This window comes from Arthrobacter alkaliphilus (genome assembly GCF_021483235.1).
Taxonomy (GTDB): Bacteria; Actinomycetota; Actinomycetes; order Actinomycetales; family Micrococcaceae; genus Arthrobacter; species Arthrobacter alkaliphilus.
The window spans coordinates 63,326-118,740 of sequence record NZ_JAKEEC010000003.1; the positions used below are offsets into that span (position 1 = coordinate 63,326).

Annotated in this window: 58 protein-coding genes (1 of these 58 cut by a window edge); 23 read left to right on the plus strand and 35 right to left on the minus strand. The window is 63.4% G+C overall.

Annotated features, from left to right (window positions below; all coding sequences use genetic code 11):
* Window positions 1-76 precede the first annotated feature (76 nt).
* Complete coding sequence (gene dapE / locus L0B83_RS03705) at window positions 77-1,201, minus strand: succinyl-diaminopimelate desuccinylase (RefSeq protein WP_234757065.1); 1,125 nt, start codon at window positions 1,199-1,201, stop codon at window positions 77-79.
* Between the two features lie 85 nt (window positions 1,202-1,286).
* On the opposite strand from dapE, the gene dapD reads away from it, so the two are divergent.
* Window positions 1,287-2,312 (plus strand): 2,3,4,5-tetrahydropyridine-2,6-dicarboxylate N-succinyltransferase, encoded by a 1,026-nt coding sequence (gene dapD / locus L0B83_RS03710; RefSeq protein WP_234757066.1) that lies wholly within the window; start codon window positions 1,287-1,289, stop codon window positions 2,310-2,312.
* 11 nt (window positions 2,313-2,323) lie between these two features.
* The gene (locus L0B83_RS03715) at window positions 2,324-3,166 is read left to right on the plus strand and encodes a hypothetical protein (RefSeq protein ID WP_234757067.1); all 843 of its coding nucleotides are present in this window, start codon (window positions 2,324-2,326) and stop codon (window positions 3,164-3,166) included.
* A 32-nt stretch (window positions 3,167-3,198) separates the two neighbouring features.
* Here L0B83_RS03715 and L0B83_RS03720 read toward each other — a convergent pair whose 3' ends face one another.
* Window positions 3,199-3,810 carry a hypothetical protein gene (locus L0B83_RS03720; RefSeq protein ID WP_234757068.1) on the minus strand — a complete coding sequence of 204 codons (612 nt, stop codon included), beginning with the start codon at window positions 3,808-3,810 and terminating at the stop codon, window positions 3,199-3,201.
* Between the two features lie 62 nt (window positions 3,811-3,872).
* Window positions 3,873-4,499, minus strand: a complete 627-nt coding sequence (locus L0B83_RS03725; RefSeq protein WP_234757069.1) for a TetR/AcrR family transcriptional regulator — start codon at window positions 4,497-4,499, stop codon at window positions 3,873-3,875.
* A gap of 130 nt (window positions 4,500-4,629) precedes the next feature.
* Between L0B83_RS03725 and galE the strand changes: the two genes are divergently transcribed.
* Window positions 4,630-5,643 carry a UDP-glucose 4-epimerase GalE gene (gene galE / locus L0B83_RS03730; RefSeq protein WP_234757070.1) on the plus strand — a complete coding sequence of 338 codons (1,014 nt, stop codon included), beginning with the start codon at window positions 4,630-4,632 and terminating at the stop codon, window positions 5,641-5,643.
* A 73-nt stretch (window positions 5,644-5,716) separates the two neighbouring features.
* Here the strand turns inward: galE and L0B83_RS03735 are convergent, their stop codons facing one another.
* From L0B83_RS03735 to fdxA, 3 genes are all read right to left on the minus strand, one after another.
* Window positions 5,717-7,000 carry a citrate synthase gene (locus L0B83_RS03735; protein WP_234757071.1) on the minus strand — a complete coding sequence of 428 codons (1,284 nt, stop codon included), beginning with the start codon at window positions 6,998-7,000 and terminating at the stop codon, window positions 5,717-5,719.
* Window positions 7,001-7,244: 244 nt separating this feature from the next.
* A complete protein-coding gene (gene dapC, locus L0B83_RS03740) occupies window positions 7,245-8,393 on the minus strand; it encodes a succinyldiaminopimelate transaminase (protein ID WP_268820591.1) in 1,149 nt (382 codons plus the stop codon).
* A gap of 15 nt (window positions 8,394-8,408) precedes the next feature.
* Window positions 8,409-8,735, minus strand: a complete 327-nt coding sequence (gene fdxA / locus L0B83_RS03745; protein ID WP_018776555.1) for a ferredoxin — start codon at window positions 8,733-8,735, stop codon at window positions 8,409-8,411.
* A 136-nt stretch (window positions 8,736-8,871) separates the two neighbouring features.
* Here fdxA and L0B83_RS03750 point away from each other — a divergent pair, with 136 nt between their 5' ends.
* On the plus strand, window positions 8,872-9,114 hold the full coding sequence (locus L0B83_RS03750) for a putative acetyltransferase (RefSeq protein WP_234757072.1): 243 nt from the start codon (window positions 8,872-8,874) through the stop codon (window positions 9,112-9,114).
* A gap of 264 nt (window positions 9,115-9,378) precedes the next feature.
* Here the strand turns inward: L0B83_RS03750 and L0B83_RS03755 are convergent, their stop codons facing one another.
* Together L0B83_RS03755 and L0B83_RS03760 are read right to left on the minus strand one after the other, a co-directional pair.
* Window positions 9,379-10,188: a type IV toxin-antitoxin system AbiEi family antitoxin domain-containing protein gene (locus L0B83_RS03755; RefSeq protein ID WP_234757074.1), complete on the minus strand. Its 810-nt coding sequence runs from the start codon at window positions 10,186-10,188 to the stop codon at window positions 9,379-9,381.
* A gap of 202 nt (window positions 10,189-10,390) precedes the next feature.
* Window positions 10,391-11,689, minus strand: a complete 1,299-nt coding sequence (locus tag L0B83_RS03760) for an MFS transporter (RefSeq protein ID WP_234757076.1) — start codon at window positions 11,687-11,689, stop codon at window positions 10,391-10,393.
* A 63-nt stretch (window positions 11,690-11,752) separates the two neighbouring features.
* Here L0B83_RS03760 and L0B83_RS03765 point away from each other — a divergent pair, with 63 nt between their 5' ends.
* A complete protein-coding gene (locus tag L0B83_RS03765) occupies window positions 11,753-12,259 on the plus strand; it encodes a helix-turn-helix domain-containing protein (RefSeq protein WP_234757077.1) in 507 nt (168 codons plus the stop codon).
* On the opposite strand, the gene L0B83_RS03770 is transcribed toward L0B83_RS03765, so the two are convergent.
* The 7 genes from L0B83_RS03770 to L0B83_RS03800 all read right to left on the minus strand — a co-directional run bounded on the left by L0B83_RS03770 (window position 12,260) and on the right by L0B83_RS03800 (window position 22,592).
* Window positions 12,260-12,640, minus strand: a complete 381-nt coding sequence (locus L0B83_RS03770; protein WP_234757078.1) for a hypothetical protein — start codon at window positions 12,638-12,640, stop codon at window positions 12,260-12,262.
* A gap of 43 nt (window positions 12,641-12,683) precedes the next feature.
* A complete protein-coding gene (gene typA, locus L0B83_RS03775) occupies window positions 12,684-14,612 on the minus strand; it encodes a translational GTPase TypA (protein ID WP_234757079.1) in 1,929 nt (642 codons plus the stop codon).
* 293 nt (window positions 14,613-14,905) lie between these two features.
* A complete protein-coding gene (locus L0B83_RS03780) occupies window positions 14,906-16,618 on the minus strand; it encodes a dipeptide ABC transporter ATP-binding protein (RefSeq protein WP_234757080.1) in 1,713 nt (570 codons plus the stop codon).
* Window positions 16,619-16,629: 11 nt separating this feature from the next.
* Window positions 16,630-17,580, minus strand: coding sequence for an ABC transporter permease (locus L0B83_RS03785; RefSeq protein WP_234757081.1), 951 nt, complete (start codon window positions 17,578-17,580; stop codon window positions 16,630-16,632).
* Complete coding sequence (locus L0B83_RS03790; RefSeq protein WP_234757082.1) at window positions 17,570-18,499, minus strand: ABC transporter permease; 930 nt, start codon at window positions 18,497-18,499, stop codon at window positions 17,570-17,572. Before L0B83_RS03790 ends, L0B83_RS03785 begins: the two co-directional genes overlap by 11 nt.
* 137 nt (window positions 18,500-18,636) lie before the next feature.
* Window positions 18,637-20,319 carry a peptide ABC transporter substrate-binding protein gene (locus L0B83_RS03795; RefSeq protein ID WP_234757083.1) on the minus strand — a complete coding sequence of 561 codons (1,683 nt, stop codon included), beginning with the start codon at window positions 20,317-20,319 and terminating at the stop codon, window positions 18,637-18,639.
* Between the two features lie 425 nt (window positions 20,320-20,744).
* Window positions 20,745-22,592, minus strand: a complete 1,848-nt coding sequence (locus L0B83_RS03800; RefSeq protein ID WP_234757084.1) for an ABC transporter ATP-binding protein — start codon at window positions 22,590-22,592, stop codon at window positions 20,745-20,747.
* Between the two features lie 79 nt (window positions 22,593-22,671).
* Between L0B83_RS03800 and L0B83_RS03805 the strand changes: the two genes are divergently transcribed.
* On the plus strand, window positions 22,672-23,298 hold the full coding sequence (locus tag L0B83_RS03805; protein ID WP_234757085.1) for a PH domain-containing protein: 627 nt from the start codon (window positions 22,672-22,674) through the stop codon (window positions 23,296-23,298).
* A gap of 24 nt (window positions 23,299-23,322) precedes the next feature.
* Here L0B83_RS03805 and L0B83_RS03810 read toward each other — a convergent pair whose 3' ends face one another.
* The 3 genes from L0B83_RS03810 to L0B83_RS03820 form a co-directional block, all read right to left on the minus strand.
* Complete coding sequence (locus L0B83_RS03810) at window positions 23,323-24,414, minus strand: ABC transporter permease (protein WP_234757086.1); 1,092 nt, start codon at window positions 24,412-24,414, stop codon at window positions 23,323-23,325.
* A complete protein-coding gene (locus L0B83_RS03815; protein WP_234757087.1) occupies window positions 24,411-25,952 on the minus strand; it encodes an ABC transporter permease in 1,542 nt (513 codons plus the stop codon). Before L0B83_RS03815 ends, L0B83_RS03810 begins: the two co-directional genes overlap by 4 nt.
* A 181-nt stretch (window positions 25,953-26,133) precedes the next feature.
* Window positions 26,134-27,909, minus strand: a complete 1,776-nt coding sequence (locus L0B83_RS03820; RefSeq protein WP_234757088.1) for an ABC transporter family substrate-binding protein — start codon at window positions 27,907-27,909, stop codon at window positions 26,134-26,136.
* Between the two features lie 369 nt (window positions 27,910-28,278).
* Here L0B83_RS03820 and L0B83_RS03825 point away from each other — a divergent pair, with 369 nt between their 5' ends.
* The 6 genes from L0B83_RS03825 to L0B83_RS03850 all read left to right on the plus strand — a co-directional run bounded on the left by L0B83_RS03825 (window position 28,279) and on the right by L0B83_RS03850 (window position 32,199).
* A complete protein-coding gene (locus L0B83_RS03825) occupies window positions 28,279-28,482 on the plus strand; it encodes a hypothetical protein (RefSeq protein WP_234757089.1) in 204 nt (67 codons plus the stop codon).
* 383 nt (window positions 28,483-28,865) lie between these two features.
* Window positions 28,866-29,258, plus strand: coding sequence for a DUF7793 family protein (locus L0B83_RS03830; RefSeq protein WP_234757090.1), 393 nt, complete (start codon window positions 28,866-28,868; stop codon window positions 29,256-29,258).
* A 152-nt stretch (window positions 29,259-29,410) separates the two neighbouring features.
* Window positions 29,411-30,151 (plus strand): hypothetical protein, encoded by a 741-nt coding sequence (locus L0B83_RS03835; RefSeq protein ID WP_234757091.1) that lies wholly within the window; start codon window positions 29,411-29,413, stop codon window positions 30,149-30,151.
* 9 nt (window positions 30,152-30,160) lie between these two features.
* Window positions 30,161-30,853 carry an MSMEG_4193 family putative phosphomutase gene (locus tag L0B83_RS03840; RefSeq protein WP_234757092.1) on the plus strand — a complete coding sequence of 231 codons (693 nt, stop codon included), beginning with the start codon at window positions 30,161-30,163 and terminating at the stop codon, window positions 30,851-30,853.
* A 24-nt stretch (window positions 30,854-30,877) separates the two neighbouring features.
* Entirely contained in the window at window positions 30,878-31,432 is a 555-nt protein-coding gene (locus tag L0B83_RS03845) for a DUF3090 domain-containing protein (RefSeq protein ID WP_234757093.1), read from the plus strand.
* Window positions 31,432-32,199: an SCO1664 family protein gene (locus L0B83_RS03850; protein ID WP_234757094.1), complete on the plus strand. Its 768-nt coding sequence runs from the start codon at window positions 31,432-31,434 to the stop codon at window positions 32,197-32,199. Before L0B83_RS03845 ends, L0B83_RS03850 begins: the two co-directional genes overlap by 1 nt.
* A 139-nt stretch (window positions 32,200-32,338) precedes the next feature.
* Here the strand turns inward: L0B83_RS03850 and L0B83_RS03855 are convergent, their stop codons facing one another.
* The 3 genes from L0B83_RS03855 to L0B83_RS03865 are packed head-to-tail and all read right to left on the minus strand — an operon-like array spanning window position 32,339 to window position 34,139.
* The gene (locus tag L0B83_RS03855; protein ID WP_234757095.1) at window positions 32,339-33,091 is read right to left on the minus strand and encodes a hypothetical protein; all 753 of its coding nucleotides are present in this window, start codon (window positions 33,089-33,091) and stop codon (window positions 32,339-32,341) included.
* Window positions 33,088-33,492 carry a DUF6114 domain-containing protein gene (locus L0B83_RS03860; RefSeq protein ID WP_234757096.1) on the minus strand — a complete coding sequence of 135 codons (405 nt, stop codon included), beginning with the start codon at window positions 33,490-33,492 and terminating at the stop codon, window positions 33,088-33,090. Before L0B83_RS03860 ends, L0B83_RS03855 begins: the two co-directional genes overlap by 4 nt.
* Before the next feature lie 32 nt (window positions 33,493-33,524).
* Entirely contained in the window at window positions 33,525-34,139 is a 615-nt protein-coding gene (locus L0B83_RS03865; RefSeq protein WP_234757097.1) for a DUF6230 family protein, read from the minus strand.
* Between the two features lie 122 nt (window positions 34,140-34,261).
* Here L0B83_RS03865 and L0B83_RS03870 point away from each other — a divergent pair, with 122 nt between their 5' ends.
* The 4 genes from L0B83_RS03870 (at window position 34,262) to L0B83_RS03885 (ending at window position 37,220) form a co-directional block, all read left to right on the plus strand.
* Window positions 34,262-34,861, plus strand: coding sequence for a TetR/AcrR family transcriptional regulator (locus L0B83_RS03870; RefSeq protein WP_234757098.1), 600 nt, complete (start codon window positions 34,262-34,264; stop codon window positions 34,859-34,861).
* Window positions 34,862-35,060: 199 nt separating this feature from the next.
* Entirely contained in the window at window positions 35,061-35,393 is a 333-nt protein-coding gene (locus L0B83_RS03875; RefSeq protein WP_234757099.1) for a hypothetical protein, read from the plus strand.
* A 91-nt stretch (window positions 35,394-35,484) separates the two neighbouring features.
* Entirely contained in the window at window positions 35,485-35,688 is a 204-nt protein-coding gene (locus L0B83_RS03880; RefSeq protein WP_234757100.1) for a hypothetical protein, read from the plus strand.
* Window positions 35,689-35,732: 44 nt separating this feature from the next.
* Window positions 35,733-37,220, plus strand: coding sequence for an AAA family ATPase (locus L0B83_RS03885; protein ID WP_234757101.1), 1,488 nt, complete (start codon window positions 35,733-35,735; stop codon window positions 37,218-37,220).
* A 412-nt stretch (window positions 37,221-37,632) separates the two neighbouring features.
* On the opposite strand, the gene L0B83_RS03890 is transcribed toward L0B83_RS03885, so the two are convergent.
* Window positions 37,633-37,983, minus strand: coding sequence for an MOSC domain-containing protein (locus L0B83_RS03890; RefSeq protein WP_234757102.1), 351 nt, complete (start codon window positions 37,981-37,983; stop codon window positions 37,633-37,635).
* 116 nt (window positions 37,984-38,099) lie between these two features.
* Here L0B83_RS03890 and L0B83_RS03895 point away from each other — a divergent pair, with 116 nt between their 5' ends.
* Complete coding sequence (locus tag L0B83_RS03895; protein ID WP_234757103.1) at window positions 38,100-38,849, plus strand: nucleoside phosphorylase; 750 nt, start codon at window positions 38,100-38,102, stop codon at window positions 38,847-38,849.
* A gap of 19 nt (window positions 38,850-38,868) precedes the next feature.
* Window positions 38,869-39,402, plus strand: coding sequence for an AAA family ATPase (locus L0B83_RS03900; protein WP_234757104.1), 534 nt, complete (start codon window positions 38,869-38,871; stop codon window positions 39,400-39,402).
* A 48-nt stretch (window positions 39,403-39,450) separates the two neighbouring features.
* Here the strand turns inward: L0B83_RS03900 and L0B83_RS03905 are convergent, their stop codons facing one another.
* Window positions 39,451-40,221 carry a phosphotransferase gene (locus tag L0B83_RS03905; RefSeq protein ID WP_234757105.1) on the minus strand — a complete coding sequence of 257 codons (771 nt, stop codon included), beginning with the start codon at window positions 40,219-40,221 and terminating at the stop codon, window positions 39,451-39,453.
* Between the two features lie 79 nt (window positions 40,222-40,300).
* Window positions 40,301-40,504: a tautomerase family protein gene (locus L0B83_RS03910; protein WP_234757106.1), complete on the minus strand. Its 204-nt coding sequence runs from the start codon at window positions 40,502-40,504 to the stop codon at window positions 40,301-40,303.
* A 247-nt stretch (window positions 40,505-40,751) separates the two neighbouring features.
* On the opposite strand from L0B83_RS03910, the gene L0B83_RS03915 reads away from it, so the two are divergent.
* Entirely contained in the window at window positions 40,752-40,955 is a 204-nt protein-coding gene (locus L0B83_RS03915; protein ID WP_234757107.1) for a helix-turn-helix transcriptional regulator, read from the plus strand.
* Entirely contained in the window at window positions 40,948-42,147 is a 1,200-nt protein-coding gene (locus tag L0B83_RS03920) for a type II toxin-antitoxin system HipA family toxin (RefSeq protein ID WP_234757108.1), read from the plus strand. Before L0B83_RS03915 ends, L0B83_RS03920 begins: the two co-directional genes overlap by 8 nt.
* Window positions 42,148-42,221: 74 nt before the next feature.
* Here the strand turns inward: L0B83_RS03920 and L0B83_RS19975 are convergent, their stop codons facing one another.
* The 3 genes from L0B83_RS19975 to ychF form a co-directional block, all read right to left on the minus strand.
* Window positions 42,222-42,362: a hypothetical protein gene (locus L0B83_RS19975; RefSeq protein ID WP_372461136.1), complete on the minus strand. Its 141-nt coding sequence runs from the start codon at window positions 42,360-42,362 to the stop codon at window positions 42,222-42,224.
* A gap of 8 nt (window positions 42,363-42,370) precedes the next feature.
* Window positions 42,371-43,720: a GTP pyrophosphokinase gene (locus tag L0B83_RS03925; RefSeq protein WP_234757109.1), complete on the minus strand. Its 1,350-nt coding sequence runs from the start codon at window positions 43,718-43,720 to the stop codon at window positions 42,371-42,373.
* Between the two features lie 647 nt (window positions 43,721-44,367).
* Window positions 44,368-45,453: a redox-regulated ATPase YchF gene (ychF, locus tag L0B83_RS03930; protein WP_234757110.1), complete on the minus strand. Its 1,086-nt coding sequence runs from the start codon at window positions 45,451-45,453 to the stop codon at window positions 44,368-44,370.
* Window positions 45,454-45,575: 122 nt separating this feature from the next.
* On the opposite strand from ychF, the gene L0B83_RS03935 reads away from it, so the two are divergent.
* On the plus strand, window positions 45,576-46,790 hold the full coding sequence (locus L0B83_RS03935; protein ID WP_234757111.1) for a DNA recombination protein RmuC: 1,215 nt from the start codon (window positions 45,576-45,578) through the stop codon (window positions 46,788-46,790).
* A 54-nt stretch (window positions 46,791-46,844) separates the two neighbouring features.
* Here L0B83_RS03935 and L0B83_RS03940 read toward each other — a convergent pair whose 3' ends face one another.
* Both L0B83_RS03940 and L0B83_RS03945 read right to left on the minus strand, forming a co-directional pair.
* Window positions 46,845-47,930 (minus strand): 4-hydroxy-3-methylbut-2-enyl diphosphate reductase, encoded by a 1,086-nt coding sequence (locus tag L0B83_RS03940; protein WP_234757112.1) that lies wholly within the window; start codon window positions 47,928-47,930, stop codon window positions 46,845-46,847.
* A 22-nt stretch (window positions 47,931-47,952) separates the two neighbouring features.
* Complete coding sequence (locus L0B83_RS03945) at window positions 47,953-48,867, minus strand: hypothetical protein (RefSeq protein WP_234757113.1); 915 nt, start codon at window positions 48,865-48,867, stop codon at window positions 47,953-47,955.
* A 115-nt stretch (window positions 48,868-48,982) separates the two neighbouring features.
* Between L0B83_RS03945 and xseA the strand changes: the two genes are divergently transcribed.
* A complete protein-coding gene (gene xseA, locus L0B83_RS03950) occupies window positions 48,983-50,368 on the plus strand; it encodes an exodeoxyribonuclease VII large subunit (protein ID WP_234757114.1) in 1,386 nt (461 codons plus the stop codon).
* A 4-nt stretch (window positions 50,369-50,372) separates the two neighbouring features.
* Window positions 50,373-50,630, plus strand: a complete 258-nt coding sequence (locus L0B83_RS03955; RefSeq protein ID WP_234757115.1) for an exodeoxyribonuclease VII small subunit — start codon at window positions 50,373-50,375, stop codon at window positions 50,628-50,630.
* On the opposite strand, the gene L0B83_RS03960 is transcribed toward L0B83_RS03955, so the two are convergent.
* The 6 genes from L0B83_RS03960 to L0B83_RS03985 all read right to left on the minus strand — a co-directional run.
* Window positions 50,627-51,481 carry a polyphosphate kinase 2 family protein gene (locus L0B83_RS03960; RefSeq protein WP_234757116.1) on the minus strand — a complete coding sequence of 285 codons (855 nt, stop codon included), beginning with the start codon at window positions 51,479-51,481 and terminating at the stop codon, window positions 50,627-50,629. The two genes, L0B83_RS03955 and L0B83_RS03960, sit on opposite strands and share 4 nt — an antisense overlap.
* 50 nt (window positions 51,482-51,531) lie before the next feature.
* Complete coding sequence (locus L0B83_RS03965) at window positions 51,532-52,752, minus strand: pyridoxal phosphate-dependent aminotransferase (RefSeq protein WP_234757117.1); 1,221 nt, start codon at window positions 52,750-52,752, stop codon at window positions 51,532-51,534.
* Window positions 52,753-52,870: 118 nt separating this feature from the next.
* Entirely contained in the window at window positions 52,871-53,815 is a 945-nt protein-coding gene (locus L0B83_RS03970; RefSeq protein WP_234757118.1) for an ABC transporter substrate-binding protein, read from the minus strand.
* Window positions 53,812-54,558 carry an ABC transporter permease gene (locus tag L0B83_RS03975; RefSeq protein WP_234757119.1) on the minus strand — a complete coding sequence of 249 codons (747 nt, stop codon included), beginning with the start codon at window positions 54,556-54,558 and terminating at the stop codon, window positions 53,812-53,814. Before L0B83_RS03975 ends, L0B83_RS03970 begins: the two co-directional genes overlap by 4 nt.
* Complete coding sequence (locus L0B83_RS03980) at window positions 54,555-55,265, minus strand: ABC transporter permease (RefSeq protein ID WP_234757120.1); 711 nt, start codon at window positions 55,263-55,265, stop codon at window positions 54,555-54,557. The genes L0B83_RS03975 and L0B83_RS03980 overlap by 4 nt, the downstream gene beginning before the upstream one ends.
* Window positions 55,265-55,415, minus strand: partial view of an ABC transporter ATP-binding protein gene (locus L0B83_RS03985; protein WP_308193950.1) — the end only. 935 nt of this gene lie beyond the right edge of the window; the window shows 151 of its 1,086 coding nt (coding positions 936-1,086); the start codon falls outside the window, past its right edge; the stop codon is at window positions 55,265-55,267. The genes L0B83_RS03980 and L0B83_RS03985 overlap by 1 nt, the downstream gene beginning before the upstream one ends.

A 55,415-nucleotide genomic window follows, 5' to 3' on the forward strand; every position in this document is an offset into this window, starting at 1 on the left:
CGTGGGTGTGGCCCGTGGGCTTGGTTCCGGAACCAAGCCCACGGGCCACACCCACGTTCTCAAACGATAGCTTTGCCTAGTCCGCCAGCCATGACCGCAGCGCGCGAAGGCACTCACGGATGGCGTCGGCGTCGACGTGTTCGTTGTCTTTGTGCGCCAAAAGCGCATCGCCCGGCCCGAAGTTGACCGCGGGAACGCCCAGCTCGCTGAAGCGGGCGACGTCGGTCCAACCGTATTTCGGCTTCGGCTCGCCACCAACGGCGGCAACGAACGACGCAGCAGCGGGGTGGTTGAGGCCCGGCCGCGCTCCAGCGGCGGCATCGGTGCGCACGACGTCGAAGCCGTCCAACAATTCACGGACGTGGGCCTCGGCCTGGTCCGGGGTCTTATCCGGGGCGAAGCGGTAGTTGATTTCCACGACGCAGCGGTCCGGAATCACGTTGCCCGCGGTGCCGCCGTTGATCTTCACGGCATTGAGGCTTTCGCGGTAATCGAGCCCGTCCACGTTGACGGTGCGCGGCTCGTAGGCGGCCAAGCGGCCCAGGATGGGCGCGGCAGCGTGGATGGCATTGCTGCCCATCCACGCCCGGGCAGAATGCGCCGCTTCCCCGACGGTAGTGGCTTCGAAGCGGCTGGTACCGTTGCAACCGCCTTCCACCGTTCCGTTGGTGGGTTCGAGCAGGATCGCGAAATCCCCCTCCAGAAGCTGCGCGTGGTTCCGTACCAAGCGGCCCAGACCGCTCTTGACCGCTTCAACTTCCTCATGGTCGTAGAAGACGAAGGTGACATCTTTGCCCGGCTCGGCGCCGCCGTCGAACATTGTCGCGGCGAGCGCAAGCTGCACCGCGACCCCGCCCTTCATGTCGGTGGCTCCGCGTCCATACAGGTTGCCCGTGCCGGGGACGCCGGACTCCCACGTGGCGGGCACGGTGCCGAGCGAACCTTCCACCGTCGGCAACGGCACGGTGTCGAGGTGGCCGGCCAGGATCACCCGCTCCGGGCGCCCCAGCTCGGTCCGGGCAATGATGGCGTCGCCGTCCCGCACAAGCTGCAGGCCCGGGATCGTGCGCAGGGCGGATTCAACGGCGTCCGCGATCGCGGCTTCGTTGCCGGACACGCTGTTGATATCCATCAGCGCCGCGGCCAGCAGCGCAACGTCTTGCCTGATGTCAAGGAGGATCGGGGTAGTTTCAACGGTCACCCCTCAACTGTATCCCGTGCTAATTGCGACCCTTCGGTCCACGCTCGGTTTCAAGGGAAGCAGTGGCTCTCGATAGACTTGCGCCATGACTGAAACCGCTGCCTCCGCTGCTCTCGATAGCGCTTCCGACAACGCTCGCTCCGCCTATGGCTTCGGACTGGCCACCATCGCCACCTCCGACGCCGGCGAAGCCACAGTGCTGGACGTGTGGTTTCCGGCACCGGCATTGGGCGAGGCCGCCGCATCACTGCGGGCCGTAGAGCACGCTGACGAGTCGCTGACCGCGCTTGCAGCTGAAAGCCACGACGCGGACCGGCGGACCGAACAGAAAGTGGTCTTCGCCCAGATCAACCTCGACGAGGCACCCGCGGATACCGTTGACGCCTACCTGCGCCTCCACTTGCTTTCGCACCGGCTGGTCAAGCCCAACAGCATCAACCTGGACGGCATCTTCGGCAAGCTTCCCAACGTCGTGTGGACCAACTTCGGCCCGGCCGCGGTGGAAGGCTTCGAATTGACCCGTGCCCGCCTGCGCAAGCGTGGGCCTGTGACCGTCTACGGCGTGGACAAGTTCCCCCGCATGGTGGACTACGTCGTCCCCACCGGGGTTAGGATCGCCGACGCCGACCGGGTCCGCCTGGGCGCCTACCTCGCCGAAGGCACCACGGTCATGCACGAGGGCTTCGTGAACTTCAACGCCGGAACGCTCGGCACGTCCATGGTGGAAGGCCGCATCTCGGCGGGCGTTGTTGCCGGCGACGGCACCGATGTCGGGGGCGGCGCGTCCATCATGGGGACCCTCTCCGGCGGCGGTAAGGAAAAGATCGCCCTGGGCGAGCGCGTGCTCCTGGGCGCCAACTCCGGCGTGGGCATCAGCATCGGCGACGACTCCGTGGTTGAAGCCGGCCTTTACGTCACCGCAGGAACCCGCGTGCGCATCCCCGGCCCGAAGGACGCCAACGGCGAGGACACCAGCAGCATCATCAAGGCTGTTGAGCTCTCCGGCGTGCCGAACCTGCTGTTCCGCCGCAACTCCACCACGGGTGAAGTAGAGGTCCTCCCCCGCAAGGGCCAGACGGTGGAACTCAACGAAGCCCTCCACGCCAACTAGCTGATATCTGGATGCGCCGTCTCCGACGCACCATCGTTTTGCTACTGGCCCTGGCCCTGGTGGCTGGTGCCATTTACGCCGTTGTGACTGTGCTGCAGCGCTCCGACACCTTGGTTACGGAGCGCTGCGTCGCCGTCGTCGGCTCGGAGTCCTACGAACTGGCGACGGACCAGGCCGAGAATGCCGCCCTCATCAGCGCCATTGCCCTGCGGCGGGGGCTTCCACCGCGCGCAGCCACGATCGCCATTGCTACGGCCATGCAGGAATCCAAGCTTCGGAACATCGGCCACGGTGACGAGGTGGGCCCCGATTCGCGGGGTCTGTTCCAGCAGCGCCCTTCGCAAGGGTGGGGCACCGAGGCCGAGGTCATGGATCCCGTCTACGCGACCAACGCTTTCTATGACCGCCTCGTGAAAATACCGGGCTACGAAACCATGGCAATCACGGAAGCGGCCCAAGCTGTCCAGCATTCCGCCTACCCCCAGGCCTACGCACAGCAAGAACCCATGGGCCGGGCATATGCGTCGGCCCTGACGGGACATTCCGAAAGGGCCCTCGACTGCACGCTCCGCGCCGCGGACACCGCCGGCGACCCGAACGCCGTCGTCGCGGCCATCACCGCGGCCTTCGGCTCCCAGCCGGCCGTCGCCCAGGGCCGCACCGTGCAGTTGGACATCAGTGGTGCACAGGCGTGGGCTGTAGGCCAGTGGGCCGTAGCGAATGCCAAGGCCTTTTCCGTGACCCAGGTTGACGTTGCCGGCGCCACCTGGAACCGGCAGGACCACAAGGGCTGGCAGGAGCCAGCGGCAGCATCCGGTTCCGTGACCATCACGGTGTCGGCTCCGAAAACGTAGTTCGGGCGGTGCCTGGCGGCCCCGTTCCCGCCTCAGACCAGAAGTTCAACCACCGGCTGGACGTAGCTGCGGAAGATATCCGGCTCGGACAGGAGCTGGTGGCTCATGATCATCTTGTCCGGTTCAAGGTACCAGGCCCTCGGCTCGCTGAGGGGTAGTTCGATGATGGTCAATTGGAAGTCCCGGGAGCTACGCCCGACTTCCAGCAGCCGGTCCTCCACCATGTCCCCCAGGAGCAACGTGGCGCCGCTCGCTTCGCGTTCGGCTTCGAGTTTTTCATACTCTTCCAAGCGCTCACGGGCCCAGGTGAGGGCGGCCCCGAAGTGGGCCTGCAATACCCGGCGCAGAGCAGGCGAGTTTCCGAACGCGTTGAAGCCCGGGGGTGAAAGCTCCGGCGCGGCATCCGGATACGCCCTCAACAGCTGCTCCCACCAGGCCTCCCACTCTGTCTTGAGGGCCGGCACCCCGCCTACCTCGGCAGTGAGATGCGTGTGGTCCGCGTGCCTGACTTTGGGTGTGGCGTGGGACAACGTTGGCGTTCCGGCCCCGTCCAATCCAGCAACGTCTCTCAGATACAAGGCAATGAGCATCGGTCCGGAGGTGTCCATTGTGATCCGCCAGCCCTGACCGCCTGTGTCATGCATCCGATTGCCTCCTTGGCAGGTGCCCGCTCAGGATTCCAGTCTATTCCCGATGAGCCTCGACGTTAACGGCTCGAAGGGACCGCACCAAGAGTGGCCAGATGCGTGGTCAGGACGTCCCGGCAGACCTCGGCAGTCATCCACTCGGGCTGCAGCAGGGCATGCATGCACAGGCCGTCGAGGGTCGCCAAGAGGCGCTCGGCTTCGGTTACCAGGCGCTCTTGGCCGGGTCCGCCGTCGGGCATCAGCCGCATCACCAAACGGCCGACGACGGCGGCCACGGCCCGGTGGCTGCGGGCGGCTTCCTGTTCGAGTACGGGGCGGATCCGGGCCGCGTGCCGGAAGGCCATCCAGACACAGGCGTCGACGGCCAGTTCCTCGTCGAGCGGAAGGAATTGACCCAGGAGGGTTAACACGGCCGCATCGTGTTCTGCGAGGCCGGGCGCAAAGGACTCGACGACGGCGAACGCCTCCTCGAGCCTCTTGGCGATCCTGTCGATGACCACGGCGAAGGAATGGACCAGCAGTTCATCGCTGCTGGCGAAGTAGTGCCGGACCGAGCCGACGGCAAGTCCGGCTTCGTCGGCCACTTCCCGCAAGGACGCGCGTTCAAGGCCATCCGAGGCAATGATCCTGAAGACGGCTTCGACTACTTCCTGGCGCCGGGCTTCGGCATCAACGATCTTGGGCACAGATCTTTTTAGCACGAATGTGCTTGATCCGTGCGGCGCGGCGCACTAGAGCAACGGGACTGTGGCTTACGCGACACCGGATTACGCAACACCGAGCGAGCCTGGTCAAACCTCAGATAGCGTTGCTTGCATGAGAATTCTTGTTACGGGTGGCACCGGCTACATTGGGTCGCACACCGTCCTGTCCTTGTTGGAAACCGGACATGAAGTGGTCGTAGTGGACAACCTCGTGAACTCAAGCGAAGAGTCCCTGCGCCGGGTCGGCGAACTGGCGGGAAAGACCGCGGCGTTCCATAAAGTGGATCTCGTGGACGAGGCCGCGGTTGAAGCCGTGTTCGATCAGCACAGCATCGACGCCGTCATCCACTTCGCCGGGCTCAAGGCAGTCGGCGAATCCGTGCAGGAACCCCTCAACTACTACTACAACAACATTGTCGGCACCCTGAACCTGCTCCGCGCCATGGACAAGCACGGTGTCCGCTCGATCGTCTTCAGCTCGTCTGCCACGGTGTACGGCGAGCACAACCCGATCCCCTACATCGAGAAAATGGAGATCGGAGCGAACAACCCCTACGGCCGCACCAAGGAACAGATCGAGGACATCCTCACGGACCTCGGCGCCGCGGACGAGCGCTGGCACATCGCCCTCCTGCGTTACTTCAACCCGGTGGGCGCACACCCCTCCGGCAGGATCGGTGAGGACCCCCAGGGCATCCCGAACAACCTGGTCCCTTACATCGCCCAGGTCGCCGTGGGCCGCCGCGAAAAGCTCATGGTCTTCGGCGGAGACTACGACACGCCGGACGGCACCTGCCTACGGGACTATATCCACGTCGTCGACCTCGCGGACGGCCACGTCGCCGCGCTGGACTACGTCGCCGGACGCCCCGGAGTGCACCGCTGGAACCTTGGTTCCGGAAAGGGCACGTCCGTTCTGGAGATGCTCCATGCCTTTGAGCAGGCCGTGGGGCACCCGCTGCCCTACGAGATCACCGGCCGCCGCGCCGGAGACCTGCCCGCGTTCTGGGCCGACGCCTCCTCTGCCTTGGCCGACCTAGGCTGGTCCACCACCAAGACCGTGGAGCAGATGTGCGAAGACCACTGGCGCTGGCAGAAGAACAACCCCCTCGGCTACAACGCTTAAAACACAACGCGGGGTCACTTACAGCCCATGATGTCCCTTCGGACGGGCTGTAAGTGACCCCGCGTTCGCCTAGTTAGACGGCCGGGTAGTTGCGCTCCGGCTCTCCTGTGTAGAGCTGCCGCGGACGGCCGATCTTCGTCTGGGGATCGTTGATCATTTCACGCCACTGCGCGATCCAGCCGGGGAGGCGTCCGATCGCGAACAGCACGGTGAACATCTTCTCGGGGAAGCCCATCGCCTTGTAGATCAGGCCGGTGTAGAAGTCGACGTTCGGGTAGAGCTTGCGCTGGATGAAGTAGTCGTCAGCCAGGGCCTTCTCTTCGAGGCGCATCGCGATGTCCAGGAGCTCGTCATTGCCGCCGAGCTTGCCCAGGATCTCGTGAGCCGTCGCCTTGATGATCTTCGCCCGGGGGTCGTAGTTCTTGTAGACCCGGTGCCCGAAGCCCATGAGGCGGACGCCGGCTTCCTTGTTCTTGACCTTCTCCATGTAATCTTCGGGCTTGATGCCCTCGGCCTGGATCTGGCGCAGCATCTTCAGCACGGCCTCGTTGGCGCCGCCGTGGGCGGGACCGAAGAGGGCGTTGATGCCCGCGGACACAGAAGCAAACAGGTTGGCGTTCGACGAGCCCACAAGGCGGACGGTCGACGTCGAGCAGTTCTGCTCGTGGTCGGCGTGCAGGATGAGCAGGAGGTCCAGCGCCTTGACGACGACGGGGTCGAGCTCGTACTGCTCTGCAGGCAGGCCGAAGCTCAGGCGCAGGAAGTTCTCCACGAGGTTCATGGAGTTGTCCGGGTACAGCATGGGCTGGCCGATGGACTTCTTGTGTGCGTAGGCCGCGATGACCGGAAGCTTGGCCATCAGGCGGATAGTGGAAACTTCCACGTGCTCAGCGTTGAACGGGTCCAGGGAGTCCTGGTAGAACGTGGACAGCGCCGAGACGGCCGAGGAGAGCACGGGCATCGGGTGCGCGTCACGCGGGAATCCGCCGAAGAAGCCTTTGAGCTCTTCGTGGAGCAGGGTGTGGCGACGGATCTTCTGGTCGAACTCCTCCAACTGCGTGGGGCTCGGGAGGTTTCCGTAGATCAGCAGGTAGGAAACTTCCAGGAAGCTCGAGTGCTGGGCAAGCTGCTCGATCGGGTATCCGCGGTACCGCAGGATACCGGCGTCGCCATCGATGTAGGTGATTGCCGACGTCGTGGCGGCGGTGTTCATGAAGCCGGGGTCATAGGCGACGGCGCCCGTCTGCTTCAGCAGCTTGGAAACGTCGTATCCTTCGTTTCCTTCTACAACCTTGATCCGCGGGAGCTCGAGCTCTCCGCCGGCATGGCGCAGGGTAGCGCTGGTGGTCTCAGTCATGGAGTCCCCTTCATGAGGCTCTTGGCCTCGGTCGAAAGCTTGATCCAACCAACATCTGGTGACTCCAACCGGGGCCCTGCAAGTGCAGGCGCCATCGGCCAGACTGCCTTCGTGGAGAAAGCCACCATTGATAGTCAGTTAAAAGCTACCGCCAGTAAGCGGGACAGACTAATTTACAGTCCCGGTTACTGGCGGAATGACGCGGCCGTGTGCGGGAAGTCACAGCATTGTTACCGAGCGCCTGTTACCGAGCGCCGCCCAGGCGTTCGACCGCCGCATCGATGCGTTCGTCCGTACCGGTGAGCGCCACCCGGATGAATCCATTGCCCGCGTCTCCATAGAAGACTCCGGGCCCGACGACGATCCCCAGGTCGGCGAAGCGCTGGACTGTGTCCCATGTCGCTTCCCCTGCGGTGGACCACAAGTACAGGCCTGCTTTGGACTCGTGGATCTCCAGGCCGAAGTTCTGCAGTGCAGGCAGTAGGCGTTCACGGCGTCCGCGGTAGAGGTCCTTCTGGGCGAGCACGTGGGTGGCATCGCCGAGCGCGGCACGCATGGCTTCCTGGACCGGATACGGCACGATCATGCCTGCGTGCTTGCGGCTGTTGACCAGATTCGCCACGATCGACGAGTCACCGGCAACAAAGGCGGCACGGTATCCGGCGAGGTTCGATTGCTTGCTCAGGGAGTAGACGCACAAGAGGCCATCGGTGGATCCTCCCGTGACACGCGGGTCAAGGACGCTTGGCACCGCCTCGCCGCCACGCTGGGCATCCCATTCGCCCCAGCCTAGTTCGGCATAGCATTCATCGGACGCCACGACAGCACCGATTTCACGGGCTTGGGCGACGATCTGTCGGAGGGACTCAACATCCCGGACGCTGCCGGTTGGGTTTCCCGGGGAATTGATCCAGATGAGCCGGACCCTGGAGCGGGTTGCGGAGTCCAGTTCGTCAAGGCTGTCCGCGGCCACAGCGGTGGCCCCGGCGAGCATGGCGCCGATGTCGTAGGTCGGGTAGGCCACTGTAGGGCGCACCACGACGTCGCCTGAGCCCAGTCCCAGCAGGAACGGCAGCCAGGCCACCAGTTCCTTGGAGCCGACGGTCGGCATGACGTCCCGCGGATCAATTCCCGGCACTCCCCTACGGCTGGCGAACCAGCTGGACACGGCCTCACGAAGACCCTCCGTGCCGTGCACGGTTGGGTAGCCATGGGCGTCAGCCGCCGCCGCGAGTGCCTCGCGGACCAACTGCGGCGTGGGATCCACAGGGGTGCCGATAGAGAGATTGACTGCCCCGCCCGGGTGTTCCGAAGCCTTGGCGACGTAGGGCGCCATAGCTTCCCAGGGGTAGTCGGGCAGGTTGAGGCCGAAAGCGGGGGCCGCAGAAATCAAAGGAAGCAACCGTTCTTAGTGGTCTTGGTTCTGCGGAGGCAGCGCGGCGATGAACGGGTGGTCCTTGCCGGTGTTGCCGATCTTCGCTGCTCCGCCCGGGGAGCCAAGGTCATCGAAGAATTCGACGTTGGCCTTGTAGTAGTCCGCCCATTCCTCCGGGGTGTCGTCCTCGTAGTAGATCGCTTCCACCGGGCAAACCGGTTCGCAAGCTCCGCAGTCCACGCACTCATCCGGGTGGATATAGAGGGAACGTTCGCCTTCGTAGATGCAGTCAACAGGACATTCTTCAATGCATGCCTTGTCCTTGACATCCACACACGGCTGCGCGATTACGTAGGTCACGTCCCTTGCCTCTCCACAGTTGTCCCGGATCACTTCCGGGTAGTACCACCGGCCCTGTGGCCGGTACATCGAATTCTGAGCCTATTATCCACCAGCCGGAACTCAGCAACCTAGCCGGGCGTCTTACTATGAACTGGTGACTCTGCCCCGGCCCCAGGATTTCCTGCTCAATACCGTAACCGGAACACGGGTAGTTGTCCGATACCGCCTGGCCACCGGCTTCACCGATGCCCTCGGCTACCTGGTCTCAGTCACCGATGATTCGTGCACCATCCGTACGCGCCAGTCCGACGTCGAAATCCCCCTTGCGCTGGTCGTGGCGGCCAAAGAGGTCCCGCCTCCGCCCCCACGCAGGAGTCCGCGCACAACCGGCGAGTAACCCTGCGGCTCCCTGCACTCCCTTGCTCACCACCCCCGTCCACCCACTGGACATGCCCCCTGCCCGGTTCACCCACCGGACATGCCCCGTGCCCGGCCGAACCATTGGACATAATGCCAATATGTCCAGTGTTGGGTCGCAAGACAGAGCATGTCCTGCGGAGACGCGGGCCGAACAAGGGACATGTCCGGTCGTGACGAGCAGCGATGGGCATGTCCCTTCGGGACGACGCGGATGTTGGGCCGGGCAGGTGTCATGAACGCGTCAGGCGGCCCGGTCGAGCGACCTCAGGGTGTCGCGTACCAGCGCTACGAATTCGCGAGGCCGGTGCTTCACCAGCGAATAGCTCACCACCAGCGTGGGAACACCCAATTTTGTGGTGACGTTCCACCGGCGGCGGTCCTCCTCGAAGCTCGGCTTGTCCATGTGGAACCCCGCTCCGTCGGTCTCGATCCCCAGTCTTCCGTCCACCATCAGGTCCAGATGCCCCATTCCCGGTATGTGCACTTGCGATTCAACATGGAAGCCGGCTTCGCGCAGCAGGTGCCGGGCGATGCACTCAATGATCGACTGCGACTGGGGAACGATCCGTGACACGAGCCTCCGCTCGCGTGCATCATTCCGCCCGGTCAACCTCATCCTGATGGCCGTCAGAGGTAACTTGCCAAGAGCCACCGCCGATTCAGCAATGACGAGGCCATCCAGGTCCGGCAGGCAGCGCAGTGCCTGAATGAGAGAATCCGTCAACGTGGGCGGGGCGGCGGATCTGTGGCAGACGAAGCCCTTGTACTTGCGGCTGTGGGGGACTGCCACATGGGGAAACTGAGGGGCGTCCATTACCCACAACCCGGCCAGTTCGGCTGCGGAAACGCAGGCCGGCTCCGCAGGGAGGGACCGGATGGCTAGCAAGCCAGGATCGGCGCCCGGCACCGCATAAACCCCTCGAGCCACGCGGAGAATCCGGCCGCTGGCCAAAGCGGACTTCAGCTGGAAGTGCGACACTCCGGCCGCAGCGAGATGCTTGGCCCGCGCCACGCCGTCGTACGCTGACACGACGTCGATAATGTTCACCATGCGCCCCATCGTTCCCCCTGATGCGGGCGGTCCGGAAGCACCGAAATTCGCTATGTGGAAAACAACCCGTCCATTCTTGCGGGCAAACGCTGGACATGTGCCTCCGTTACGGCAGAGCATGCGCCGCGTGGAGACCAAGGAATGCGCATGATGCCATTATGTCCAGCGCTGCGGACCAAGGCGGGGCATGTCCCGAGGGAGGTCAGGCACCCTGCACGGCGTCCGGCAGCCGGCGCATTCCCCGCAGCGGTGAGAACAACACTGGTGCAACGAAAACCATGCTTCCGCCCACGCCGATCCAGAGTGTTGGGACCAGCCCGATGTTCTCGGCCAGGAGACCCGAGGCAAGGGCTGCGATCGGCATGACTCCCCACACCACGAAGCGGATGGACGCATTCATCCGCCCCAGGAGCCGGGGCGGACACACCCGCTGCCGCATGCTCAGCTGCATGATGTTGTACACCAGCACTCCGAAGGCGAACCCGAACTCGGAGAAAACGAGCATCACGAGGGACATCCATCGTTCAGGAGCAAGCACGCACAACGGAACCAAGAGGAGGAAAAGCGCGCTGATCATCGACGCGACAGGAATAACCGTCCCCTCGCCGATCCACGCCGCGATCTTGGGCGCGGCAACGGCGCCGATCAGTCCGCCCACAGCACCGACCGACATAATGAGGCCCATGCCCTCCGGTCCGAGTTCAAGTTCACGAAGCACCAAGACCGGTATCAAGGTGGAGGCGAGTGTCGTGAAGAAGTTGACCCCGCCCGTGCAGGCCACAATCCTGCTGATCAAAGGATGCCTGACCACGAAGACCAGTCCCTCCTTGATCTCGCTGGCGAGCGGCTGCCGATCCTTCGCGGGCACGGGCAGTTCCGCGTCGCGCGTCCTAAGCAGGAAGATGGCCGACAGCAAGTATCCGGCCGCCTCCCCGACGAACAGCACGGGGGCGGACACAATCGCCAGCAAGCCACCGCCTGCGGCAGGACCGCCGATCCGAGCGATTTGGGAAGTAGCCTCGAGCTTGGAGTTGGCCTGCGAGACTTTCACGGCGTCCACGAGGACGGGTACGTAGCTCTGGTAGGAAACGTCGAAGAACACCGTCGCGGCCCCGACGACGGCGGCCACTGCGTAAAGGTGCCAGATCTGGAGGAGGCCGGCCCACCAGAGGATGGGCACAGTTGCCATCGCCGCGGTGCGGACCAAGTCAGCCACAATCATGGTGCGGCGCTTGAGCCAGCGGTCGACCCATGCTCCTGCGGGCAAACCGATCAGCAGGAAGGCCGCGAGGCCGGCGGCATTGAGGGCGCCGACTTCGAACTCACTCGCACCGAGCAAAGTCACCGCGAGGACGGGAAACGCCAGTTGCCCCAGTTGCGCTCCGAGCTGGCTGACGGCCTGCCCTGACCAGAAGGTGATGAAGTTTCTGTCCCGCCACAGCGAGGCAGCCGGCCGGGTTGTGTCAGTTTGCGCGGCATTGCGGGTGGTTCCGGCGTTCACCCGCCCAGTCTCGTTCAGTGATTGGTATATGTCAATCACTCATAGCTGGCTACACTGGCCACCATGAAGGAAGACGCGCGGGAGAACGGTGACCTGGTGGCCAAGGGCCGCGCGTTGAGTTCCCCCCTGCGCCTGAGGATTCTCCGGCTCTGCCTGCACCAAGCGCGCACCAACAAGGAGATTGCGGGGCTGCTGGAGATCAACCCGGCGTCGAGCCTGCACCATGTGCGGACCTTGGTGCGCACGGGTTTCCTCGAAGCCCAGGAAGGCCGGAAGGGAAAGCGCGGCGCCAAAGAGGTGCCGTATCTCGCGACCCGCACCTCGTGGAGCACCCCCGTCGACGGGATTTCCCCGGTCCTGATCGAAACATTCGTCCAGGAAACGCGCCGGCTCGCACCCGAGGACATCGACGTCTGGCGGCTCGGGGTCAAGTTCAACACCGCACGGCAGCAGGAAATGATGGACAAACTGCGCGCCGTCGTCGAGGAATACATGCACCTTCCGGCGGACGACGACGGCGAGGCCACCTCGCTCCTGATCGCCCACCACCGGGACCCAACCGCCGATTAGCTATCCGCGCGGAGGACGCCGGTAGCGCCGGCACCACAAGAGCACCACGACAGTGATGCCCGCGGTTCCGAAGACCCACACATTACCGGGCACATCCGCGACGATCAGCTGCTTGCCCGGTCCCCCCGTGGACAACAGTCCGATGGTGGCGTAACAGACAATGCCCGCTACCGCCGTCGGGAGCAACGACCGCGACCACGCACCCAGCAGGAGCTGCAGCGACGCGAGCAGGAGCAACGCGGCCGCAGGACCCCAGTGGACGTCGACGCCGGCAACGAAGAACGCCTGCCGGTGCAGCGCGGTGCCTGCGAGGGCAGCAAAAAGAGCCACCGGAACAGCGGCGGCAATGCCGCGTACTGCTCCGGTGGCTCCCTTGGTCAATGCGTCAGTCCGTTCTGCGCGTCAATACCCGATCTGCGCAGGATCAGACTTTGGCGCGTGCCCGGCTCGCCTTGGCACGCTCGTTGGCGTCAAGGATCACCTTGCGGATACGGATGTCTTCCGGCGTGACCTCGACGCACTCGTCTTCGCGGGCGAATTCGAGGGACTCTTCGAGGGTCAGTTCGCGCGGCGGGGTCAGGTTCTCGAAGGAGTCCGAGGAAGCTGCACGCATGTTGGTGAGCTTCTTTTCCTTCGTGATGTTGACGTCCATGTCGTCCGCGCGGGAGTTCTCGCCCACGATCATGCCTTCGTAGACCTCGGACGTGGGCTTCACGAAGAAGGAACCGCGTTCCTGCAGGTTGATCATCGCGAACGGGGTAACCACACCAGCGCGGTCGGCAACCATCGAACCGTTGGTGCGGTATTCGATGGGGCCTGCCCACGGCTCGTAGCCCTCGGAGATCGACGATGCGATGCCTGCACCGCGGGTGTCGGTGAGGAACTTGGTGCGGAAGCCGATCAGGCCACGGGCAGGAACGATGAATTCCATGCGGCACCAGCCGGTTCCGTGGTTGGCCATGTTGGTCATGCGGCCCTTGCGGGCGGCCATGAGCTGCGTGACCGCGCCGAGGTACTCTTCGGGAACGTCGATGGTCATGTGTTCCATCGGCTCGTGGATCTTGCCGTCGATGGTCCGGGTGACAACCTGCGGCTTGCCGACCGTCAGCTCGAATCCTTCGCGTCGCATCTGCTCCACGAGGATGGCCAGCGCGAGCTCGCCGCGGCCCTGGACTTCCCAAGCATCCGGACGTTCGGTGGGCAGGACCTTGATGGAGACGTTACCGATCAGTTCCTTGTCCAGGCGGTCCTTCACCTGGCGCGCCGTCACCTTGGCGCCCTTGACCTTGCCGGCCAGCGGGGAGGTGTTGATACCGATGGTCATCGAGATCGCCGGGTCATCCACCGTGATGAGCGGGAGCGGCTGCGGGTTCTCGGCGTCGGTCAGAGTCTCACCAATGGTGATTTCCTCGATACCGGCAACAGCCACGATCTCGCCCGGACCGGCGGACTCCGCGGGTACGCGGTCGAGGGCCTTGGTGGCCAGGAGTTCGGTGATCTTGACGTTCTTCAGTTCGCCGTTGGCACGCGCCCAAGCCACGGTCTGGCCCTTGCGAAGGGTGCCGTTGTAGATGCGCAACAAGGCGAGTCGGCCGAGGAACGGGGAAGCGTCCAAGTTGGTGACGTGCGCCTGCAGGACGCCCTCGGGGTTGTAGGTCGGAGCCGGGATGTGCTCGATGATCGCCTTGAAGAGGGGTTCGAGGTCCTCGTTGTCCGGTGCGGTGCCATCGGCAGGCTGCTCAAGCGACGCGCGGCCGACTTTGGCGGCGGCGTAGACGACGGGCACTTCGAGGACCTTGTCGAGGTCCAGGTCAGGAACTTCGTCAGCAAGGTCGGAGGCCAGGCCGAGGAGCAGGTCCATGGACTCGTGGACAACCTCTTCGATGCGGGCGTCGGGGCGGTCGGTCTTGTTGACCAGCAGGATGACAGGCAGGTGCGCAGCAAGGGCCTTGCGGAGCACGAAGCGGGTCTGCGGAAGCGGACCTTCGGAAGCGTCGACCAGGAGGACCACGCCGTCAACCATGGACAGGCCGCGCTCCACCTCGCCGCCGAAGTCGGCGTGGCCGGGGGTGTCGATCACGTTGATGGTGATGGTCTCGCCATTGGACGACGGGCCGTTGTAGGCAACCGTGGTGTTCTTGGCGAGGATGGTGATGCCCTTTTCGCGCTCCAGGTCACCGGAGTCCATGACGCGGTCTTCCAGGTGGTTGTGCTCGGCAAAGGAGTTGGTCTGCTTGAGCATGGCGTCGACCAGCGTGGTCTTGCCGTGGTCAACGTGGGCCACAATCGCGACGTTGCGCAGATCACTGCGCGATGCAGTGGCCGCGGCGGTGTTGGTGGTGGTTTCAGACATGCGTAATGGCTCGATTCAGTGGTGAAGTCAGCTGTTGTATCGCGACATTTCCAACCGGAACGCACGACGGATTAGACCCTTTGACACAGGGCGCCTCTATAGAGTCTAAACGCTGTGGTATTTGTTGGCCTAAAAATCACCCTCAAGGCAGCGAAACTGTGCCCTTCATCACAACCGTAGGCACGGCCGGCAGGCGCGGAAACAGCAGAAGAGCCGGGACCACTTCCCCTCACGGAGATGGTCCCGGCTCTCCTGCTCGCTTCGCTGGACTCAGCAGACGGGCGCCTGGCCCGTCAGGCCACCGCGGGCGGCAGCATGAGGCTGGCACCGGGGATTGCGTTGAGCAGGGCCTTGGTGTAGTCCTGCTGCGGCGCATCGAAGACGTCGTCCGTGCTGCCCGTTTCCACGAGCTTGCCCTTCTGCATCACGCAGACATGGTCCGCGATCTGCCGCACGACGGCGAGGTCGTGCGTGATGAACAGGTACGTCAGTCCAAGATTGGACTGCAGCTCGGCCAGAAGGTTCAGGACCTGGGCCTGAACCAAGACGTCCAGGGCGGAAACCGCTTCGTCGCAGATGATCACTTCGGGGTCCAAAGCCAACGCCCGGGCAATCGCCACGCGCTGCCTTTGGCCACCCGAGAGCTCGTTCGGGTACCGCTGCATGGTGGATTGCGGCAGCGCCACCTGGTCCAGCAGTTCCCGGACCTTCTTCTCGCGGCTGGCCTTGTCACCGATCTTGTGGGTCCGGAGCGGTTCCTCGATGGTCCTGAAGATGTTGTACATCGGATCGAGGGAACCGTACGGGTCCTGGAAAATCGGCTGGACCCGGCGACGGAACTTGAAGATTTCCCGGCTGTTCAATGTGGAGGTGTCCACACCGTCGAACACGATCCGGCCCGACGTCGGTGCGAGCAGGTTGAGGACCATCTGCGCCACGGTGGACTTGCCGGAGCCCGACTCACCCACGATCGCCGTCGTCGTCCCGCGTTTGACGTTGAAGGAGACGTTGTCCACGGCAGTGAAGTCGGCTGCCTTGCCCACTCCGGAGCGCAGTTTGAAGACCTTGGTGAGGCCCTCTACCTTCAGGACGTCGTCCGGCAGCGCCTTTTCTTCCACGGCCTCGGTGGGCGCGAGGAGTTCTTCCGTCTGGATTCCTTCAGCCTTCGCAGCCTGGATCCGCCGGGAAGCAAGCGACGGCGCCGAGGCCACCAACCGCTGGGTGTAGGGGTGTTGCGGGTTGCGGAGCAGCTCGAGGGAAGGACCAGCCTCCACCACGTTTCCGCGGTACATGACCACTACCTTGTCGGCACGTTCAGCAGCGAGGCCAAGATCGTGCGTAATAAGCAGGACCGCGGTGCCGAGCTCCGTCGTCATGGTGTCGAGGTGATCCAGGATCTGCCGCTGTACCGTTACGTCGAGGGCCGACGTCGGCTCGTCGGCGATCAGGAGCCGCGGCTGGCAGGACAGGCCGATGGCGATCAGGGCACGCTGGCGCATGCCGCCGGAGAATTCGTGCGGGTACTGCTTGGCGCGGCGTGCGGAGTCCGGCAAGCCGGCCTCCCCGAGTACGCGGGCGACGTCGGCAGGAGCGTTGGGCTTGCCGTTGGCACGCAGTGTCTCGCGGACCTGGTAGCCGATCTTCCACACCGGGTTGAGGTTGGACATCGGGTCCTGCGGGACCATGCCGATCGTGTTGCCGCGCAACTCGATCATCCGCCGCTCCGGAGCGTGGGAGATGTCTTCGCCGTCGAGCAGGATCTGCCCGCCGGAAACCCTGCCGTTCGCCGGCAGGAGTCCAATGGCGGCGAGCGCCGTCGTCGACTTCCCGGAACCGGACTCCCCCACAATGGCGACGGTCTCGCCGGGCATGATGGTCAGGTGGGCGTTCTTGACGGCTTGGAATTCGCCGTTCGCCGTCTGGAAGGAGATGGCGAGGTCCCGGATTTCCAAGAGCGGACGCTCTTCGCTTCCGGCTTCGTCGATGGTGACGTTGGATGTTGTCATGGTTGCCTCCTTCATCGCTTGCGGCTCTTGGGGTCAAGGGCGTCACGCAGCGCGTCGCCAAGCATGATGAAGCTCAGGACTGTGATGGACAGTGCGGTTGCGGGGAACAACAGCACCTCGGGGTTGGTGCGCAACGTGTCCTTCGCTGCGGAAATGTCGTTGCCCCAGGACATGATGCTGCCGGGCAGCCCAATACCAAGGAACGACAGCGTTGCTTCCGTCACGATGAAGACGCCGAGTTCCATCGTGGCCAGGACGATGATCGGCGCGAGCGCGTTCGGAATAACGTGCCGGACCAGCGTGCCCATCCTGGAGACGCCGAGCGAGCGGGCCGCGGTGACGAAATCCGCGTTGCGGACCTCGATCACGGCACCACGCGTGATACGCGCCATTTGCGGCCAGCCGAGCATCACGATGACCATGACCACCGTGAAGACGCTCTTGTTCTCGCGGAAGAAGGGCAGCTGGGTAACCACCAGGGCGCCAAGGACCAAAGGCAACGCGAAGAAGATGTCGCCGAGGCGGGCAATGATGGTGTCGACCCATCCGCCAAAGAAGCCTGCCAGCGCGCCGAGCGTGACGCCGATGATCAGGACGAAGAGGACGGACACGACGCCGACGGTCAGGGATGCCTGGGTCCCGTGGATGACGCGGGAGTAGATGTCGCAGCCTTGGAAGGTGAAGCCGAGGGGGTGGCCGGCCGAGGGACCCGCGAGGGAGTCGCTCAGCTGGCAGTTGTCGTTCGGCGCCGTCTGGGTGAACAGGCCTGGGAAGAACGCGACGACGAGGAGCAGCAGGATCATGAGCGCCGAGATGATGAAGAGCGGCCGACGGCGGAGCTTCCGCCAGGCGTCCGCCCACAGGCTCAGCGGTGCCGCGTCGGCCTTGAGGGTGTCGGTCGCCAGCAGCGGTGTCTCGTCGATGGGGGCAACATAGTGCTCGATCTGACGGTTACTTTTCATAACGGATCCTCGGGTCAAGCCAGGCGTAAAGAAGGTCCACCAAAAGGTTGGCGGCAACGAAGACCAGTACCAGCACGCTCACAATCGCGACGACGGTGGGCCCTTCGCTGCGGATCACGGCCTGGTAGAGCTTCTGGCCGACGCCGGGCACGTTGAAAATGCCTTCAGTGACGATCGCGCCGCCCATCAAGCCACCCAGGTTCGCGCCCAGGTACGTGACCACGGGAATCATGGAGTTCCGCAGGATGTGGGCCAGGACCACGCGGGGACGGGAGAGGCCCTTTGCGGTTGCGGTGCGGACGTAGTCGGCGTTCATGTTTTCAATGACCGAGGCGCGGGTCAGGCGCAGCACATAGGCGAATGACACGAGGCCGAGCACCGTGGCCGGAAGGATCAGGGTGCCCCAGTCGGCGTTGGCCCCGACGGTCGGCTTGGCCCAGCCGAGCTGAACGCCGACGACGAGCTGCAGCACGAAGCCCAGCACGAAGGTGGGGACGGCGATGACGACGAGCGAGGCCACCAGCACCGTGGAGTCGAAGAGCTTCCCCTTGCGCAGGCCCGCTATCAGGCCGAAGGCCACGCCGAAGACGGCCTGGATGGCCAGGGCCTCAACGGCGAGCATCGCGGTGACGGGGAAGATGCGACCAAGGGTGGCAGCGATGGGCTGGCCGGTGAAGTCTACGCCGAGGTTGAAGGTGAACAGGTTCTTCAGGAAGAGTCCGTATTGGACCCAGAACGGCTGGTCAAGGTTGTATTGCCGGCGCAGGGCGGCAATGACGGCCTCGCTGGGAGGCCGGTCGCCGAACAAGGCGCGGATGGGGTCTCCCGGGAGGGCAAAGACCATGAAGTACACAAGCAGGGTGGTTCCCAGGAAGACCGGGATGACCTGCAGCAAACGCCGGAGGATGTACTGGATCACAGCAAGTTTTCCTGAGCGCTCTTGAAACTGAGGGGATTCATGTGGGGTAGCTTTCGTGCCGGATCAAGCGCACAGGGGGCCCGGTTTGCGGCCGGACCCCCATCGTGCACTAGCGAGCTTGGAACGAGTCCGGAGGACTACTTTGCGGTGATGTTGTAGTAGAGCAGGACGCCGTTCCAGCCGGAGTCAACGTTCGTGACGTTCTGGCTCCATACAGCCTGGCGTGCCTGGTACCACAGGGGCAGGTTCGGGAGATCCTTGAACAGGATTTCCTGTGCCTGGGTGAACTTCTTGTTGGCATCGCCGGTGGACTTGGAAGCAAGGCCTTCGGTGAGCAGCTTGTCGAATTCCGGGTTGCTGTAGCCCTCGTAGTTGGCGCTGGCGCCGGTCTTCAGAAGCGGGCCAAGGAAGTTGAACAGCGACGGGTAGTCTGCCTGCCAGCCTGCGCGGGTGAAGCCCGGAAGGGTCTTGGCCTTGCGGAGGTTCAGGATCTCGGCGAACTTGGCGAACGGCTGGCCTTCGGCCTTGATGCCGAGGTTGTTCTTCAGGTTGTTGGCAACGGCGTCGATCCATTCCTTGTTGCCACCGTCGGTGTTGTATGCGAGCTGAAGGGTCTTGCCGGCCGGCCAGGGGCTGATGGCTTCTGCCTTGGCCCACAGGTCCTTCGCCTGCGCGGCGTCGAACTTCAGGACATCGGAGCCAGCCACGTTGGCGTTGTAGCCATCGATGGACGGAGACGTGAAGTCCTTCGCGGGGATACGCGTGCCGTTGAAGACGACCTTGGTGATTTCGTCGCGGTTGATGGCCATGGAAATGGCCTGGCGGCGGAGCTTGCCGGCGTCTCCCTGGAACTCAGGCAGGTAGTTCGGGATGTTGAGCGTCGCGTTGCCTGCGTAAGCCTTGTTGAGGTTGTGGTCCGGGAAGTCCGCGGTATAGGTCTTCAGGGCGTTCGTCGGCAGGACATCGGTGACGTCAAGGTTGTTGGCCTGGATGTCCGTATATGCCGGTGCCGGGTCGGTGTAGAACTTGAAGGTCACGCCGCCGTTCTTGGCCATGCGGGGACCTTGGTAGTCAGCATTCTTGACGAGGGCGATCTGGCTGTCGTGCTGCCAGGCGCCTTTGGCGGCCATCTTGTACGGGCCGTTGCCGATGGGGTTTTCGCCGAATGCCTTGGGGTCCTTGAGCGCGTCGGCCGGAAGCGGCATGAAGGCGGAGTAGCCGAGGCGCTGCGGCCAGTCGGCTTCCGGCTGTGCCAGCTTGACGCTGATGGTGGAATCGTCCTTCAGTACCAGGCCGGACATCGTCTGGGCGGTGGGTGCAGGAGTCGTCGTTGACTTGCCGTCCGCCCCGGTTTCCTTCTTGGTAGCGCTGACTGCGTCGTAGCCTTCGATGGATTCAAAGAAGCTGCTGCTTGCCTGCGCGTTGGTGCTCAGCGCGGCGAAGTTCCAAGCATCAACGAAGCTCTTGGCGGTGACTGCCTCGCCGTTGGTGAACTTGGCGCCCTTCTTGACCTTGATGGTGTAGTTCTGGCCGTCGCTCGTGTCGATGGATTCCGCGAGTGCGTTCACGGACTTGCCATTGGCGTCGTAGCTGGTCAGGCCTTCGAACAGCAGGTCGACAACGCGGCCGCCGTACACCTCGTTGGTGTTGGAAGGGATAAGGGGGTGCTGGGGTTCGTTGCTGTATGCGGTGATGATTTTGTTCGGATCGCCGGCAGCCGTCGGTGCACTGTTTCCGGAGCTGGCGCTGCCGCATCCGGTGAGGGCAAGTGCGGCGACCGCCAACACGCCAAGAGCTTTGGAAGTGCGCGAAAAACGCATTCCGCCTCCTATGGATTCAGGGGGATGGGTCGGGGCAACTCATAGCTGTCCCCGGGGCCAGACACAGAATTATCCTGTGACGCGGCCTACATGGATGTGTAATCCTAACCACACGATGTCCGAAATATGGAATCCCATTGGCATGAACATCGAAGTGTGCCCTTGACAGTTTTAGTAATGAAGCAGTCATTTCAAGTAAATGAAGCAGTCATTTCACGAAATGGTCGGCCCCTTGCTAGACTCCAAGCGGCTACCCCCGTAGTTTGCCCCGGAATGACGGGCTTTTTCCGGGCAGTCAGGGGCACGAAAAGACCCACCCGTCGCCTTGAACAAACACGAAAAAGAGCCCCCGCGGCCAGTGGCCACAGGGACTCTTTTGCGGTTGCGGGAAGCAACTGCGTGCCGCCGCGAACGGCTCCGGGTTGCTACTCGATGCCGGCGGCGATGAGTTGGGCGCGCAGCTCCCGGCGCTCACGCTGCTTCTCGGGGTCTGGAAGCGGCACCGCCGCCAGCAGCCTCTGGGTGTAGGGCTCCTGCGGATTGCGAAGGATCTGCTCGCGGCTGCCTTGCTCCACGATCCGGCCCCGCTGCATCACGCAGATCCGGTCTGCGAGAACATCAACCACGGCAAGGTCGTGCGTGACGAACAGGCACGCGAATCCCAGCTCTTTCTGCAGGTTCTGGAACAGTTCCAGGACCTTTGCCTGCACCGAAACGTCCAGAGCCGACGTCGGCTCATCCGCAACCATCAGCTTGGGCTGCAGGGAGAGCGCCCGGGCGATGCCGACGCGCTGCTTCTGGCCACCCGACAATTCATGTGGATACCGGTTGCGGTACCCGCGCGGCAGTTCCACCTGGTCCAAGAGGGTCTCGATCCGCTTCTGCAGATCGACCCCCTTCGCGACCCCGGCGAGGTACATCGGTTCGCCGATGCTCTCGCCGATGGGCAGCCGCGGGTTCAACGACGATGACGGGTCCTGGAACACCATGCCGATGTCGCGGCGCACTTGGTGCAGCTGTTTTCCGTTCCTCTTTGCGCCCGAGATGTCCTGCCCCACCACGCGCATGCTGCCCGCGGCTACAGGCAAGAGGCCGACGGCGGCGCGTCCAATGGTCGTCTTGCCGGACCCGGACTCCCCCACCAGGCCGACCACTTGGCCGGGGTAGATCACGAGGTTGGCTCCCTCGACAGCGCGGAACGCGGGAACCCGGCCCTGCTTGGGGTACTCGATGGCAACGTCGACCAGCTCAAGCACAGGCTCGCCCTTGGGCTTGGCTGCTTCTTCGGCTGCCAGCTGCAAAGCGGCCTGGTTCTCGACTTCCCGGCGGACCAGCTCATCGTGGTCGACCGATTCCAGTTCGGAATGGGTCGCGGCGGCAAGTGCCGCGGTGACGTCGACGTCGGCGCTGTCCGCACCCTGCCCAAGGTGGGGAACAGCGGCCAGCAGCGCCTGCGTGTATTCGTGCCGCGGGTTGTTGAAAATCTGCTGCGCAGTGCCGCTTTCCACGATGACGCCGTGGCGCATAACGGCAATTCGATCGGCGAGGTCGGCCACGACGCCCATGTCGTGCGTGATAAGGATGATCGCGCTGTCCAGTTTGTTGCGGAGGTTGCGCATCAGGTCCAGGATTTCGGCCTGTACCGTCACGTCCAAGGCGGTCGTGGGTTCGTCCGCGATCAGGAGTTTGGGATCGCAGGACAAGGACTGCGCAATCATGGCGCGCTGCCGCTGGCCGCCGGAAAGCTGGTGCGGATAGGACTTGAACGCCTTCTCCGGGTCCGGCAGTTCCACCAGCTCCAGCATGCGCACGGCCCGCTGTTTGGCTTCATCCGGGGAGATCGCGTTGTGCAGCCGGAGCGTCTCCACTATCTGCGCACCCACTGTGTAAACAGGGTTGAGCGCGGTCATGGGCTCTTGGAAGATCACCGCGACCTCTTTGCCTCGGACGTCCCGGATGTTGCCCGACTTCTCACCGAGCAGTTCCTTGCCCGAGAGCTTGACGCTCCCCCGGACGCGGCTGTTGCTGGGGAGCAAGCCGAGCAGGGCCATGGAACTGGCGCTCTTGCCGGAGCCGGACTCACCGACGATCGCGAGGACCTCGCCGGCCCTGACCTCGTAGTTCAGTCCAATGGCGGCCGGGACCCACTTCTTGTCCACACCGAAGTCAACGCTGAGATCGCGAACCTCCAGGACCGGGGCCCCCTGGGCGCGCTTATCCGACTCGGTCTCAAGCTGAGTAGCCTCCGGTTCTGGGGTGGCATTGTCAGTCATGTTGTGTCTTCCCTTCCGCCCGGGCACCCCTCCAAGGGGTGATTAGTGAAGTAGCCCGGAATCCTGAATTATTAGGGGCATGAGCAGAGCGCCGTATGCCGGAAATGTCGAAATATTCAAGGCCCGCACCAGCACGGCGTTTGCCTGGATTTGCTGGGCCGTTGCCGGTTTCGGAGTGGTCATCACGCTTGTGGTGGCGGGACCGCAAGCCCTTCCCGGAGCCACTCCCCTGCTTTTCATAGCGTTCCTTGGCTGGCTGCTTTTCTGGCGGCCGGTCGTGGTGGTCCGGGATTCCGGCGTCGCACTGGAAAATCCCTACCGCACCATCGATGTTCCCTGGGACGCGCTGGTGCAGGTTGATACCCGCTACGCCCTCACCCTGGTGACACCCCGCAAGAAATATCCGGCGTGGGCTGCTCCCGCACCGGGAATCTGGGGCGGGCGCAATGCCCGCCCCGAGCACCTCAAGGGACTCCCCGGCACCTCGTACGGCCCCGGCAGCTCGGTTCGCCCGGGAGACCTCAGGAACACCGATTCCGGTGCCGCCGCGGTACTCGTCCGCACCCGCTGGCAGGACCTCGTGGAGGCCGGGCGCGTGGAACCTGGCCGGGCCGAGGAAGCCGTGGTGACGGTCGCCGTCGGATGGTTCCGCATAGCGGCCACGGTAGTCCTGGCCGCGGCCAGCTACTGGGCGATCTTCCTTTAGGAGGTTTCGCCCGACGGGTAGCACTCAGCTGCCTTTCGAAGCTTCGGCAACCGGCGCGGTCGCGCTGGAGTGGCGCGTGGTTTCGACGGCGGTCTTGGCCTTGAACTTCTTCTGCCGCGGATCGAAAGCGTCCCGCAGGCCGTCTCCGATGAAGTTGATGCTCAAGCAGATGAGGATGATGAACAAACCGGGGAACCAGAACAGCCAGGGCCTTGTGGCGAAAGCCTCCTGGTTCTGTGCAACCAGCAGTCCGAGCGACGTGTCAGGAGCCTTCACTCCGAGGCCGAGGTAGCTGAGGGCGGTCTCCAGCAGAATCGCGGCGGACATCGTCAGCGTCACGTTGACGATCAGCACGCCCACGGCGTTGGGGAGGATGTGCTTGAAGATGATCCTGGCGTTGGAGGCTCCGGAGATCCTGGCCGCGTCGACGAACTCGCGTTCACGGAGGGTCAGGAACTCGCCGCGGACCAGGCGGGCGAGGCCCACCCAGCTCACAAAGCCAAGGAAGACGCCAAGGATGACGACGCCGTTGTTGGCGGCGAATCCGGTCAGCCAGCTTCCCTGGTCCCTACGGTTGGCGATTTGGCCGACCACGGCCGCGAGGAGCAGCAACGGAATGATGATGATGACGTCGGTCAGGCGCATGAGGATCGCTTCGACCCAGCCACGGAAATAACCGGCGAGTCCGCCGACGATTGCGCCGACCGCGCCGGCGATGGCGCCGATCAGGACCATGACCGTGATGGACTGTTGGGCGCCGCGCATGGTCATGGCAAAGAGATCGCGCCCAATCCGGTCCTGGCCGAACGGGTGCTCACCCCAAGCCAAGGGCCAGAACGACGACGTCGGTACGCCGTCATTGACGAGGGGCGAAACGTCCACATGGTTGTACTTCCACCAACCGGGAATCCCGAATGCGCCCACCGAGGTGAAGGCGAGCAGGAAAATCAGTGCAAAAACCGCGAGCCCGATCAGGGCTCCGGTGTGGCCGAAAAACCTCTTGCGGACAATCTGGCCTTGGCTCAGACCGCTGATAATTTCGCTGCTTTCGGTGACTGCAGCTTCGGCAAGTGCCTGTTGCGCGAGGAGTTCTTCCTCTTGGGTTGGCTGGGTCATGCTTTGATCCTTACGCGTGGGTCGAGCGCGGAGTACGCGAGGTCCGCTATCAGGTTGAAGACCATGGCGGTGATTGCGACACAAAGGAACACGCCCATCACCGGGTTCGGGTCCGTGTGCAGCAGTCCGTCGATGAACAGGAAGCCCATACCCCGGACGGAGAACACCGTTTCGGTGATGACGGCGCCACCGATCAACGCACCGATGTCGAAAGCGACGATCGTAGCAATCGGGATCAGGGCGTTCCGGAAGGCGTGGCCCATGATGACGGAACGTTCGCTCAGGCCCTTTGCCCGCGCGGTCCGGATGTAGTCCATGTTCATGATTTCGAGCATCGACGAGCGGGTGAACCGGGTGTAGCTGGCCAACGACACAAGGATGAGGGCAATCGTCGGCAAGATGAGGTGGGTCAAGGTGTCTGTCGACATGATCCAGAAATCACCCTGGATATTCGGTGTTCCCGCCCCGATCGTGGCGATGGGCCGCCCGCGCACCCGGCTGTTGTTGAAATAGGACGGCCAGGCCTGCATGAAGCGGTCAACGATGATGAGGCCCCCCACCAGGAATGCGGTGATTCCTGCAGCGCGCATGGACTGTCCGCGGTCGTAGCCGCCCATGAAATAGCCCACTGCGACGCCAACAAGGACAGCGGCGATGGCGAGCAGGAAGATCATGAGGCCGGTCGCGTCATTGAGGAGCGGCTGCACAGCGAAGTAGGCGATTACGCCAATGCCGGCAACGATCAGGCTCGATTGCAGGGCCTTGCGGTTCTTGAGTCCGGAGACCAATATGGTGATTCCGAAGGCGATTCCGGTGCCCATGATGGCAATGATGACCGGCCCGAGGCCCGGGTTGCGGAACCACTGGGTCAGCGAGAAGTAGAAGAGAATGAGCGAAACGGCTGCGAAGACCGAACCTCCGACAATCAGTCGACGCTTCACCGCACCACCGACGACGACTGCCGCGATGATGCCCAGGACGGCCCCGATTCCAAGAGCCACAGCCGGCGGTATTTCCGGATTTCGGAGGAAGTCATTAAAGCCGATGGCGCCGAATTCCTTGAGGAGAACGGCTACCCAGAAGATCGGCAGGGAGAAGAACAGGAAGGCCATGAAGGTTACGCCGTAGTCCAACGCGCTGTACTGGCGCAGCGCCGTGACGATGCCGAGAGAGATGCCGATCAGGATCGCGAGAATCGTCGCACCGGTGACGAGCGTCAGGGTTTGGACCAGCGCGAAGCCGAGTGCCTCCGTGATTGGCTGCCCGGAGATGTTCTTGCCGAGATTACAGGCGTTCCCGAAGGGAACCAGGCACTGGGCGGCGCCTCCCAACCACTTGAAATAGCGCAGCGGCGCCGGGGTGTCGAGATCGAGCAGGTTGATTCGCGCATCCATCAACGCCTGGCGGTTCGGCGCGCTGCTCGTGCGGAGTTCTTCCAAGGGGTCTCCGGACAACGCCGTCAGGAGATACACCAGGAAGGATGCTCCAAGGAGGATGAATGCGGCGGTTACCAGCCGCCGGACTATATAGGTCACCATGGTGAAGAACCTCGAAATCCAGGCCCGGGGTCGCCGGTGCCTATCGCAGAATCGTGCCCCTTCCCTGCTTAAGGTCGTTGGGGAAGCAGACAGTGTGCCGGTTCACCAACCCGAAGGCGCCGGGACCATAATACGTCGGTCCCGGCGCCTCGGTTGGCGATATTGTGCGCGGAGCTAGGCCTTACTTCTGAGCCCACTCCCAGAAGTTCCACCAAACGCCAGTCTGGTTCGGCATGAGCTTCACACCGGTGATGCGGTCGCTGTAAGCGTCAACATTCACGGACTGGAAGAGCGGCACACCGTATGAGGAGTCCCAGATCTTCTTGTCGATCTGCTTCTGGAGATCGTCCTGCTTGCTGCGGTCCGTGGTGACCACGAGCTGTTCCATCAACTTGTCAGCGTCAGGGTTGCTGAACTGGTTGAAGTTGTTGCCGCCTCCGGTCTTGAAGATCTGCGGAACACCGGAGACACCGACGCCCGGGTTGATCCAACCGAAGATGGTGGCGTCGTAGCCGCCCTTGCCCAGGGCCTTGCCCCAGTCAGACTTGCCCAGCCCGCCGTCGACGATCTTGAAGCCCGCCTTGGTGGCGGATTCGCGGATCAGCGAGAAAGCGTCAACACGGTTGGGGTTGTCCTTGTTGTACATGATGCGGATTTCCGGAGTAGCGCCGTTCAGGAGCTTCTTGGCACCATCGATGTCCACGTCCTGGTACGCCGAAGAGCCGTTGTTCTTGGCGGACTCAGCGTAGGCGGCCTGCTGGGGAACGAAGATCTGCGAGTCCAGCGGCTTCGCGTTCGGGTCAAGCTTGCCGATGATCTTGCTGACGATGTCCTTGCGCGGCACAGTCTTCATGAAGGCGGTGCGCACATTCTGGTCGGCCAGCGGACCCGAGAAGTTGAGGTCCAAGTGGTCGAATGCCAACTGGTTGCCCTGGTCGACCGTGACGCCCTGGCTGGAGAGCGCCTTCAACTGGTCGAGGGTGTCCGCGGAAGCCTGCGGGGCGATGATGTCCGCCTCACCGTTCTTAAGGGCCTGGACCTGGGCCGGTGCCGAACCGATGTACCGGACGGTGATTTCGTCAAGGTTCGGTGTCGGTCCCCAGTTGTAGTCCTTGTTGCGGACCATCGTGAGGGACTGGTCCTGGTTCATGCTCTTGACGATGTAAGGACCGTTGGAGAGGAACAGGGTGGGGTCCGCGGGAAGCGTCTTCGTGTCGAAGCCCGTGTTCCACATGTCCGACATTGCCTTCAGCTTCGGGTCCGCGGGCTGCGGTGCCTTCGAATCTCCGCGCGGCTTGCTCTTGAAGAAGTCAATCAGGGCCTGGGTGTCCTTCAGGCCCGCCTTCTGGGCAAGGACGTGCGCCGGAACGTCAATGCCGGGTCCACCAAGCACGATCTCCCAGTCAGCGAACGGCTTGGAGTACTTGAGCGTGAGGGTCTTGTTGTTGTTGCTGATCTCCGGGAAGTCCGTCAGGCCCAAGCCGGTGTTGTCACCGGCGTAAGAGAAGTAGGACGTACCCGTCTTGGCCTTGGGGTCGGCGTCGTCGTAGTAACCGGAGAAGGCGGCCCACTGCAGGAGGAGGTCAGCCGCGGAGACCGGGGTTCCGTCAGACCACTTCACGCCATCGTTGATGGTGTACTTGACGGTCAGCGGGTTGTCCGAGACTTTCTCCATCTTGCCGAACTTGTCGTTGTGAACGACGTTCAGTTTGTTGTCGATGTAGTAAAAGCCCGAGTGCGTCGCGTAGCTGACCTTTGAGTTGATGTCAGTGTTGCCATCGGCTGTGTTGGGGTTGAACGTGTTTAATGCGTTGACCTCGACCACAGTGGCCGTGCCACCCGTCTTGGCTGCTCCAGTGGAAGGGGTATTGCCACCGGAATTGCCGGCACAGGCGCTCAGTGCGATCGCGGCGATTGCCGCAATACCCACTGCTTTGGAAGTACGTCCGAAACGCATTCCGCCTCCTTTTTTTGAGTGGAAAAAGCCGGCGCTGTTGACTCCGGCAGACTGCCACAACCCCCTCAGCAGGCTTGTGGTTCGTCTCACATGAGCAGTAGCCTAGCGCCCGGAACGGATCTTTGGGCCTAAAGTTTCCCGCCGGTAACGTTTGTTATCGAGATGCAATCATTAAAGGACGTCCAAGGGGTTCCCTGATTCGCGGCAACATGGCATAAGCCGCGATTTCACGGCGAACCAAGGGGTTAACTGAGTTAATTCCCCATCACTGAACCCTCCAAGCGGCGAGCGCACGGAACGGCCCCGCCTGAGCCGCCGGCAGTCCGCAGGGGTATCCAGACCTTTGTCCCGGGGTTTACGTTGGGATGCATGAGCGAGAAATTCACTTATGAAGGCGGTCCCCGTGATAAGGAACGCAGCGAGGGCGAGGTATCGGACTTCCCTGAGATCCACCCGGACGGGGAATACCAGTGGTCCGGTTTGGCGCACGGCCAGCCTCTAGCCGAGGCACCCGCTGGCGAGTCCGACGACGGCGAGCCCGCGAAAGTCGTCTGGTACCCGAAGACCGACTAGCCAACCACGACTTCCGCCGCCGATAAATCACACTGCACGGAGCCGCATTCTGCTTTAGAAGTGCTTAGAAGTGCTTTGGCGAATTCAAGCAAATGCCGTCGGGATTCACAAAACCGGGCCTCGAAACCTTGGTATCCATAGCATTTACCAAGATTTTCCCCAGGTCACCGTGAGTCGTCCAACAAGCCGTTGATTTCGGTCGGCGGCGAGAACTACGACTTTTCGCATCACCGCCCCGTTGTGGCCGGCGCCGCAGGCCCTTTCGCTGCGAGCCATCACCATCTCAGGGGACTTCGCGCCGTAAGAATTCCAAGAAACTGTTCGATAAGTCACACTTTTTCCTCGGGAACCGCTAGCCTCGTCTGAGGACCAAGGGGGCCCGAATGGAAATCGTATTGACCAGCACAAACGCAACCTTGAATGTGGACGCGGAAGGCACCTTCCATCTGCGGTGGGCGCCGGGCTCGTCTGTGTCTGGCGCCGACGCCGAAGCCGTCGTCGCAGCCGTCCGGAGCGTCACGGGTGGGCGGCTGCAGCCGATGCTCGTCGAGGTGGTGGACGTCAGCATGAGTTTCGAGTCGAGAGCGACGTTGCTGGGAACCCGGTTCGTGTCCGCCGTCGCGCTGGTGGGTGCCACAGTAGTCGATCGGGTGATGGCCGGGGCCTTGTTGCGTGAGCAGGAGTGTCCGAACGGATACTTTACGTCCGTCGAGGACGCCAGGGAATGGCTGAATCAGTTGCCGCTTACGGAGTCCCTGGAAGAATCCGTCGCCTAGCAAAGGAAATGGCTCACGCATGAAGGCTGACCATCGACGCGACTTCCGCGGCACCACACACCCAGCTTGCGTCCAGAGTGGAAACATAAACTCGGCTTATCTGCCTGCCCGATGAAAGGGACAGGCACGGACCGCATGTGGAAGGACACCGAATGGCAAAGCCCACAACGAAGTCACTGAAAGCCCGTATCGGGATTGGAGCGGCCGCCGTCCTGGCCGCAGGCGCGATGGCCACCGTCGGCATCGGCGTAGCCTCAGCCTCACCGTCTGCCCCGGCGCCGTCCGCAACCGCAAGCCCGTCCGCCGGAGCCAAAAAGGGCACGCACGAGGGCGCAGGAAACCTTGGCGCATTCCTGCGTCTCGACGCGAACAGCCCCCAGGCCGCCGGAGACCGCGCCGCGAAGGCAGCGGCCGAACTGGTGGCCCACCCGAAGGTCTTCTCCAAGCTTCCGGCCACCCTGCAGGCGGACCTGACGGCGCTCAAGGACGCTGCTCCCGCTGACCGGGTGAAGGACGCCGTCAAAATCAAGACAACGGCCCTCTCCGGCGGATACGGCGCCGATATCCAGAAGCGCGCCGAGAACCTCCAGAAGGCGGCGACCAGCACCGCCGGTCTGCGGCAGGAACTGCGCACCGCCCTCACTTCAGCCAACCCGGGCGCCAGCATGCAGAAGATCGCCGACCAACTGATCAGCCACCCCAAGGTCTTCGCCAAGCTCCCTGCCAACCTGCAGTCGGACCTGAAGGCCCTCAAGGACGCGGCACCGGCTGACCTGGACACCCAAGCCAACAAGATCAAGGACACCGCGCTGAACGGCGGATACGGTGCCAAGATCCAGAAGGCAGTCCAGGCGCTCGGGAAGAAGGCCTCCGCCGCTGCACCCGCCGCCTAGGCTGGGTGGATGGCAACAGTTATTCTCGTGCGGCACGGCCGCACCACAGCCAATGCCACTGGACTGTTGGCCGGTCGGGCGGACGGCGTCAGCCTGGACCAGGTCGGGCGCGACCAGTCGGCCCTCACCGGAGACCGGCTCGCGGCCGTTCCCTTGGTCGCGGTGGTGTCGAGCCCTCTTGAGCGATGTCAGCAGACTGCCCAACACATCCTCGACCGACAGGCAGGTGCGCCCTACGCGCCCGTCGATCTCGACCTTACCGAGTGTGACTACGGCCGATGGCAGGGCCGTACGCTCAGTGATCTCGCGGCCGAAGATCTGTGGCCGGTTGTGCAGTCCCAGCCATCCGCCGTCGTCTTTCCTGGAGGTGAATCCATGGCCGCGATGCAGGCCCGGGCGGTCGCGGCGATTCGGCGCCGCGATGCGGCTTTCGAGGCAGAGCACGGGCCAGGAGCCGTTTGGGCTGCGGTTAGTCATGGCGACATCATCAAGTCAATCCTCGCCGACGCGCTTGGCATGCACCTTGACCTGTTCCAGCGGATTACCGTGGGCCCCGCTTCGGTATCGATCGTGCGCTACGGCGGTAGTCGGCCAACCGTCTACGCAACCAATACCGAGGCGGGTGATCTGTCGTGGCTGTCGAACGGCATTCCCTCTGGCGATGCACCGGTTGGCGGCGGTGCAGGGCAAAAGGCGCCGTGAACCTCATGCGCCTAGAATACTGACATGCCTACACGTGTTCACGAATTTGACTGGCCTGACCGGGTCGTCGTTGGCACCATTGGCCTTCCGGGGGCGCGAACGTTCTACCTGCAAGTACGCGCCGGCACGCAGATCGTGAGTGTTGCCCTGGAGAAACAGCAGTCGGCGCTGCTGGCGGAGAAGATCGACGAAATTCTCGATCAGCTCATCACCGTCGAGGGTAACCCCTTCAGCGTTCCCACGGGTACCCCTGACGAACTTGTCGACAATGACGGGCTTGAGGCCGTTCAGGAGCAGTTCCGCGCCGGCGCCATGGGACTTGGCTGGGACCCTACCACGGCCCAGATCGTCATTGAGGCGTACCCCATCGTCATTGTTGATGATGACGACAACGACGCTGCTCTTGACCAGGACGGCGCTGAAGCGGCCGAAATGCTGCTTGTGCGCATGCCGGTCGGCACCGCCCGCGCGTTCGCCAAGCGCACCCGTGAGGTCGTGGGCGCCGGGCGCCCGATCTGTCCGCTCTGCGGCAACCCCATCGACGCCGACGGACACACCTGCACAATTCCCGAGGCCTGATGCCGACGCCGGAGCTAATGACCGCCGAATTGAAGCTCACCGGCCGCATCACGACGGCTTCGAACGCTACATTTCTGGGCAGCATCGGGGACGTGGCGGTTGTTTACAAGCCGATAGCAGGCGAAGCTCCGCTGTGGGATTTTCCCCACGGCACCCTGGCGCACCGCGAAATGGCCGCCTACATGGTCTCGCAGGCCTTCGGCTGGGATATCGTGCCGCAGACCTGGCTGCGCGACGGTCCGATGGGCGAAGGCATGGTGCAGCTGTGGCAGGAGCAAGACTTCGGCCAAAACGCCGTGGACCTGGTGGCGACGGACCACCTGCCGGAGACGGGCTGGAAGCACGTTCTCGAGGGCAAGGATGAGACCGGACGGATGGTCACCCTCATCCACGAAGACTCGCCGGCGCTCAGGCGCATGGCGGTGTTCGACGCCGTCGTCAACAACGCCGACCGCAAAGGCGACCACATCCTTGCCATGGCGAACGGACACCGGCATGGCGTGGACCATGGGCTCACTTTTCACCGTGACCACAAGCTGCGCACGGTGCTGTGGGGATGGTTGGGAGACCCCCTGAGTGCCGATGAACGCGACGGCCTCGATCGTGTCAGCGAAGAACTGCACGGCGGGCTCGGCCGAGGTCTTGCGGAATCGCTCAGCGGCGAGGAGATCGACTCGCTCGCCGCGCGCTGCGCCCGGTTGCGCTTGGCAGGGCGGTTTCCGGCTCCGAGCGGCGGGATGCCGGCGGTGCCTTGGCCGCTGTTCTGAGTCGGCGATGTCCTAAGCACCGTCGGCTAGCTCTTTGAGCCGCAGACGCCGGTCTTCCCACTGAGCGGGTGCGAGGTCTGGAATGTTAGGCGCGGATGGGCGCCTCCCGCCCGAGCCACGGCTGGTCCCGGCAGGAAGGCTAGGGCTGGACCATCCGTTGGTCGGTGTTCGTGTAGCTAATCGAGTCTGCCGTGGCGCCGACGAGGCCCATGGTGACCCTGAGGAGGCCGGGCGCGACGTCGTCGAGCGGTGGGGGCGTGTCGGTGCCGAGCGCCAGGCTGCGCCCGTCGGAGGTCGTCCCGGTGACGGACCCCAGGTAGACGCTCACATGCCCGCTGAGCACCATCTTGTCGGCCGACGTGACGAGGCCGGGGCCGTTGGGCTGCCGCACGGTGAGGGTAAACCCGTTGATGGTGATCGAGTCGGCCGTGATCTTGAGGGCACGCTGGCCGCTGCCGTCGGCGGTCGGCACGGTCACTATGCTTACCGAGCTGAGGCCCGTGAAAGACATGTTCTGGGAGCCCATCGAGGCCGGCGTCTTGGTGAAGACCGTCGTCCCGCTGTCCGGGGACGCCGCCACCGGGGCGGTGGATGTCGGATTCGGTGTCGCGGTCGGGCTCGCCGTAGGGCTCACACCCGGGACCGCCGGGGCGATGGGGCTGGCCCCGAGGTCCGGCAGCTGGGTGCCGGGCACCGTGGGGAGCGGCCCGGGGCCCGGTCCCTGGGTGGGAGATCCCGGCCCCGGCGTCGAGGTCGGGCAGGAGACGAGGACCGGCACGCACAGCTCAGTCGGGGCGCTCTCAGGGGCCCGCGCAGCTCCGAGGGTGAAGGGCAGCACGAGGACCGAGCCCGTCATGACGGCGGCCACGGCGCGGATGCGGCGTACGTTCACTCCGCCCTCTTTCCTCGCTTGGCCCCCGGGCCCATCCATGCGACGACCAGGACACCCCCGGCCCCGGCGAGGAGCATGCCGATGATGAAGCCGCCCATGTTCACGCCGACGAGGGAGTAGATGGCCACCACGAGCGTGAGGATTCCGTAGAACACGTGGTGGGCGGGCATGGTGATCGACAGGATTCCCAGCAGTACCAGCGCGATCGGGATGACGGTGGCCTGGAGCCCTTCGATCCCGAGCTGAATGTGCAGGTGGCCGAGATCGAGCTGCCCGGAGAAGAACATCTCCACCCCACCGAAGGCGGCCAGCAGGCCGCCGACGAACGGCCGCCCTCGGCGCCAGTCCCGGAACGCGGCGGCCTGTCCGGGCATCGCCTCGCTCCGCGACTGAACGGGCACGCCGTCCTCCGTGGTTGTCGACGCGCGGGCGCTCAGAAACATCCCTTGGACCCATCTGTAAGGTCCATGCTCATCCCCGTCAGGGTGAACACCGAGGCCTGCGTGCTCCAGGCTGTCTGCTGCAGGTTCGTGATCGAGATGCTGCCGGAGTCCTGAGCGAAGTCACCGGCGGAACCCTTCGCCGCGGTGTTGACCGTCGAGGCGTCCACGCCGATGCGAATGTTGCTGAAAGCAGCATCTCCCTTGAGCCCGGTCATCCCGATCTGCAGGTCGGAGGCCGTGGCGGGGTTGCCGCCGCCGCCGGCTTTAATGAGCACGCCCACCTTGCCCAGCGGAGTCTCCGTGACTACGGCCTGGCAGAGGTCGGAGAGGGTGGCGCTCTTGATGTTGGCGATCGCCACCGGGTGCTCCTTGCCTTCGGTGTCCTTGGCGACGCCGGCGTACTGGGAGAACCCGGTTCCGTCGAGCTTGGAGGCACCGATCTGGAACTGGCTGCCGGACACTGCGAAGGAGACGGGCACCGCTCCCTCGGCGACGCCGCCCATCAGGAGTGAGGCGACGAGGGCCGAGGGCACGGCGACGAGGATGATGCGGCCTGCGTGGGATGCGCGCATCTTGCGGACACGCTGAGAGATGGGGAACTTCATTGATCCTCCTGGAACAGGGCCCGCCCTGAGCAGCGGGAACTCGGTTCGAAGATATCGAGCTTGTTGACTGTTAGTCAATAGCGGTCCGACGTAAAGTCCTGCCGATCAGTAAACTTTCTGGTGTGTCCGAACCGCAGCGCGCCCGCCTCAGCCCCCAAGACCGAAGGGCGCAGCTCGTGGCGGCCGGAGTCAACTTCCTGACCGACCACGCGCTAGACGAACTGACCATGGACGAGCTCGCCCGCCGGGCAGGCGTCTCACGCCCGCTGGTGTTCCACTACTTCGAGACCCGACAGGGTATGCACCGCGCCGTGGTCACGACGGCGCGGGACAGCCTGCTCCTCGCCAGCGTTCCCCGCCAAGACCTCGCGCCGCGCGAGCGGATCCGGGACACGCTGCTGAGGATCACCATGTTCGTGCAGGAGCACAGTGGAACTTTCTACTCGTTGGTCAGGGGCGCTGCGAGCGGCGACCCCGCGGTGCGGAGGATCGTAGACGAGTCACGGGACCTGAACGCCGGTCGCTTGTACGATTCCTTCATTGAACTTGGCCTGGCGGACACCACGCTGCTGCGCGTCGCCCTGCGGTCCTGGGTCGCGTTCGCCGAGGAGACCCTGATCAGCCTGGCGATCGAGCGGGAGACGAGCGCCGATGACGTCGTCCGGTTCCTGGAGGCGTCCCTGCACGGCATGGTCAACTCCGTCTACGACCAGCGGCTCTGAGGGCCGGGCATGAGGTTGCCACGTTCCAACCTCGATGTGTGTGACCGCAAGCCGATCCGCTAACGGACTGGTCATCTGCGCTCGCCAGGTGCCAGACTGAGTCTCATGTTCCGCAGACCTCGTGACGCCGACCTATCTAGGCGGCGGTGACCTACCCGTAATCCCGCGGGATGGACGCTGCCGCAGAATGGAGCGTCATATGTCCCGTACCGAGAAGACCCAGCCGTTGCGTATCCGCCTGTGGGACGGCACTCTGCACCGCATTGCTGTCCACGATCACCGGGACGGCATCTGCGACCTGCCCGCCACCGTCCTCGAAGACCTGGAACGGGTCGAGGACTCGGGTAGCTCCACGGGCCGGGGATCCTGCCACTGGGAACTCCAGTACACCGGAACAAGCACATGCTGCTGCCCGCTGTGCCATGACGCAGACGGTCTGCGCGATGAACGGCGGGCCGACCGTCATCGGAACCGCCGCGAACTGGCCGGGCTGCTGAAGCTGACCCGCCAGGGCTGGCGCGAACTCGACTGAAGGGGCCAGCCCGAAATTAGTCGCCGGACTGCGGCACCGAGCTAAGCGCTTCCCCTTGCTGCGATGCGCCCCGGGGTGGTTGGCTGAGCGCATGACGAATACCGAACCCACCCCGGACCAGCCGTTGGACGAACACCTCGAGGAAGACATCTCCACCGAGACCGATACTCCCGATAAGGAACAGCCGGACTTTGCACCCGGGCAGACCAACGCTGGCCAGCAGGTCGGAGGTCTGATGGGCGCAATTCAGGACCCCGAGGATGAGCACCGGGAAAAGGGGAACAATCCGATCTGAGCCAGACGCATTCCGAATTGCCGTTTGATTGTTAGGCTCGGGGCATGGATGAGGCTTTCGGGAGGTTCCTCACCGATTTCGGTGAGCTCGTGCGTCTGTCTGCCGGGAGCGCGCGGAGCGAATTGGGTAGCCCGATCCGCGACGTCGTGTGCGAGCATCTTGGGACGGACCCCGGCGAGCTCGCCGTCGTCGTCGAGCCTATCCAGATGCTCCGCCTCGTCGACACTGACATGGTTCTCGACGAGATCGCCAGTCGCGATCCATCCGCACGGGTTGTAGGTGTCGGCGGTGGCCAGATGCGCATGCACACGGATCTACGAGGCATGCTCGATCCCGGCCCCCACGGCCGCTCCTTCCCGGCAGTCTCGCAGCCGGACTACTCGAACTCGTCGGTAGGTCCGAGCGAACAGCGGCGCACCTTGCAGTTCGGGCTCCGCCTCTTCCGGTACGACGACGCGCCGGTCGCGATCCTGCAACGCGGGGCATCCCCCAACGATCAGCGGTTCGTCCCGTCGCTGGAGGTCATCGCCACCAATGAGGACGCCGTATCCCGCCTCTTCCTCGAACTTCGGGAGCGCCTTGAAAGGGAGAGCATCTTCAAGGGCCAGGTGGTACTGCTCTCTGCGACCGGGTTCGGTCCCGGCCGCGCACCCGCCTCCGGTGGGATCACGTTCGTGGAGCGCCCTCGGGTGGCCGCCGCAGACGTCATCCTCGCGCCCGGGGTCCTTGAGCGCATCCGGGACCACACGCTGGCAGTGGGTCGACACGCAGCTGCGCTCACCGCCTTTGGCCAGCACCTGAAGCGCGGGCTCCTGCTCTATGGACCGCCCGGCACTGGCAAGACACACACGGTGAGGCACCTCATCGGGACTGCCGAAGGGACAACCGTGCTCATGATGACCGGGCGTTCGCTGTCCCGTGTGAGCGAGGCCGCGCAGATGGCACGTGCGCTCACGCCCTCGATCGTCGTGCTCGAGGACGTTGACCTCGTAGCCGAGGACCGCAGCTTCGGCCCGGGCCCCCAGCCCCTCCTCTTTGAGATCCTCGACGCCCTCGACGGGCTCGACGGCGATGCGGACATCGCGTTTGTCCTCACGACAAACAGGGTCGAAATGCTCGAGCGCGCACTCGCCCAACGGCCTGGCCGCGTGGACCTCGCCATTGAACTCCCGCTCCCCGGGCTCGCCGAGCGCCGCGCCCTGCTCGCTCTGTACGGGCGCGACCTAGCCTTCTCCGACGCCGCACTGGCGCGCTCGGCCGCGCTTGTCGAAGGGACGACGGCGTCGCTCGCCAAAGAGCTTGTCCGACGGGCTGTACTCAGCGCCGCGGAGGAGAATGCGGAGCCCGGGGACCGTCACCTGGACGACGCCGCAGCCCGGCTCATGGCTGAGTCCGAAACGCTCACACGCACCCTCCTGGGCAGCCAACCTGCCGGACCCAGGCCGAACGAAGGAATGCCGCACGAAAGGATAGTGCGCCGCGGCGAGTTCGTACCGGGACCGAACCCTCGGTCGGCATCCCCGGGTAAGTAATGGCAAGAGCCACCACTCTTCCTAGGACACGCCCAAGCTAGTAGTGTGCAACCGAGCGGACGCGGTGCCACGCTAAAAAACATTCGGGGGTGTGTGTTGACCAATACTTCGCCGGGCCTTCAGCGGCCCAATCGGGCGGCAGCGAGTCGAAGACGTGCAGTGATATTTGCATACGTCTATGCGGGCGCGTTTGCAGCTGGCTTATGGGCCATGATCACGTTCGCCCTGCAACAGGCACCTTCGCCGAGGCTCTATATTTTTTGGGGTGCGATCATTTTCGCTGCTTTTGCCTGCGCTAGAAACGTCGTGGTCGTCCTGACTGCGATGAAAGAGATGAAGCAGGAAGACAAGCCCCCTCAGAGCTGAGCTCCGAATCCAGTTCCCCTCCCCCAGCCTCGGAAAGTGAAAACGCCTAGGTGGGGTCTGAAAACCGGGGCACCACCTGCGGATGGCGGAGGACGACCTTGTCGCCGAGACGAACCGTTCCCGTGCGGATGACGTCGACCTGCAATCCTAGAGTCGTCTTGTTGTGCGTTCCGAGAAGTTTCAGGGTTTTCGGTTCGGCCGCGACGCCCTGTTGAGGCTGGTCGATCATCACGCACCGGGGCATACCTTGACGCAGCCGTAAGCAGACTTCGTCTCCGATCGCCAGCTCGGCGCCGATCCAACTATCTTCCTGGAAAAGCGCCTCTGCACCTGTGTCGATAATGATGTTGGCACGGAATCGGCGCTCGTCCACCGGCAGTCCGCCCTCATATGTCACTTGGGCATCGTCCCATGCGTTCGCGGATCGTCCCGGCCTGGAAGCCTGTGTCCGAAGATGGTGGGCTTACGGGGCAGGGGGCGGCCACCGAATCAGAGCCTTGTTAGTGTGCTCATGTGACTATTCCGCTCGAAGAGTTCGACGACGTTGACGACTCCGTGCATCGACCAAGACCCGTCACCATCAACGGAAGCTTTCCGGATACCGTGGTTCTGTGCTTCTTCCACGAGGCGCTTGAAGAACTACGCGAACAAGGTCGGCTCATCCAGATCGGGAAATTCAGTGACGAGATCGGCGGAGCCGGCATCTTCGCGACTCTTGACCGCAGCGTCGCGGCTTTCCATCCCGGTGTCGGCGGCCCCCTGAGTGCCCACTGCCTCGAGCAGGTAATCGCAAGCGGCGTGAGATCCGTTCTCGCGATTGGCGGCGCCGGAGCCCTAGTCGAGGAGTTCAGCCGGGATGACGTTATGGTCGTGGAATCAGCGGTCCGCGACGAGGGAACGTCATTCCACTACCTGCCGCCTGGCCGCCGTGTCGAATTTGATCCCAAAGAAGTCCAACGGATTGTCAGCGGGCTTGCTCAACATGGGATCTCTGCCCGGGCGGGCACCACGTGGACCACGGACGCAGACTTCCGAGAGACCCGCGCACGGGTCGAACGTCGTCGAACGGAAGGGTGTTCCGCGGTCGAGATGGAAGCGGCATCGCTGGCAGCCGTCTGCCAGTTCCGCGGCGTCAAGTACGCGCACGTGCTTTACAGCGGCGACGCACTTCACGGGGCGTCCTGGTCCGAGCGGGCATGGACAACGTCCACCAGACGCGGCCAGCTCCTCGAAGCGGCGATCGCACTCGCATGCACTAGTTGAGCCATGGAAGGATGGCGCTGTGAACGGGATCATCGTCGTCACCGGGCCGCCTGGATCGGGCAAATCAACCGTCGCGGGTCTGTTGGCTGACAGCTTTGAAACAAGTGCCGTCGTCGAAGGCGATCGCTTCTTCGGCTTCCTTCGACAGGGCTACATCCCACCTTGGCTGCCTGAGGCGCACGCGCAAAACACGGCTGTCATCGAAGCCGCCGCCCAAGCCGCCGGACGATTGGCCAGACACTCCGATGTCGTCTACGACGGTGTTGTCGGCCCGTGGTTCATCAAGACCTTCCTCGCGCACACGGGGCTTGAGGAAGTGCATTATGTGATCCTTCTGCCCCCGCTCGCTGTCTGCCTCGAGCGGGTGAAGACACGTACCCACCACGGCTTTACCGACATTGATGCCGCGGAGCACATGTGGCGCGATTTCGACCAATCGATCATCGAGGACCGCCATCGTTTTATCTCGCCAGGAGCGGACCCCGAGGAGACTGCGAGCCAGATCGCGGCCTTGGCGTCGAACGGGCGGTTCACTTACCGATCGTCCCCCTGAGGGATCCGCACCAAGGGGCATTCCGATAGTCAGGAGCAATGGTCTTGGTTAGGCATCGGCGCCGGCTCGGGATGAGAGGATGCTTTGTCCCACGGCATTCAGATAGCCGATGTCATTTCGGTAGAGGCTCACATGCCCGGCAAGATCAGGCCGTCCTTCGCTTTCAGCCCGGTCTGCGGTGAACCTCCCTAAGTCTTCAAGCCGGGCTACAGCCATGCTCAGAGTGTCGCCGGCCGTGAATTCGCCACGATATGAGCTGAGTAGAAGCCCGAGTCGCCGGCCTTGCTCCGAGGGATTGTCCCCTGGACGCCCGTCGGGGTTCGTCGGCGCAGCGAGCGGGCACAGGCGGTAGGCGAGGTAAGCCACGTCCCAGATGCGGGGCCCGGGGGACATCGCGTCCCAGTCAATCACTCCGGCGAAGCGGCCATCCCGGCACACGAAGTTGTAGGGGGCAAAGTCGTTGTGACAGATCACCTCGACCGGTTCGTGACCGGATACTTGCCATACTGCGTCAACAATTGTCAGATCTGCCGTTGCGTCGTGGAGTTCCCTTAGGCGGCCGCCCGCCGCCTCCAAGAAGGAATCCTCCCAGACCCATTCCGGCAAGGGGTATGACGGCACGACCCCTTCGACGTAGTCCAGGATTTCCCGCCCTGCTTCGTCGATTCCGTGAGGACGGGGAACCCACTCGATCCCCGCTCGACGCAGACCATCGAGCACCTTATGTACCGTGGCGGTCCAAGGACCGGCAGGCCGACGTACGGTATTGCCGGCTCGGATCACGTCATTCATGTTGCCGCCGGGCAGCGCTTCCTCCATCCGGCCAGACTACTAGTGGTGGTCGCCGCGCGTTTGTCTTCAGGCACCTGACCCGGGGGGCCGCCCGATCTGTTCAGGCTTAGACGGACTCGTTTTGCCCTGAATCCGCAAGGGTGATGCCGCCGACAGACCAGTTCTCGCGGGGCAGCTCATGCAAGATCACCCGGATCGTATCGGGGCGGATCTCCATGACCTCAGCGTAGGTGGCCGTGAGCGCAGCGAGCAGCTGACGTTTCTTCTCGGTGGAGAATGGGGACGCGCTGTGAGCCTGGATGAGCGGCATCCACACATAATGCCATCGTCTGCGGGCTAGCTCGGAGACCACCGCCCGGACGCATCAATGGTGCGGCCGGCAGGAGCCCGTACCTGGAACCCGTAAACCGGAACTATTTTGCAGATTTCCCGCAGAGAGCCGCGCATGGCCTTGTAAAGCACTCCTTTCGGAAATATGTTGCATATTCTGCCTGAACCATGCAGGCTGAGAACTGTACGATGCCAGATCAGCAACATATTTCAGAAACGGTCAGTCCATGGATGACGTCAAGGCTATCGGTGTGAGCATCAGGCGTGCCCGCCGGGCTGCCGGTATCACGCAGGAGACCCTTGCGGATCTGATCGGCACGTCCGCACGCACTGTGCACGCCATCGAAACCGGAACGGGGAACCCGTCGCTCCTGACGGTTGTCGCGGCTGCCAATGCTGTGGGCCTGCGCTTGGGGACGATTGATGGCTGAGGATCTGGCGCAGCTGAAGTTCGTCCGGAGCGCGGATGTCTACAAGTCGGGGGTACTGGCCGGCCATCTGGAACGCACGGAGCGCGGCAGCGTGGTCTTCAGCTACGCCCCTGGCTACGCAGCCTCCGGCGCCAGTCCCGTTGCGAGTTCCCTGCCTTTCACGCACGATCCGGTCGAAGCACCGAACGGCGGACTGCCGGCCTTTTTCGCCGGCCTCCTGCCCGAAGGCCACCGCCTGACCGTGCTCAAGGATGCCGTCAAGACGAGCCTGGCGGACGAACTCAGCCTGCTGCTGGCCGTCGGCGCCGACGTTCCGGGCGATGTCCAGATCGTCCCGTCGGGTCAGCCGCCCCTGGAGCCCGCGCCTCTTGCCGACACTTCCAGGCCCGAAGACCTCGACTTTGCTGCCTTCGCCGACGCCGTGGACCTGCACGGCCTGCCGGGTGTCCAGAGCAAGGCCAGCGCGTCAATGCTGACCACCCCGCTCGCGCTGGCCGGCCGCCGCTACCTGCTGAAGCTGGACCCGCCGCTCCACCGGCATCTGGTGGCCAACGAGGCGGCGCACTTAACGAGCGCCAAGGCCCTGAAGATCCCCGTCGCGGCCCACAGCGTGGTCCATGACCGGCACAGCCTCCCCGGGCTGCTCGTGGAGCGCTTCGACCGCATCCAGGACAACGACGACGGCGACGTCCTGCGCCTGCCGCTGGAGGACGCAGCACAGGTGATGAACCTCCCGCCAGCGTCCAAGTACGCGGTCAGCTCCGAGGACGTCGTCCTCGCGCTGGCCGGGTTGTGCAAGGCCAGGCCGGTGGCCGTGCGGAACCTATACCTGCAGTTCGTCTTCGCATGGCTCACCGGCAACGGTGACCTGCACGCCAAAAACCTGTCAGTCCTAGCGCGCCCGCACAGCGGCTGGGTCGTGGCACCGATGTATGACATCCCGTGCACGCTGCTCTACGGCGATGAAACGATGGCCCTCACAGTCAACGGAAGAGTCAAAGCACTGAAAGCGAAACACTGGCAGGAGTTCGCCGCCGCCATCGGGCTCCCTCAGCGGGCAGCGGCCGCCGCCAACACCCTCGCCCTCGCCGCCGCATCAGCCATCCACCTGGAAGAACTGCCGTTCACCGGCTCACCGCTGACCCGGACGCTGCGCGAGCTGCAGTTCCGTCGCGCGGAGCTCATGCCGTGATCCTGCTCCCCCGGCAATCGACGACACATTCACATGTCCGACTCGGTGATCACATCTCTGCTGCCCGGCAGGGCCTAGACGTTGAACCTAAACTCCACCACGTTTCGTAACCACGCGACCTCTTTGGCGGTCTGGGCCCAGATCGTGTCATCCGAGCCCCTCCCGAGCGTCTCGCCTATATGAGCAGCGGAGTCAATCTGGCGTCCGAACACCATTCGTCCCGTTACTGCCCCAGGTTGCCCGCCGCTACGACGGCGTCATCTCTCACGACCTGGAGTTTGAATTCGGGAATCTGACGAAGAATCCGATTCATCAGGAACTCTGCGTACTCGCGGTTCAGATTTGAGATCACCCAGATCGATTCCTCCGAACTCAGAGGAACCTCCTTTGCCCGAGCTCCTTTCGGCAAATCATCAGCACGGCTAATCGCATCGGTAGCGATCACTGCGTCAATCCCACTTTTCTGCGCAACCAAACGAGCAAGTTCGCGCACTGTTCGGGCCGCTGTGTGAGGACCCGGCTCTAGGTCCGCCGGACGATCGATTCCATGAATGAAGTAGGCCTTGTAGCGTGCCTTCCCTCGGAGCCGGTCAAACCGCCAGTCCAATTGTTGGGCCCGAGTACTTCGGGAACCAGCCTTCCCCGTGAGGCGGATGTAGTCCTCTCCATACCGCGCAAGAAGTTCATCATCGAGTCGCCGCACCCTGGTGACTGGACCGCTGGCATCCATAAGCGCGAGGACCTGTTCACTATCCACAACCTCAAGAGCTGCATCGAGGGATTCAATTGTTTTCAAACCGCAGAGCTGAGCTAATTCCAGCCCAAAAGCGATTCCCTTCTCACTGGCTTCCTGGTCGTCCGGAAATCTATTCGCCAGCAGGATAGCTAGAGAACGATCGTCGAGGGGGGATCCGACGTTGGCAGAAGTCCCGTGCTCTTCAAGCTCCTCGCCGATGTGTTCCTGTTTATTGACTACCGAGGGACGTGCCAAGATACGGTCGATGGCAACGAAGGTTTCATCGAGCGCTCGCCTAGCATCCGAGGCCGCCCCGAAAAGCTGATCAATGGTTTCCTGATCCTGCTCATTAATCGCCTGGTACTGAACGCCTTTGTATCGTCTGGCATGCTCAAACTCAGCCCACGCATGACCAGCAACCGTCCGGATTTGTATCTCGAGTCCACCAAATTCTTTGAAATACCTCGCCAGTTTTCCTCCGGATACCAGCCAATCGGTTTCTGCGCCAGGATCCTCACCCGAAACGACAATGTGGAGACAGTCGTATCCGCGAAGGCGCTCCGTCTTCTCATCCCCAGGATTTCTGTCTTCGCCATCCTTGACGACGAATCGACCACGAATCAGGTCGCCGGTTCGTTTGCGATCTGTATTTGAGTACGTGATTATTCGAATCGCAACGATGTCGGTTACTTCTTGCACGGGGTCGGCATACCGCTTGCTCTGCTGCTTTCGCTGGAATGATGCGATCGACTTAGCCCTAGCTGAAACGTCGTGTGGTTTGATCCCCGACTCTTCCAAAAGCCTCGCAATGTACGATTCCATCTCAGTTGCAGCCATGGGAAGCCAATCCCACGTTGTGTAGTCAATTGCTACATCACCGCTCACCTAAACCAAACCCCAATTCGTCAGATATGCCAGTGCCCCCACCGGGAGGACTCTACCTGATCCCATGGGCGTCTTGCTCTCTCTATTTCGGCGATCCTCACGTCAATGTACTCAGAGTTAGCGCCGAGGTCGTTGGTCACGCATCTTAGCCAGAGGTTCCTATGATGAAACCATTTACAGGGCAGAGCTTGCCGAGACACACATGGCGGCCTTCAGAATCTACGGCGCTCTCATGGCGCCATGCGGCTGGCTGCCCGCGTACTTCCTAGACGGGAGATCCGGGGCAGATTTTTCGGCTGGACCAGGACCGTGAGGAAAAGGATCCCCGTCGCCTGGGTATTCACTCTCTGTGCCGACGGACTGCGTGAGCCTCGCCACGTGCTCGAGTGCTGGCCCCGGGCCAGAAGACGGTACTCAACGTAAATTCAGATAACGATCCCCAGGCTGTGCGCGTGAAAGACGCGGAGGGCCGTGTATTTGGCTGTCTGACATTTACATTTCACACGACAACTCCCGCCACATGCTCAGCGATGTTACGGCCTGTGACGAAAATGTTGGCCCCTTTCCAGGCTGACGGGGTCGGCGGGACCCGCCAGACGCTAGACGTTGAACCTAAACTCCACCACGTCGCCGTCGGCCATGACGTATTCCTTGCCTTCAATGCGCACCTTGCCGCGGGACTTGGCCTCGGACATGGATCCGGCGTCGATGAGGTCGTCGAAGGAGACAACTTCGGCCTTGATGAATCCGCGCTGGAAATCCGTGTGGATGACTCCTGCGGCCTGAGGCGCGGTATCGCCTTGGTGGATCGTCCAGGCCCGTGCTTCCTTGGGACCGGCCGTGAGGTAGGTCTGCAGTCCGAGGGTGTGGAAACCAACGCGTGCCAGCTGATCGAGGCCGGATTCGTCCTGGCCGTTCATCTCGAGCATCTCGCGGGCTTCTTCCTCGTCGAGTTCGACGAGGTCCGATTCCAGCTTGGCGTCAAGGAAAATGCAGTCCGCCGGCGCCACCATGGCACGCAGTTCCGCTTGCTTGTCCGGGTTCCCCAGGATTCCTTCGTCCGAGTTGAAGACGTAGATGAAGGGCTTGGCGGTGAGGAGGCTGAGCTCTTTGAGGTGTTCCATCTCGAGCTTGTCGCTTTTGATCGAGGAGAAGATGGTGTCGCCACGTTCCAGGACGGCTTGGGCGGCAAGGATCGCTGTCAGTTCGGCGGCTTCCCGCTTCTTGATCTTGACTTCTTTTTCGATCCGGGGAATGGCCTTTTCGATCGTCTGGAGATCGGCCAGGATCAGTTCGGTGTTGATCGTCTCGATGTCCGAGCGCGGATCGACCTTGCCGTCGACGTGGACAACATCGGGGTCGTCGAAGACGCGGATGACTTGGGCGATGGCTTCTGCTTCGCGGATGTTTGCCAGGAACTTGTTGCCCAGGCCTTCGCCCTCGGAAGCGCCCTTGACGATACCGGCGATATCAACGAACGAGACGACGGCGGGCAGGACGCGCTGCGATCCGAAGACTTCGGCCAACTTCTGCAGGCGCGGGTCCGGGAGGTTGACGACGCCGACGTTCGGCTCGATGGTGGCGAACGGATAGTTCGCGGCCAGCACCTGGTTGCGGGTCAGTGCGTTGAAAAGAGTTGATTTGCCGACGTTGGGCAGTCCGACGATGCCAATAGTAAGAGCCACGAGCATTGATTCTACCCGTTGACCGTCGTTCCCCGCGTTCGCGGATGGAACTCTGGACCCGCGCCCGGGTGCCGTGATCCGGCTCCGCTATATTGTCCGGCCCCTATGCCAAGGTTGGAGGCATGGATGGTTTTGCAGTACTGCTCGCTTTGTTCATGCTTCTTCTGGGGGCGGCCGCCGGGGTGCTGGCCGGGTTCCTCCTGTCCAGGCGCCGCACTGCCGCGCTTGAAGAAGATTTCGACGGCGTCTCGGCCCGGCTTGCCGCGGTGAACGCCCAGTTTGCCGCCGCCGACGCCGAACGGCGGCTTCTGTTGTCACAGAACCGTGAGCTCAACGAGTCCAGGAACCACGATGGAAGTGTGCTGCGGGCACTCGCACCTGTTGCCGAGAAGCTGACGGCGGTGCAGCAACAGGTCTCGCTTCTGGAACGGGATCGTTTGGAGCAGTACGGCCAGCTTGCCCAGCAGCTCCAGGAGGCCCGGTTGTCCGACGAACAGCTCCTGCGGTCCACGCATGCCCTGGCCTCCGCCCTTCGGTCCAACAGCGCCAGGGGTCAGTGGGGTGAGGTCCAACTGCGCCGCGTTGTGGAGGCCGCAGGCATGCTGCGTCACGTCGATTTCAACGAGCAGGTGCACTCCGCCTCCGCGGACAACGCCGTCCGGCCGGACCTTGTGGTCCAGTTGCCTGGTGGAAAGCAGTTGGTGGTGGACGCCAAGGTTCCGCTGGCGTCATACCTCGCCGCCCAGGAACAGGGTAGTTCCAGCCAGCGGCTCAACGGCGTACATCCCGCGGGTGACGGTGCGGATGCCTTGCTGCTCGCACATGCAAAGGCACTCAAGTCCCACGTGGATGCCTTGGGGTCCAAGAAGTACTGGGACATCCCCGGCAACTCGCCCGAGCTGGTGATCTGCTTCCTGCCCGCAGAGTCCATCCTGGCGGCCGCCCTCGAAGCAGACCCCGCACTCTTGGATCACGCGCTGTCCCGGAACGTAGTGCTCGCGTCGCCGGGCACCTTGTTGGCGGTTCTTAAGTCGGTCGCCTTCACCTGGCGCCAGGACGTCCTGACGGACAGCGCCCGGGAGCTCTTCGAGCTTGCGCGGCAGCTCTACGAACGCATGGGAACCCTCGGTGACAACGTGGGCAAGCTGGGTTCGTCGCTGAAGACCTCGGTGGATCGCTACAACGCCCTGGTTGGAACGCTCGAAGCACGCGTCTTGCCGACGGCGCGGAAGCTCAACTCCATGGACACCGACGGCCTGGTGGCACCGCCGGCCGTGGAATCCGTACCGCGGACCCTTGCCGCACCCGAACTGATCGAAGACGAATCCGCCGCCTAGGACGGCCTGTTAACGGGGTCCGGACCGGGCATCATGCGCCTGGCCCTGTCCCGACTATGAGCTTGGCCGGTTCCCGCGTCCACCCAAGGCGCGGGAAACGTCTCCGGCTTCCTTGAGGGTAGCGCGCAGTTCCTTCGGCAGGGAGAACAGCAGGTCTTCCTCCGCCGTCACCACCTCTTCAACCGCACCGTAGCCATAGTCGGCAAGCAAGCGCAGAACGTCCTGGACCAGGACCTCGGGAACCGATGCGCCGGAGGTCACCCCAACGGTGGCCACGCCTTCGAACCAGCTCTCGTCGACCTCGTTCGCGAAATCGACCCGGTACGAGGCCTTGGCACCATACTCAAGCGCCACTTCGACGAGCCGGACGGAGTTGGAAGAATTCGCAGATCCCACCACGATCACGAGGTCGGCCTGCGGGGCAACTTTCTTGATGGCCACCTGGCGGTTGGTGGTGGCGTAGCAAATGTCGTCGCTGGGCGGATCCTGCAACGTGGGGAACCGCTCCTTGAGCATCCGGACGGTCTCCATGGTCTCGTCGACGCTCAGGGTGGTCTGCGAAAGCCAGATGGTCTTCTCCGGGTTGCGCACAGTGACCTTGTCCACTTCGTGCGGACCATTGATGATCTGGATGTGGTCCGGGGCTTCGCCCGCCGTTCCTTCCACTTCCTCGTGACCGTCGTGGCCGATGAGGAGGATGTCGTAGTCTTCCTTGGCGAAGCGGACGGCTTCGCGGTGCACCTTCGTGACGAGCGGGCAGGTGGCATCGATGGTGCGCAGGCCGCGGTCTTCGGCCGATTGGACCACGGCCGGGGAGACACCATGGGCCGAGAAGATCACGAGGGCACCCTCCGGCACCTCGTCCGTCTCTTCGACGAAGATGGCACCCTTCTCCTCCAGCGAGGTCACCACATGCACGTTGTGCACGATCTGCTTGCGAACGTAAACCGGCGGACCGTAGTGCTCCAACGCTTTCTCCACCGCGATGACGGCGCGGTCGACGCCTGCGCAATATCCGCGGGGGGCCGCGAGCAATACCCGCTTGGGGCCGGAGACCGGAGCGGCGGCAAGCACCTCTTCCGGCGTCCGACGCCTACGCGGGACTGAGGGCATCGGAATGGAAACTGCTGTGCTGGTCATCCCTCCATGCTACCGGCAGCGTTCACCCGCGTGCTCGGCCTGCCCTCCGGGCGAACATCACGCCGAGCAGGCCAAGCAGTACAAGCACTCCGGCGGCAATCCAAGCAATAGTGATCCAACCGGCGAAATGGTCGGCAGCCGCTGCCACCAGCTGCCGCGCAAAGAGGCCACCCGTGGCGGTTCCGCCGAGGCCAACATCGCCTGCGCCCTTCAGCACCGTCGCGGCGACTTGCCACAGCGCGGCGACGGCGGCCAGGCCCAGTCCGGCAAAGAGGAAAACCACGCCCCGGCGCTTCGCGGCAAGCAAGCCCAAGGCGAACAGCAGGACGGCGCCCAGGCCGGGAATCCACCACATCGGCGCATACGCGGCGATGGCGTCCACCTGCTGGCGCTGGGCCGGGCCTCCGATGTTGACCAGTGCGGAGTCCGGCGTCGCGATGGGGAGGCCGGTTGCGGTGTGCAGCCGGTCAGCGGCCAGTTTGACCAGCGGCCCGACGTCGAGCACCAAGGACGTTGCCGCTGCCGGGTTACCGGAGCCGGCATTGCCCGCGAAGGTCAGTTTGTGGCTCCGGCGCAGGGTTTCATTCCACGCTTGCGGGTATTCCGGCCACGTGGTCATCGCCGTGGCCGCGTCCTTGAGCAAGGAGGAAGCAGCTTGTTCCACCGGCGCCGGCAAGTTGAGTTTGGATTCCAAGCTTGCGACGGCGGTAGCGGCAAGGCGCGCCTGGAATGCTTGGTCCTTTCCGATCGGCGAGGTAAGCGCCACAAAACCGTCTTCACGGACGATGTTGGCGTCCGCCCACGCCATGGGGACGGCGATTCCTGTGAGCAGAAGGGCAAAGATCACTGCGATTGCAGAGATGAACGAGCGCAATGGATTCCTCGAGTTTGGAGTGCAGCGGTCCAGGCGGGGCAACGACGGGTGAATGTCGGTCATACATGCTACAAGGTATGGATAGAGTTGGAAGCCTGCAGGAATGCTTCCGGCACTCCCTAGCAAAGTACCAGCGAGGACCGAACCATGCACCAGCCACCAACGGGAGGCTACCCGCGTGTCCTATGACGCCGTGCCCGGCGGGGCGCCACCTGCGTTGCCGATTTCAGGATTCCCGGACCCGAACGGAGAGTCCAGCGACGGAGAACCCACCAAGGCAGAGTCAACCCTGCCCGCCACGGCAGCAGAGACCAGTCCCGACCATCCTTGGCCGCTGCAGTTGCTGTCCCGCAAGCTCAAGGCCCACATAGAACGGGCACCCGCGGCGTGGATCGAAGGCCAGGTCATCGAGCTCAACCGTCGTGGCGGCAGCGCTTTCGTCACGTTGCGGGATACCGACGCGGAAATCTCCTTGCCCGGTTCACTGTGGTCCAATGTCCTCGACCGCCAGAAGATGCCGTTGGAGCGGGGTTCGCGCGTTGTGGCCTTGGTGAAACCCGAATTCTGGCTCAAGACCGGCCGGCTCAACATGTCGATCAAGGACATCCGGCCAGTAGGCCTCGGCGACCTCCTCGCCAGAATCGAACGATTGCGCCAGGCCCTTGGCGCCGAGGGGCTGTTTTCGGACTCGAAGAAGAAGCGCCTACCCCTGCTCCCCCACCGGATCGGGCTCATCACGGGCCGCGATTCCGACGCAAAAAAAGACGTCCTGCGCAACGCGGCGCTTCGTTGGCCCGCCGTCGAATTCGCCGTGCGGGAGGTGGCAGTCCAAGGTGTGACGGCAGTCAGCCAGATCCTGGCTGCACTCAAGGAACTCGACGCCGATCCGCACGTGGACGTGATCGTGATCGCCCGTGGTGGCGGCGCCCTGGAGGATCTGCTTCCGTTCAGCAATGAAGACCTCGTCCGGGCGGTATCCGCAGCGGTCACTCCTGTGGTCAGCGCAATCGGCCATGAAGCCGACCATCCCATCCTGGACGATGTCGCCGACCTTCGCGCATCCACGCCCACCGACGCCGCAAAGCGTATTGTCCCGGACGTCGCAGAAGAACTCGCGAGGGTACGCCAGGCCCGTGAGCAGCTGCGCCGCGGCGTGGGACGCCTGGTGGACCGCGAGAGGGACCGACTCCACGCGCTAAGGTCACGCCCTGTGATGGCGTCCCCCGAAGGAATGGTCACCGCACGGGAGGACGACGTCGAACGGCTCCGGAAGCATGCCCACACCGCGGTCAGCTCCGCAGTTATCCGCGCACTCGACCAAGTGCACCACCTTCGGGCCCAGGTAAGGGCGTTGTCTCCCCAAAAAACCTTGGACCGCGGCTACGCCGTCGTGCAGCTCGCGGGCGCGGACGGGCTGGGCCACGACGTCGTCCGGAACCCGGTCCAGGCCCCCGGCGGCACGGAGCTGACCCTCCGGCTGGCGGAAGGCCGCCTGGGCGCCGTATCGTCCGGAGCGCCCGCACCCTCCGGACAACCCAGCCAGCACCAGCAAGATGAGGACTAAGAAAATGACAGCAGAAAACGGATCCCCTGTGGGCAAGGCTTCCGCTGAGGACCTGGACGCTCTCAGTTATGAAGAAGCCCGCGAGCAGCTGATGGCCATTGTCGGCCGCCTCGAAGCCGGCGGAGCGAGCCTTGAGGAGTCACTCGCCCTTTGGGAACGCGGCGAGGCTTTGGCGCAGCGGTGCGAAGACTGGCTGGAGGGTGCCCGCAGAAGGTTGGCCGCGGCCCGGAACAACGGCGAGGCTGAAGCCACGCCCTCTTAGGATTCGACGGCCATCGCCCGTTCAGCCGACACGTCGTAGTCGGCTTTCGGCCAGCTCAGGTCCAGCTTCCCGAGGGCCTCGAGCAGAAGCTCCTGGACAGCGATCCTCGCGTACCATTTCTTGTTTGCTGGAACCACATACCAAGGTGCCACCTCGGTTGACGTCTTCTCGAAGACGAGCTGGTAGGCCTCCATGTAGGAGTCCCACAGGGCACGTTCCTCGAGATCGCCCGGGTTGTACTTCCAGTGCTTGGATGGATCATCCAAGCGGGCCAGCAGCCGCGCTTTTTGTTCATCGCGGCTGATGTTGAGCATGACTTTGACGATCGCCGTTCCTTGTTCGGCAAGGCCGGCCTCGAACTCGTTGATCGCGGCGTAGCGCCGTTCAAGTTCAGCTTCATTGGCCCACCCGTGCACCCGGTGGATCAGCACGTCCTCGTAGTGGGACCGGTCAAAAACCCCGACGATTCCGGGCCCGGGCAGTGCCCTTTCGACCCGCCACAGGAAATCGTGCACCTTCTCCTCATCAGTCGGTGCCTTGAACGGAACAACCTTGACCCCTTGCGGATCCATCGATCCGACGACGTGCTCAACGATCCCGCCTTTGCCCGCGGTGTCCATGGCTTGGAGGATCAAGAGCACCCGTTTGGAGCTGCCGTATTTACCCTCGGCAAAGAGCATTTCCTGCAGGACATCCAAACGATCGTCCTGCGCTTCCAGGAGGGCGACGCCGTCAGGCTTCTTCCCCTTGTAGCCCGGCGTCGATCCGGGGTCGACGGCCTCCAACGAGAATCCAGGACCGGCCTTCAAGATCACGGATACCTGTTTGGTGAACTCCTTGATGCCGGCCATGTCGATGTCCCCTTTGGTCCGGCCGCATTTGTCGCGGCTTGCTCAACAGGCTAGTTGCCTTGGTACCGTCCCAGGAAGTCCGCCATGCGGCCAATCGCTTCTTCAATATCCTTGACGTTCGGCAGGGTCACCATGCGGAAGTGGTCAGGACGCACCCAGTTGAAGGCGCGTCCGTGCGAGACGAGAATCTTCTGCTCCTTGAGGAGGTCGAGGACAAATTTCTCGTCGTCGCGGATGGGATAGACCTCGGGGTCCAGCTTCGGGAACAGATAGAGGGCACCTTTGGCCTGTTGCGTGCTGACACCGGGGATCGCGTTGAGCAGTTCGTAGGCTTTGTTCCGCTGTTCGAGGAGCCTGCCGCCGGGCAGGATGAGATCGTTGATGCTTTGGTGGCCACCGAGGGCCGTCTGGATCGCGTGCTGGGCCGGCACGTTGGCGCACAGGCGCATGTTGGCCAGCAGGTTGATTCCTTCCAGGTAGTCCGCGGCGTCTTTCTTGGGGCCGGAGATGGCCATCCAGCCCGCGCGGTAGCCACACACCCGGTAGGCCTTGGACAATCCGCTGAACGTCAGGCAAAGGACATCGTCGCCAGTGAGCCCGGCAAGGTTCACGTGGACGGCGTCGTCGTAAAGGATTTTCTCGTAGATCTCATCGGCGAACACTACAAGGCCATGCTTTTCAGCGAGGGCAACGATCTTCCTGAGGGTCTCCTCCGGGTACACGGCACCCGTGGGATTGTTGGGATTGATGACCACGATGCCCTTGGTGTTGGGCGTGATCTTGGATTCCATGTCCTCCAGGTCCGGCTGCCAACCTGATTCTTCATCGCACAGGTAGTGGACCGGCCGGCCGCCCGCGAGCGCCACCGAGGCGGTCCAGAGGGGGTAATCGGGAGTGGGAATGAGAATCTCATCGCCCGCTTCCAGCAAAGCCATGAGCGACATGGTGATGAGCTCGCTGACGCCGTTGCCGAGGTAGATGTCGTCGACGTGGATGTTCTGGATGCCGCGGGTCTGGTAGTACTGCGAGACGGCGGTGCGGGCTGAGAATATTCCGCGCGAATCGCTGTATCCCTGGGCATGGGGCAGGTGGCGGATCATGTCCACCAAGATGGCGTCCGGCGCTTCAAATCCGAACGGTGCCGGGTTTCCGATGTTCAGTTTGAGGATGCGGTGACCCTCTGCCTCCATCTGCTGGGCGGCCTGAAGAATCGGTCCACGGATGTCGTAAAGGACATTATGAAGCTTGGTGGACTGCTTGAATTCTGCCATTCATCAAATATGCCATACGGGTGATGTACTTCCGCTGAGACATCACTCACATTAAAGACGACGGCGGCAAGCCCCCGAAGGGTTCGCCGCCGCCGTCGTCGTCCTTGGCGGTGGGGACCTACTTCACGATTCCCTTGTCCTTCAGCCATGCGGCCGCAGCGTCCTTGGGATTCTGCTTTTGGTTGCCGCTGACTGAGCGGTTCAGGCTGATGAGGTCGTCCGTGGTGAGGATCTTCGAGACGTTGTTGAGGGCATCCTTCGCCTTATCCGTCATCTTGGCCTTGTTGTACAGCGGGAGGACCTGCTGGGCCTTGAAGTTGTTCTTGGGATCATCGAGGACCACCAATGAGTTGTCCGGGATGGACGGCGTGGTGGTGTAGATGTCGGCGACCTGGACGTCGTTGGACAGCAGGGCCTGCAGCGTGAGGTTCCCGCCGCCGTCGCTGAACGGCTTGAGGCCCTTGAGCACGCAGTTGTAGTTGGCCTTGAGTCCCGGGAGCCCGTAGGCCCGTGTCTCGAAGGTTGCCGGTGCCGCGATCGTGAAGTCTCCGCAGTTCTTGGCGAGGTCTTCGATGGACTTCAGCTTGTACTTCTCCGCCGTGGCCTTGGTGACAACCATGGCGTCCTTGTCCTCGGCCTTGGCGGGATCGAGCACACCCAGGCCCTGCGGAAGCTTCCCGGGCAGCGCCTTGTAGACGTCGTCGGCCGAAACCTCCGTTGCCTTGGTGTCCAGGTAGGACAACAGGTTGCCGGAGTAGTCCGGGGCGAGGTCGATCGACCCGTCCTGTACTGCCTTGAAGTAGATTTCGCGCGAGCCGATGTTGGGCTTGGTCGTAGCGGTAACGCCCGCGGCGTTCAGTGCTCCGGCGTAGATCTCGGCGATGACCTGGCTCTCCGGGAAATCTGCCGAGCCCACGGTGAGGGAGCCGCCGGCCCCGGAAGGGGCGTTGGTGGACGGGCTGGACAACGGGCTGCCGCCACATGCGCTAAGTGCGAGCGCAATGCCGACTCCGGCGGCCAGGCCGCCGAGCCCGCGGCGGGTCAGGGTGACGGGTTGCTTCATGCGGTACCTCCTTGAACGGCAGCCCCCGCCGGTGCGGCGGCTGCTAGATCTCCGGCGGCCTTGTGGCCGCCGCGGGAATCGATGGATAGTCCGTGTGGAAGGAAGATTCTCTCCGCCACGGCCAGAACGAGGTCGACGGCGATTGCCAACGCCGCGATGAGCAGTGACCCGCCAAGCATGCGGGGGAAGTCCTGAAGCACCAATCCGTCAAAAAGATAGCGTCCTAGGCCCCCCAACGGAAGGTATGCCACCACGGATACGGTCGCGATGACTTGAAGGACAGCCGTGCGGATGCCGCCGAACATCACCTGAAGTCCGTTGGGCAGCTCTACACGGAACAGGACCTGAAGTTCCGTCATGCCCATGGCCCGGGCCGCGTCGACAACCGTTGGATCGACGCTGGAAATCCCGGCGTAGGTTCCCGCCAGGAGTGGCGGGACGGTCAAAATGACGAGGGCCCAGACCGGAGGCATGAGTCCGCTTCCAGCCAACAGGGCAAAGAGGACCAGCAGGCCAAGGGTCGGGAGGGCCCGCAAGGCGCCGGCGAACGCGACGGCGGCAACCCGTCCATGCCCGGTGTGGCCGATGAAGAGCCCAACGGGCACAGCGATCGCGGCGGCGATCAGCAGGACAAGGCCGGAATACTCGAGGTGTTCCAGGAGCCGCGTGGCTATTCCGCCGCTTCCTGACCAGTGGTCCGGATCCGTGAGCCACGCGAAGGTGTCAGTAAAGATGTCGCTCATCGGGCTGCCTCCGCGTGGACTTCGGCATCCGCGATGAACTTTGCAGCCTGGCTGTCCTGCCTTGCGGTGGCAGCCCCGGCGCGGGTCCACGGCGTCAGCAGTTTCTCCAGCAGGACCAGGACCGTGTCCATGACGAGCGCCAGCAGGAGGATCGCGATTATACCGACCACCACCTCAGTGACGAACGTCCGCTGCAGGCCGTCGGTGAAGAGGATTCCCAGGTTCCCGACACCGAGGAGCGCGGCCACGCTCACGAGGGAAATGTTGCTGACGGACACCACGCGCAGGCCTGCGAAGAGCACCGGCAGGGACAGTGGCAGGTCGATCTGCAAGAAACGTGCGGCCGGCTTGAATCCCATGGACACGGCCGCCATCCGGAGGTCATCGTCCACTGAATCGAAAGCATCCATCGCGGCCCGCACCAGCAAGGCAACGGCATAGATCGTCAGGGCAACGACCACGTTGAGCGGGTCCAGGATCCTGGTACCGAGGATGGGCGGCAAGATGATGAAGAGCGCCAACGAAGGAATGGTGTACAGCAGCGAGCTTGCGGTGGTGACCACGGTCCTGAGGGTACGGTTCCTCCGCGCCAGTTGCCCCAAGGGCACGGAGATGAGCAGGCCGAGCACCATCGGAATCAAAGCCAGGACGAGGTGTTCGCCGGCCCGTTGAAAGACCGTACCGCTGTTGGCCAGGAACCATTCCATCAGGTGGCGTCCTCCCGCTTATGACGGGTTTCTTCGATCAGCGCCAGGACTTCATCGGCTTTGAGCACACCGACAAGCCTGCCGTGTTCGTCCACCACCACGCCCATCCCTGCGGGCGAGGACAAAGCGGCATCCAGCGCCCTGCGAAGC

Excerpts from the sequence above, each read along its gene's own strand:
- L0B83_RS03810 (WP_234757086.1), bottom strand. The coding sequence starts at position 24,414 with ATGACCCAGCCAACCCAAGAGGAAGAACTCCTCGCGCAACAGGCACTT.
- L0B83_RS03845 (WP_234757093.1), top strand. The coding sequence starts at position 30,878 with ATGCCTACACGTGTTCACGAATTTGACTGGCCTGACCGGGTCGTCGTT.
- L0B83_RS03935 (WP_234757111.1), top strand. The coding sequence starts at position 45,576 with ATGGATGGTTTTGCAGTACTGCTCGCTTTGTTCATGCTTCTTCTGGGG.
- L0B83_RS03805 (WP_234757085.1), top strand. The coding sequence starts at position 22,672 with ATGAGCAGAGCGCCGTATGCCGGAAATGTCGAAATATTCAAGGCCCGC.
- L0B83_RS03905 (WP_234757105.1), bottom strand. The coding sequence starts at position 40,221 with ATGGAGGAAGCGCTGCCCGGCGGCAACATGAATGACGTGATCCGAGCC.
- L0B83_RS03865 (WP_234757097.1), bottom strand. The coding sequence starts at position 34,139 with ATGAAGTTCCCCATCTCTCAGCGTGTCCGCAAGATGCGCGCATCCCAC.
- L0B83_RS03720 (WP_234757068.1), bottom strand. The coding sequence starts at position 3,810 with ATGCATGACACAGGCGGTCAGGGCTGGCGGATCACAATGGACACCTCC.
- L0B83_RS03965 (WP_234757117.1), bottom strand. The coding sequence starts at position 52,752 with ATGGCAGAATTCAAGCAGTCCACCAAGCTTCATAATGTCCTTTACGAC.
- L0B83_RS03915 (WP_234757107.1), top strand. The coding sequence starts at position 40,752 with ATGGATGACGTCAAGGCTATCGGTGTGAGCATCAGGCGTGCCCGCCGG.
- L0B83_RS03825 (WP_234757089.1), top strand. The coding sequence starts at position 28,279 with ATGAGCGAGAAATTCACTTATGAAGGCGGTCCCCGTGATAAGGAACGC.
- L0B83_RS03975 (WP_234757119.1), bottom strand. The coding sequence starts at position 54,558 with ATGAGCGACATCTTTACTGACACCTTCGCGTGGCTCACGGATCCGGAC.
- L0B83_RS03780 (WP_234757080.1), bottom strand. The coding sequence starts at position 16,618 with ATGACAACATCCAACGTCACCATCGACGAAGCCGGAAGCGAAGAGCGT.
- L0B83_RS03880 (WP_234757100.1), top strand. The coding sequence starts at position 35,485 with ATGACGAATACCGAACCCACCCCGGACCAGCCGTTGGACGAACACCTC.
- L0B83_RS03980 (WP_234757120.1), bottom strand. The coding sequence starts at position 55,265 with ATGGAATGGTTCCTGGCCAACAGCGGTACGGTCTTTCAACGGGCCGGC.
- L0B83_RS03765 (WP_234757077.1), top strand. The coding sequence starts at position 11,753 with ATGAAGGAAGACGCGCGGGAGAACGGTGACCTGGTGGCCAAGGGCCGC.
- L0B83_RS19975 (WP_372461136.1), bottom strand. The coding sequence starts at position 42,362 with ATGGTGTTCGGACGCCAGATTGACTCCGCTGCTCATATAGGCGAGACG.
- L0B83_RS03820 (WP_234757088.1), bottom strand. The coding sequence starts at position 27,909 with ATGCGTTTCGGACGTACTTCCAAAGCAGTGGGTATTGCGGCAATCGCC.
- L0B83_RS03840 (WP_234757092.1), top strand. The coding sequence starts at position 30,161 with ATGGCAACAGTTATTCTCGTGCGGCACGGCCGCACCACAGCCAATGCC.
- L0B83_RS03955 (WP_234757115.1), top strand. The coding sequence starts at position 50,373 with ATGACAGCAGAAAACGGATCCCCTGTGGGCAAGGCTTCCGCTGAGGAC.
- L0B83_RS03735 (WP_234757071.1), bottom strand. The coding sequence starts at position 7,000 with ATGACTGAGACCACCAGCGCTACCCTGCGCCATGCCGGCGGAGAGCTC.
- L0B83_RS03960 (WP_234757116.1), bottom strand. The coding sequence starts at position 51,481 with ATGGCCGGCATCAAGGAGTTCACCAAACAGGTATCCGTGATCTTGAAG.
- L0B83_RS03715 (WP_234757067.1), top strand. The coding sequence starts at position 2,324 with ATGCGCCGTCTCCGACGCACCATCGTTTTGCTACTGGCCCTGGCCCTG.
- galE (WP_234757070.1), top strand. The coding sequence starts at position 4,630 with ATGAGAATTCTTGTTACGGGTGGCACCGGCTACATTGGGTCGCACACC.
- L0B83_RS03815 (WP_234757087.1), bottom strand. The coding sequence starts at position 25,952 with ATGGTGACCTATATAGTCCGGCGGCTGGTAACCGCCGCATTCATCCTC.
- L0B83_RS03830 (WP_234757090.1), top strand. The coding sequence starts at position 28,866 with ATGGAAATCGTATTGACCAGCACAAACGCAACCTTGAATGTGGACGCG.
- L0B83_RS03910 (WP_234757106.1), bottom strand. The coding sequence starts at position 40,504 with ATGCCGCTCATCCAGGCTCACAGCGCGTCCCCATTCTCCACCGAGAAG.
- L0B83_RS03785 (WP_234757081.1), bottom strand. The coding sequence starts at position 17,580 with ATGAAAAGTAACCGTCAGATCGAGCACTATGTTGCCCCCATCGACGAG.
- L0B83_RS03875 (WP_234757099.1), top strand. The coding sequence starts at position 35,061 with ATGTCCCGTACCGAGAAGACCCAGCCGTTGCGTATCCGCCTGTGGGAC.
- L0B83_RS03885 (WP_234757101.1), top strand. The coding sequence starts at position 35,733 with ATGGATGAGGCTTTCGGGAGGTTCCTCACCGATTTCGGTGAGCTCGTG.
- L0B83_RS03945 (WP_234757113.1), bottom strand. The coding sequence starts at position 48,867 with ATGACCGACATTCACCCGTCGTTGCCCCGCCTGGACCGCTGCACTCCA.
- L0B83_RS03970 (WP_234757118.1), bottom strand. The coding sequence starts at position 53,815 with ATGAAGCAACCCGTCACCCTGACCCGCCGCGGGCTCGGCGGCCTGGCC.
- L0B83_RS03800 (WP_234757084.1), bottom strand. The coding sequence starts at position 22,592 with ATGACTGACAATGCCACCCCAGAACCGGAGGCTACTCAGCTTGAGACC.
- dapD (WP_234757066.1), top strand. The coding sequence starts at position 1,287 with ATGACTGAAACCGCTGCCTCCGCTGCTCTCGATAGCGCTTCCGACAAC.
- L0B83_RS03940 (WP_234757112.1), bottom strand. The coding sequence starts at position 47,930 with ATGACCAGCACAGCAGTTTCCATTCCGATGCCCTCAGTCCCGCGTAGG.
- L0B83_RS03835 (WP_234757091.1), top strand. The coding sequence starts at position 29,411 with ATGGCAAAGCCCACAACGAAGTCACTGAAAGCCCGTATCGGGATTGGA.
- L0B83_RS03925 (WP_234757109.1), bottom strand. The coding sequence starts at position 43,720 with ATGGCTGCAACTGAGATGGAATCGTACATTGCGAGGCTTTTGGAAGAG.
- L0B83_RS03920 (WP_234757108.1), top strand. The coding sequence starts at position 40,948 with ATGGCTGAGGATCTGGCGCAGCTGAAGTTCGTCCGGAGCGCGGATGTC.
- typA (WP_234757079.1), bottom strand. The coding sequence starts at position 14,612 with ATGTCTGAAACCACCACCAACACCGCCGCGGCCACTGCATCGCGCAGT.
- L0B83_RS03755 (WP_234757074.1), bottom strand. The coding sequence starts at position 10,188 with ATGGTGAACATTATCGACGTCGTGTCAGCGTACGACGGCGTGGCGCGG.
- L0B83_RS03795 (WP_234757083.1), bottom strand. The coding sequence starts at position 20,319 with ATGCGTTTTTCGCGCACTTCCAAAGCTCTTGGCGTGTTGGCGGTCGCC.
- L0B83_RS03850 (WP_234757094.1), top strand. The coding sequence starts at position 31,432 with ATGCCGACGCCGGAGCTAATGACCGCCGAATTGAAGCTCACCGGCCGC.